Source organism: Lentzea indica (assembly GCF_012184385.1).
GTDB classification, from domain to species: Bacteria; Actinomycetota; Actinomycetes; order Mycobacteriales; family Pseudonocardiaceae; genus Lentzea; species Lentzea indica.
Genome location: NZ_VSRL01000034.1, coordinates 1 through 57,126, shown reverse-complemented (window position 1 = coordinate 57,126; position 57,126 = coordinate 1). Strand labels below are relative to the sequence as shown.

At 69.6% G+C, this 57,126-nt stretch carries 55 protein-coding genes and 2 pseudogenes (1 of these 57 only partly in view); 44 read left to right on the top strand and 13 right to left on the bottom strand.

What is annotated here, in order from left to right:
• The 9 genes and pseudogenes from FXN61_RS12595 to FXN61_RS12550 form a co-directional block, all read left to right on the top strand.
• Positions 1-1,673, top strand: partial view of a condensation domain-containing protein gene (locus FXN61_RS12595; RefSeq protein WP_167973466.1) — the 3' portion only. It extends 139 nt beyond the left edge of the window; the window shows 1,673 of its 1,812 coding nt (coding positions 140-1,812); its start codon lies off the left edge, out of view; the stop codon is at positions 1,671-1,673.
• A 13-nt stretch (positions 1,674-1,686) separates the two neighbouring features.
• Entirely contained in the window at positions 1,687-2,157 is a 471-nt protein-coding gene (locus FXN61_RS12590) for a hypothetical protein (RefSeq protein WP_167973464.1), read from the top strand.
• Positions 2,118-2,774: a pyridoxal phosphate-dependent aminotransferase gene (locus FXN61_RS12585; RefSeq protein WP_167973462.1), complete on the top strand. Its 657-nt coding sequence runs from the start codon at positions 2,118-2,120 to the stop codon at positions 2,772-2,774. Before FXN61_RS12590 ends, FXN61_RS12585 begins: the two co-directional genes overlap by 40 nt.
• On the top strand, positions 2,771-3,619 hold the full coding sequence (locus FXN61_RS12580; RefSeq protein WP_167973460.1) for a GNAT family N-acetyltransferase: 849 nt from the start codon (positions 2,771-2,773) through the stop codon (positions 3,617-3,619). The genes FXN61_RS12585 and FXN61_RS12580 overlap by 4 nt, the downstream gene beginning before the upstream one ends.
• Positions 3,616-5,028 carry a class I adenylate-forming enzyme family protein gene (locus tag FXN61_RS12575; protein WP_167973458.1) on the top strand — a complete coding sequence of 471 codons (1,413 nt, stop codon included), beginning with the start codon at positions 3,616-3,618 and terminating at the stop codon, positions 5,026-5,028. Before FXN61_RS12580 ends, FXN61_RS12575 begins: the two co-directional genes overlap by 4 nt.
• A pseudogene (locus FXN61_RS56270) lies at positions 5,022-5,854 on the top strand (transketolase). Before FXN61_RS12575 ends, FXN61_RS56270 begins: the two are co-directional and overlap by 7 nt.
• Entirely contained in the window at positions 5,851-6,813 is a 963-nt protein-coding gene (locus tag FXN61_RS12560; RefSeq protein ID WP_167973452.1) for a transketolase family protein, read from the top strand. Before FXN61_RS56270 ends, FXN61_RS12560 begins: the two are co-directional and overlap by 4 nt.
• Positions 6,801-7,439: an aspartate/glutamate racemase family protein gene (locus FXN61_RS12555; protein WP_167973450.1), complete on the top strand. Its 639-nt coding sequence runs from the start codon at positions 6,801-6,803 to the stop codon at positions 7,437-7,439. The genes FXN61_RS12560 and FXN61_RS12555 overlap by 13 nt, the downstream gene beginning before the upstream one ends.
• Positions 7,440-7,478: 39 nt before the next feature.
• Positions 7,479-8,567, top strand: coding sequence for an iron-containing alcohol dehydrogenase family protein (locus tag FXN61_RS12550; RefSeq protein ID WP_246291375.1), 1,089 nt, complete (start codon positions 7,479-7,481; stop codon positions 8,565-8,567).
• A gap of 51 nt (positions 8,568-8,618) precedes the next feature.
• Here the strand turns inward: FXN61_RS12550 and FXN61_RS12545 are convergent, their stop codons facing one another.
• Complete coding sequence (locus FXN61_RS12545) at positions 8,619-10,052, bottom strand: MFS transporter (RefSeq protein WP_223165410.1); 1,434 nt, start codon at positions 10,050-10,052, stop codon at positions 8,619-8,621.
• A gap of 165 nt (positions 10,053-10,217) precedes the next feature.
• Here FXN61_RS12545 and FXN61_RS12540 point away from each other — a divergent pair, with 165 nt between their 5' ends.
• From FXN61_RS12540 to FXN61_RS55250, 8 genes are all read left to right on the top strand, one after another.
• Positions 10,218-11,144, top strand: a complete 927-nt coding sequence (locus FXN61_RS12540; protein WP_167973444.1) for a LysR family transcriptional regulator — start codon at positions 10,218-10,220, stop codon at positions 11,142-11,144.
• Positions 11,145-11,168: 24 nt separating this feature from the next.
• Positions 11,169-11,837: a nitrile hydratase subunit beta gene (nthB, locus tag FXN61_RS12535; RefSeq protein WP_167973442.1), complete on the top strand. Its 669-nt coding sequence runs from the start codon at positions 11,169-11,171 to the stop codon at positions 11,835-11,837.
• Between the two features lie 12 nt (positions 11,838-11,849).
• A complete protein-coding gene (gene nthA, locus FXN61_RS12530; RefSeq protein WP_167973475.1) occupies positions 11,850-12,428 on the top strand; it encodes a nitrile hydratase subunit alpha in 579 nt (192 codons plus the stop codon).
• Positions 12,425-12,730, top strand: coding sequence for a nitrile hydratase accessory protein (locus tag FXN61_RS12525; RefSeq protein WP_167973440.1), 306 nt, complete (start codon positions 12,425-12,427; stop codon positions 12,728-12,730). Before nthA ends, FXN61_RS12525 begins: the two co-directional genes overlap by 4 nt.
• 134 nt (positions 12,731-12,864) lie before the next feature.
• Positions 12,865-13,062: an MbtH family protein gene (locus tag FXN61_RS12520; RefSeq protein ID WP_167973438.1), complete on the top strand. Its 198-nt coding sequence runs from the start codon at positions 12,865-12,867 to the stop codon at positions 13,060-13,062.
• 3 nt (positions 13,063-13,065) lie between these two features.
• Positions 13,066-13,773, top strand: coding sequence for a thioesterase II family protein (locus tag FXN61_RS12515; RefSeq protein ID WP_167973436.1), 708 nt, complete (start codon positions 13,066-13,068; stop codon positions 13,771-13,773).
• A 10-nt stretch (positions 13,774-13,783) separates the two neighbouring features.
• Entirely contained in the window at positions 13,784-15,553 is a 1,770-nt protein-coding gene (locus tag FXN61_RS12510; RefSeq protein WP_167973434.1) for a non-ribosomal peptide synthetase, read from the top strand.
• A complete protein-coding gene (locus tag FXN61_RS55250) occupies positions 15,550-16,761 on the top strand; it encodes a cytochrome P450 (protein ID WP_167973432.1) in 1,212 nt (403 codons plus the stop codon). Before FXN61_RS12510 ends, FXN61_RS55250 begins: the two co-directional genes overlap by 4 nt.
• Positions 16,762-16,799: 38 nt before the next feature.
• On the opposite strand, the gene FXN61_RS12500 is transcribed toward FXN61_RS55250, so the two are convergent.
• Genes FXN61_RS12500 through FXN61_RS51965 form a run of 4 tightly spaced genes read right to left on the bottom strand, consistent with a single transcriptional unit; the run spans position 16,800 to position 20,776 of the window.
• On the bottom strand, positions 16,800-17,387 hold the full coding sequence (locus tag FXN61_RS12500; RefSeq protein ID WP_167973430.1) for an anthranilate synthase component II: 588 nt from the start codon (positions 17,385-17,387) through the stop codon (positions 16,800-16,802).
• Positions 17,384-18,760, bottom strand: a complete 1,377-nt coding sequence (locus FXN61_RS12495) for an anthranilate synthase component I family protein (RefSeq protein WP_167973428.1) — start codon at positions 18,758-18,760, stop codon at positions 17,384-17,386. The genes FXN61_RS12500 and FXN61_RS12495 overlap by 4 nt, the downstream gene beginning before the upstream one ends.
• Before the next feature lie 13 nt (positions 18,761-18,773).
• Entirely contained in the window at positions 18,774-19,904 is a 1,131-nt protein-coding gene (locus tag FXN61_RS12490) for a phenylacetate--CoA ligase family protein (protein WP_246291368.1), read from the bottom strand.
• The gene (locus FXN61_RS51965) at positions 19,889-20,776 is read right to left on the bottom strand and encodes a flavodoxin family protein (RefSeq protein ID WP_246291356.1); all 888 of its coding nucleotides are present in this window, start codon (positions 20,774-20,776) and stop codon (positions 19,889-19,891) included. The genes FXN61_RS12490 and FXN61_RS51965 overlap by 16 nt, the downstream gene beginning before the upstream one ends.
• A 55-nt stretch (positions 20,777-20,831) precedes the next feature.
• On the opposite strand from FXN61_RS51965, the gene FXN61_RS12480 reads away from it, so the two are divergent.
• A complete protein-coding gene (locus tag FXN61_RS12480; protein WP_167973424.1) occupies positions 20,832-21,398 on the top strand; it encodes a DJ-1/PfpI family protein in 567 nt (188 codons plus the stop codon).
• A gap of 229 nt (positions 21,399-21,627) precedes the next feature.
• Here the strand turns inward: FXN61_RS12480 and FXN61_RS12475 are convergent, their stop codons facing one another.
• Entirely contained in the window at positions 21,628-22,728 is a 1,101-nt protein-coding gene (locus tag FXN61_RS12475; RefSeq protein WP_167973422.1) for a winged helix DNA-binding domain-containing protein, read from the bottom strand.
• Complete coding sequence (locus FXN61_RS12470) at positions 22,725-23,477, bottom strand: thioesterase II family protein (RefSeq protein ID WP_167973420.1); 753 nt, start codon at positions 23,475-23,477, stop codon at positions 22,725-22,727. Before FXN61_RS12470 ends, FXN61_RS12475 begins: the two co-directional genes overlap by 4 nt.
• Positions 23,478-23,543: 66 nt before the next feature.
• Here FXN61_RS12470 and FXN61_RS12465 point away from each other — a divergent pair, with 66 nt between their 5' ends.
• Both FXN61_RS12465 and aroF read left to right on the top strand, forming a co-directional pair.
• The gene (locus tag FXN61_RS12465; RefSeq protein WP_167973418.1) at positions 23,544-24,719 is read left to right on the top strand and encodes a condensation domain-containing protein; all 1,176 of its coding nucleotides are present in this window, start codon (positions 23,544-23,546) and stop codon (positions 24,717-24,719) included.
• Positions 24,716-25,675 carry a 3-deoxy-7-phosphoheptulonate synthase gene (gene aroF, locus FXN61_RS12460; RefSeq protein WP_223165408.1) on the top strand — a complete coding sequence of 320 codons (960 nt, stop codon included), beginning with the start codon at positions 24,716-24,718 and terminating at the stop codon, positions 25,673-25,675. Before FXN61_RS12465 ends, aroF begins: the two co-directional genes overlap by 4 nt.
• A gap of 51 nt (positions 25,676-25,726) precedes the next feature.
• On the opposite strand, the gene FXN61_RS12455 is transcribed toward aroF, so the two are convergent.
• The 3 genes from FXN61_RS12455 to FXN61_RS12445 all read right to left on the bottom strand — a co-directional run bounded on the left by FXN61_RS12455 (position 25,727) and on the right by FXN61_RS12445 (position 28,441).
• A complete protein-coding gene (locus FXN61_RS12455; protein WP_246291355.1) occupies positions 25,727-26,371 on the bottom strand; it encodes a response regulator in 645 nt (214 codons plus the stop codon).
• The gene (locus FXN61_RS12450) at positions 26,368-27,294 is read right to left on the bottom strand and encodes a sensor histidine kinase (RefSeq protein WP_167973416.1); all 927 of its coding nucleotides are present in this window, start codon (positions 27,292-27,294) and stop codon (positions 26,368-26,370) included. Before FXN61_RS12450 ends, FXN61_RS12455 begins: the two co-directional genes overlap by 4 nt.
• A 238-nt stretch (positions 27,295-27,532) precedes the next feature.
• Positions 27,533-28,441 carry a UbiA family prenyltransferase gene (locus FXN61_RS12445; RefSeq protein WP_167973414.1) on the bottom strand — a complete coding sequence of 303 codons (909 nt, stop codon included), beginning with the start codon at positions 28,439-28,441 and terminating at the stop codon, positions 27,533-27,535.
• 192 nt (positions 28,442-28,633) lie between these two features.
• On the opposite strand from FXN61_RS12445, the gene FXN61_RS12440 reads away from it, so the two are divergent.
• Together FXN61_RS12440 and FXN61_RS54240 are read left to right on the top strand one after the other, a co-directional pair.
• On the top strand, positions 28,634-29,434 hold the full coding sequence (locus FXN61_RS12440) for an AfsR/SARP family transcriptional regulator (protein ID WP_167973412.1): 801 nt from the start codon (positions 28,634-28,636) through the stop codon (positions 29,432-29,434).
• A 19-nt stretch (positions 29,435-29,453) separates the two neighbouring features.
• Complete coding sequence (locus FXN61_RS54240) at positions 29,454-29,588, top strand: hypothetical protein (protein WP_281360425.1); 135 nt, start codon at positions 29,454-29,456, stop codon at positions 29,586-29,588.
• Between the two features lie 54 nt (positions 29,589-29,642).
• Here the strand turns inward: FXN61_RS54240 and FXN61_RS12435 are convergent, their stop codons facing one another.
• A complete protein-coding gene (locus FXN61_RS12435) occupies positions 29,643-30,170 on the bottom strand; it encodes a GNAT family N-acetyltransferase (protein WP_167973410.1) in 528 nt (175 codons plus the stop codon).
• A gap of 215 nt (positions 30,171-30,385) precedes the next feature.
• On the opposite strand from FXN61_RS12435, the gene FXN61_RS12430 reads away from it, so the two are divergent.
• The 20 genes from FXN61_RS12430 to FXN61_RS12335 all read left to right on the top strand — a co-directional run bounded on the left by FXN61_RS12430 (position 30,386) and on the right by FXN61_RS12335 (position 54,459).
• Entirely contained in the window at positions 30,386-31,117 is a 732-nt protein-coding gene (locus FXN61_RS12430) for an AfsR/SARP family transcriptional regulator (RefSeq protein WP_167973408.1), read from the top strand.
• 77 nt (positions 31,118-31,194) lie between these two features.
• Complete coding sequence (locus FXN61_RS12425; protein WP_167973406.1) at positions 31,195-33,072, top strand: phage tail sheath subtilisin-like domain-containing protein; 1,878 nt, start codon at positions 31,195-31,197, stop codon at positions 33,070-33,072.
• 3 nt (positions 33,073-33,075) lie between these two features.
• Positions 33,076-33,516 (top strand): phage tail protein, encoded by a 441-nt coding sequence (locus tag FXN61_RS12420; protein ID WP_167973404.1) that lies wholly within the window; start codon positions 33,076-33,078, stop codon positions 33,514-33,516.
• Between the two features lie 4 nt (positions 33,517-33,520).
• Positions 33,521-33,961: a hypothetical protein gene (locus FXN61_RS12415; protein ID WP_223165407.1), complete on the top strand. Its 441-nt coding sequence runs from the start codon at positions 33,521-33,523 to the stop codon at positions 33,959-33,961.
• A gap of 86 nt (positions 33,962-34,047) precedes the next feature.
• Positions 34,048-34,869: an eCIS core domain-containing protein gene (locus FXN61_RS51960; protein WP_167973402.1), complete on the top strand. Its 822-nt coding sequence runs from the start codon at positions 34,048-34,050 to the stop codon at positions 34,867-34,869.
• Positions 34,870-34,871: 2 nt separating this feature from the next.
• On the top strand, positions 34,872-35,519 hold the full coding sequence (locus FXN61_RS12405; protein ID WP_167973400.1) for a CIS tube protein: 648 nt from the start codon (positions 34,872-34,874) through the stop codon (positions 35,517-35,519).
• Entirely contained in the window at positions 35,516-37,015 is a 1,500-nt protein-coding gene (locus FXN61_RS12400; protein ID WP_167973398.1) for a phage baseplate assembly protein V, read from the top strand. Before FXN61_RS12405 ends, FXN61_RS12400 begins: the two co-directional genes overlap by 4 nt.
• Positions 37,012-37,380 (top strand): hypothetical protein, encoded by a 369-nt coding sequence (locus tag FXN61_RS12395; protein ID WP_167973396.1) that lies wholly within the window; start codon positions 37,012-37,014, stop codon positions 37,378-37,380. The genes FXN61_RS12400 and FXN61_RS12395 overlap by 4 nt, the downstream gene beginning before the upstream one ends.
• Entirely contained in the window at positions 37,377-37,775 is a 399-nt protein-coding gene (locus FXN61_RS12390) for a GPW/gp25 family protein (protein ID WP_167973394.1), read from the top strand. The genes FXN61_RS12395 and FXN61_RS12390 overlap by 4 nt, the downstream gene beginning before the upstream one ends.
• Positions 37,772-39,895: a baseplate J/gp47 family protein gene (locus tag FXN61_RS12385; RefSeq protein ID WP_167973392.1), complete on the top strand. Its 2,124-nt coding sequence runs from the start codon at positions 37,772-37,774 to the stop codon at positions 39,893-39,895. Before FXN61_RS12390 ends, FXN61_RS12385 begins: the two co-directional genes overlap by 4 nt.
• A complete protein-coding gene (locus FXN61_RS12380) occupies positions 39,892-41,454 on the top strand; it encodes a phage tail protein (protein ID WP_167973390.1) in 1,563 nt (520 codons plus the stop codon). The genes FXN61_RS12385 and FXN61_RS12380 overlap by 4 nt, the downstream gene beginning before the upstream one ends.
• Positions 41,455-41,466: 12 nt before the next feature.
• Positions 41,467-42,921, top strand: a complete 1,455-nt coding sequence (locus FXN61_RS12375) for a hypothetical protein (RefSeq protein ID WP_167973388.1) — start codon at positions 41,467-41,469, stop codon at positions 42,919-42,921.
• A gap of 127 nt (positions 42,922-43,048) precedes the next feature.
• Positions 43,049-44,680 carry a hypothetical protein gene (locus FXN61_RS12370; protein ID WP_167973386.1) on the top strand — a complete coding sequence of 544 codons (1,632 nt, stop codon included), beginning with the start codon at positions 43,049-43,051 and terminating at the stop codon, positions 44,678-44,680.
• Between the two features lie 5 nt (positions 44,681-44,685).
• Complete coding sequence (locus tag FXN61_RS12365; protein WP_167973384.1) at positions 44,686-45,195, top strand: hypothetical protein; 510 nt, start codon at positions 44,686-44,688, stop codon at positions 45,193-45,195.
• Entirely contained in the window at positions 45,156-46,337 is a 1,182-nt protein-coding gene (locus FXN61_RS12360) for a hypothetical protein (protein ID WP_167973382.1), read from the top strand. Before FXN61_RS12365 ends, FXN61_RS12360 begins: the two co-directional genes overlap by 40 nt.
• A gap of 1 nt (position 46,338) precedes the next feature.
• The gene (locus tag FXN61_RS12355; RefSeq protein WP_223165406.1) at positions 46,339-47,673 is read left to right on the top strand and encodes an ATP-binding protein; all 1,335 of its coding nucleotides are present in this window, start codon (positions 46,339-46,341) and stop codon (positions 47,671-47,673) included.
• Positions 47,670-48,545 (top strand): Pvc16 family protein, encoded by an 876-nt coding sequence (locus FXN61_RS12350; protein ID WP_167973378.1) that lies wholly within the window; start codon positions 47,670-47,672, stop codon positions 48,543-48,545. Before FXN61_RS12355 ends, FXN61_RS12350 begins: the two co-directional genes overlap by 4 nt.
• A gap of 10 nt (positions 48,546-48,555) precedes the next feature.
• Positions 48,556-51,366, top strand: coding sequence for an eCIS core domain-containing protein (locus tag FXN61_RS54235; RefSeq protein ID WP_167973376.1), 2,811 nt, complete (start codon positions 48,556-48,558; stop codon positions 51,364-51,366).
• 184 nt (positions 51,367-51,550) lie between these two features.
• Positions 51,551-53,761, top strand: coding sequence for an autotransporter-associated beta strand repeat-containing protein (locus tag FXN61_RS12340; protein WP_312877684.1), 2,211 nt, complete (start codon positions 51,551-51,553; stop codon positions 53,759-53,761).
• Between the two features lie 203 nt (positions 53,762-53,964).
• The gene (locus FXN61_RS12335) at positions 53,965-54,459 is read left to right on the top strand and encodes a hypothetical protein (protein ID WP_167973374.1); all 495 of its coding nucleotides are present in this window, start codon (positions 53,965-53,967) and stop codon (positions 54,457-54,459) included.
• A gap of 8 nt (positions 54,460-54,467) precedes the next feature.
• Here the strand turns inward: FXN61_RS12335 and FXN61_RS12330 are convergent, their stop codons facing one another.
• Both FXN61_RS12330 and FXN61_RS12325 read right to left on the bottom strand, forming a co-directional pair.
• Positions 54,468-54,710 (bottom strand): hypothetical protein, encoded by a 243-nt coding sequence (locus tag FXN61_RS12330; protein ID WP_167973372.1) that lies wholly within the window; start codon positions 54,708-54,710, stop codon positions 54,468-54,470.
• Positions 54,688-54,963 carry a hypothetical protein gene (locus FXN61_RS12325; RefSeq protein ID WP_167973370.1) on the bottom strand — a complete coding sequence of 92 codons (276 nt, stop codon included), beginning with the start codon at positions 54,961-54,963 and terminating at the stop codon, positions 54,688-54,690. Before FXN61_RS12325 ends, FXN61_RS12330 begins: the two co-directional genes overlap by 23 nt.
• 96 nt (positions 54,964-55,059) lie before the next feature.
• Here FXN61_RS12325 and FXN61_RS12320 point away from each other — a divergent pair, with 96 nt between their 5' ends.
• Entirely contained in the window at positions 55,060-55,320 is a 261-nt protein-coding gene (locus FXN61_RS12320; RefSeq protein ID WP_167973368.1) for a hypothetical protein, read from the top strand.
• 128 nt (positions 55,321-55,448) lie between these two features.
• Positions 55,449-57,126 (top strand): annotated as a pseudogene (locus FXN61_RS12315) (hypothetical protein); the annotation flags it as partial.

The following is a 57,126-nucleotide window of genomic DNA, read 5'->3' as shown; positions in this document are numbered from 1 at the left end:
TCGCCCAGGAACAGCTGTGGTTCCTGAGCAGGCTGGCACCAGGTGTGCCGAACTACAACGTCCCGTTCCGCTTCGCCCTGGACGGGCCTCTCGACGTCGACGCGCTCACCGGTGCCTTCAACGACGTGATCGAGCGGCACGACGTGCTGCGGACAACCCTCGCGGCCACCCAGGACGGCTTGCGGCAGATCGTTCACCGCCACCAGGAGCGAGAACTCCCCGAGCGGGACCTCAGCGGGTACGAGGAACCGGACGCGCTGGCCGAGCGCCGGGCGTTCGAGCTGGCGCGCACGGTGTTCGACCTCGAACAGGGTCCACTGTGGACCGCGGAGCTGCAGAAGCTCGCGGAGCGGCGGCACGTGCTCGTCTGGGTCGCCTCGCACGCGATCGCCGACGGCGGATCGATCGGCGTGGTCGTCGACGAGCTCGCGAAGTGCTACACGGCACGGGTCACGGGCAAACCGGCGCAGCTCGGCGAGAACCCGGTCCAGTTCGGCGACTTCGCGGCCTGGCAGCGCCAGGAGCTCACCGCCGAACGCATCGGCGAGCTGCTCGGCTACTGGCGCGAACAGGTGCGGGGGTACGCCGGGCTCGGCCTGTCCTACGACCACCCCAAGCGGCCGGGACTCGACGGTCGGACGATCACGTTCCGGGTCGACCCGTCCACCGGGGCCCTGATCGACAAACTGGCCAAGAAGCGCGCCTCGTCGCCGTTCATGGTGCTGCTCGCCACCTACCAGGTGCTGCTGATGCGGCTGAGCGGCCGGGACGACATCGCCGTCACCGCACCGCTCGCCGGACGCGACCGGCCCGAGTTCGAACGGGTCGCGGGTTCGCTCACCAACACCGTGGTGCTGCGCACCTCGCTGCGGGAGAACCCGTCGTTCGGGGACCTGGTCGACCGGGTCCGCGACGTCACGTTCGACGCGCTCAAGCACGCGGACCTGCCGTTCGGCAAGCTCGTGGAGGAGGTGCGGCCGGCCCGCGACGGGCAGTCCAACCCGATCGCGCAGACCATCTTCAGCTACGCCGGCACGCCGATGACGCGCAGCGAGACGCCGTTCGGCCCAGATGTGCGGATGCGGTGCGATGGCATGTCGAACGACACCGTGCGGTTCGACTTCGAGCTGGTGCTCGACGAGAAGCTGGAGGGACTGAGCGCCCGGTTCGAGTACAACGCCGACTGGATCGAACGGGCGAGTGCCGAGCTGATCTGCCAGGCGTACCAGGAGATTCTCGCCTCGGCGGTGCGGCACCCCGAGCAGAAGCTCGACGAGCTGCCCGCGCCGGAGCTGCCCCGCTGGGAGCCGGAGGAGGACATCCCCGAGCAGGTCCGCCGAAGCACCGGCGCCGTGTCGCCGTTGGAGGAGCGGCTCACCGAGCTGTGGGCGGCGAGGCTCGATGTCGAGCGCGTCGGCCGTGACGACGACTTCTTCGGACTGGGCGGGCATTCGTTCCTCGCCACCGAGCTGGTGGCCGACATCAACGATCAGCTGGGTTCCCGCCTCACCGTCCTGGAGCTCTTCCAGGCCAGCACGGTCGCGTCGCTGGCGAAGGTGATCGAGGAGACGCCCGGCACCGAGCCCGACGAGCCCGATCTCGCCGAGACCGTGGAGAGCATGTCCGACGACGAGGTCGCGGCCGCGTTGCGGCGCCTGCGGTCCCGTGCCTGAAGGAGGTCCCCAGATGTCCGTCCCCGCTTACCGGTCGCAGGAGTGGCTGTTCGACGTGGCGGCCGGCCGGTACGAGGTCGACCTCGCGGTCAGCGGCATGGAGGCGCACAGCGTCGAGCCGCTGCTCGCGGAGATGACCACGAAGGCCGGCTACGACGTCGACCGCGGCGCCGGGAAACTCCGCGAGGCGGTCGCCGCGCTCTACCGCGTGCGCCCCGGAGAACGTGCTGATCACGCACGGCGCGCAGGAAGCGCTCTACCTGCTCTACGCGGCGCTGCTCGAACCCGGCGACGAGGTCGTCGCCCGCAGCCCCGGCTGGCAGCAGACCCTCGACCTGCCCGCCCGGTTCGGCGCGACCACGAAGACCGTCGACTACGACCTGACCAACGGCGACGCGGACGGCGGGCGCACGGACCGCGGCCGCGGTCGGCCGGGGCACTCGCATGGTCGTGCTCAACAGCCCGCACAACCCGACCGGGCTGACGTTCTGCGACGCGCAGTGGGAACCGCTGAGCGCGACGAACACGTTGGTGGTCAACGACGAGGAGTACCTCACCGACTTCGGTCGCAGCGTCGTGCAGCACGTGCCCGGATCGTGCTCGGTCAGCTCGCTGTCCAAGGTGTACGGGTTCCCCGGACTGCGGCTCGGCTGGCTCGTCGGCCCGTCCGACGTGGTCGAGAAGTGCGTGAACTACCGCCGCTACACCACGATCAGCAACTCGCCACTGCTCGAGGATCTCGGCCTGGCGGTGCTGCGGCGCCGCGAGACCTACCTCGCCGAGTACGAGCAGCGGCTCACCGACGGCTGGCGGGTGTTCCGGGAGTGGGCGACCGGACACCCCCAGCTGCAGCCGCTCGAACCGCAGGGCACGCCGTACGCGTTCTGCCGCGTGGATCTGCCGGCGACCTCGTCGTGGCAGCTCTGCACCGAGCTGCTCGACCGGGAACGGCTGCTGCTCATGCCGGGCGACGTCTTCGGCGCCCCGGGCCACATCCGGATCTCCTACGCCCGGCCGGTCGACCTGCTCACCGACGGCCTCGCACGGCTCGGCCGGGTCGTGGACGCGTTGGCCGGCCTCGAACTCGCGGAGCTGACATGACGATCACACCGAGTGCCACCGAGGTGGAGACGATCACCATCGGCGACCGGACGATCGTGCTGCGCCGCGTCCACGGCCACCTCGAGTACACCGCGTGCGAGGAACTGCAGCGCCGCATCTGGGGCGAGGAGGACATCGCACGCGTGCCGTTGCTGGACATGGTGACCGCACAGGAGAACGGCGGGTTCGTGCTCGGCGCGTTCACCGCGGACCGCGATCTCGCCGGGTTCGTGTTCTCGTTCCCCGGCGTCACGTCGCACGGCGAGGTCAAGCAGTGCTCGGTGCTCGCCGCGGTCGCGCCCGAGTACCAGAACCTCGGCCTCGGCTTCCGGCTCAAGCAGTACCAGGCGCAGCTCGCGGCCCAGCACGGGTTCCGGCTGATCACGTGGACGTTCGACCCGCTCTCCGGGCGCAACGTGCTGTTCAACCTGAACAAGCTCGGCGCCGTCGGGGTCGACTACGTGGTCAACGCGTACGGCGTCGGGCTCGGCCTCAACGCGGGCCTCGAGACCGACCGGCTGCTCGTCGCCTGGCACGTGCCGCACGTGCCACGCCAGCGAGACCACGGCGGCGGCACGCCGGTCAACGACATCCGCTTCTCCCGCGCCGGGCTGCCGGTGCCCGCCTGGGCCACGACCGAGTGCGACGACCACACCGTGCTGCTCAAGGTGCCGTGGGACGTCTACGCCATCAGCTCCCACGACCGGGAGCTCGCGATCTCCTGGCGGCACACGAGCCGGGAACTGCTCGGCGGTTACCTCGGCCGCGGCTACCGCGCCGTCGGGTTGCGGGTGCACGAGCGGGGCGCACCACCGACCTACGTGTTGCGCCGGGGCGCGTTATGACGCTGGGAGCGTTGTTCGACGAGGCGGTCGGCCGGTTCGGCGACCGGCCGGTGCTGCTCGGTCCTGAAGTGTCCTATGTGGACTATGCGGCGCGGGTCAACGGATGCGCGCACGTGCTGCGCGATCTGGGCGTGGGCAGGGGAGACGCGGTGGCGGCGGTGTTGCCGAACTCGCCGGTCCTGCTCACGCTGTGGCTCGCGGTCGCGAAGCTCCGAGCGGTGCTCGTGCCGCTGAACCCCGCGTTGCGCGACGCCGAGCTGGCACCGCTGCTCGCGCACTCCGGCGCGGTACTGGTCGTCACGGATCGTCCAGTGCCCTGGCGCACGATCAGGCCAGAGGAACTCGACGTGACAGCGCCGGCCGCGCCGGACGTGCGCGTCGAGCCCGACGACCCGGTCACCGTGCTCTACACGTCCGGCACGACCGGGGCGCCCAAGGGCTGCGTGCTCAGCCACACGTCGTACACCGCGCCCGCTCCGGCGTTCGTGCACCGGCTCGGACTCGACCAGGACGACCGCCTGCTGGCGTGCCTGCCGTTGTTCCACATGGCCGGCCAGTCGTTCGCGGTGAGCGCGCTGCAGGCGGGCGCGTCCATCGGCGTGGTGCCGAAGTTCAGCGCGTCGGGGTTCTGGGACCAGGTCGCGCAATTCCGCGCAACGGTGTTCCGCCACCTCGGCGAGATGCTCACGCTCATCCTGCGCAGTCCTGTGCAGCCGGCGAACCACGGGCTGCGCCTGGTCTACGGCGGCGGCGCGCGGCCCGACGTGGCGCGCGCGTTCACCGAGCGGTTCGGCACGACGGTCGTCGAGGGCTACGGGATGAGCGAGACGAACACAGTGCTGTGCGGTGATCCGGGCGCGCCGCGGCCGGGGTCGATGGGTACGCCGCTGCCGCCCGCCGAGGTGCGGGTGGACGCCCCTGTCGGTGAGGTCGGGGAGATCCAGGTGCGCGGACCCGGCCTGATGAAGGGCTATCACCGCGACCCAGGACGGACCCGCGCCGCGTTCGCGTCGTCCTGGCTGCGGACCGGCGACCTGGGCTGGATGGACCACCAGGCGCACGTGTACTTCGCCGCGCGGCGCACCGACGTGATCCGCAGGCGCGGCGAGAACGTCGACCCGGCCGAGGTCGAGGAGGCGCTCGGCGAGCACCCGGACGTGCTGCTGGGCGCCGTGGTCGGCGTGCCGGGCGAGGAGTCCGACGAGGACGTCGCCGCGTTCGTCGTGCCGCTGCCCGGCGTGCGACTGGAGGCCGCGGACGTGCGGACCTGGTGCCGCACGCGCCTGGCGTCGTTCAAAGTGCCGAACCACGTTCACGTGGTGGACCGGCTGCCGATGACACCCACTTCGAAGATCAACCGGTCCCTGCTGCGGGCGGCCGGTGCACACGGGAGGAACCCGCTATGGTGAACGACCTCGCCGAGAGGGCACGCACGCTGCGCAGGCACGTCGTGCACCTGGCGGCCGACTCGCCCGGCGCACACGTCGGCGGCTCGATGTCGGTCGTGGAAATACTGACCACCCTTTACTTCGACGGCGTGCTGCGCGTCGACCCGGCCGACCCCGCCATGCCCGGCAGGGACCGGCTCATCTTCAGCAAGGGCCACTCCAGCGCCGCGTACTACGCCGCGCTCGCCGAGGCGGGCTTCTTCCCGGTGTCCGAACTGGACACCTACAAGAAGACCGGCAGCAGGCTCGCGGGCCACCCTCACACCGGCGTACCCGGTGTCGAACTGGCCACCGGCTCGCTCGGCCACGGCCTTCCGGTCGGCGTCGGCCTCGCGATGGCCGCCCAGGCCGACGGGTCGCCCTGCCGGGTGTTCGTGATCGTCGGCGACGGTGAGTGCCAGGAGGGCTCGGTGTGGGAGCCGCGATGGCGGCCGCGCACTACCGGCTCGACAACCTCGTGGTGATCGTCGACCGCAACGGCATCCAGGAGGACGGTCCGACCGAGGAGATCATGGCGCTGGAACCGTTGGCGGACAAGTGGAGGGCCTTCGGCTGGGCGACCGTCGAGGTCGACGGCCACGACGTGGGCGAGCTGTCGAACGTCCTGCACGAGGTGCCGCTCACCTGGAACCGGCCGACCGCGATCATCGCGAAGACGGTGAAGGGCAAGGGGTTGTCGTTCTCGGAGAACACCAACACCTGGCACTACGGCCACCTTTCGGCTGATCTGAAGCAACAGGCACTGCGGGAGCTGGCCGCGCAGGGAACCGACGGAGGTGCGCGATGACGGCACTGGCCGATCTCCGTGAGGGACTGCGGTTCGATCCCGCGACGACGACGGCGTTCGAAGCGTGCCGGATGGCGCAGCTCGATCTCGCGCTGGAGGATCCGCGCGTCGTGTCGGTCGAAGCGGACCTCGGCGACTGCTGGGGGCTCAAGTTCCGCGAGTCCATGCCGGACCGGTTCCTCGACTTCGGCATCGCCGAGGCGAGCGCGACCGGCGCCGCGGCCGGCCTGGCGATGAGCGGGAAACGCCCGTTCCTCAACACGTTCGGCACGTTCGCGTTGATGCGCGCGGCCGAACAGGTGCGGCTCGACATCTGCTACCACCGCGCGCCGGTGGTGATCGCCGGCATGTTCACCGGCATCGCGGCCGGCTTCTCCGGTCCAACGCACCACGCCATCGAGGACTTGGCGGTGGCGCGCGCGTTGCCGAACCTCACGGTGATCGCGCCGGCCGACGCGGTGCAGGCGTACGACGCGACCCGCGCGGCGTTCGCGCACAACGCGGCGGTGTACCTGAGGCTCGGCGTCGAACCGGGTCCTCAGGTCTACGACGCGCACGAGCCGTTCGAGGTCGGGCGTGGGCGCGTGCTGCGCCAGGGTGATCGTCTCACCATCGTGACGTGCGGCGTGACGATCGTGCCCGAGGTGCTGATGGCCGCCGAGCGGCTCGGCGACGTCGAGGTCGTCGACATGCCGACGATCAAGCCGATCGACCGCGAACTGCTGGTGCGCAGCGCGTCGCGCACCGGCCGGGTGGTCACCGTCGAGGAACACTCGGCGATCGGCGGCCTGGGCAGCGCGGTCGCCGAGGTGCTCGCCGAGCACGCGCCGGTGCCGCTGTGCCGGATCGGGCTGCCGGACGCGTTCGTCAAGGAGATCGGCGACTACGCCGAGCAGCTGCGCCGGTTCGAGCTGGACGCGGCGGGCATCGAGAGGCGGGTGCGGGCATGGGTGTCCTAGGAATCCTCATGCTGGAGGGCAAGATGGCCGACGTGCCTGGGTGCATGGCGTCGGCGGAGACGTTCGGCTATCCGGTGATCCGGCACGTCGTCCGCGGCTCGCGCACCCCGCGCAGCCAGGAGGAGGCCGAGGCGATGCTGCCGCTGTACGTCGAGGCGGCGCGTGAGCTGGAGGCCAAGGGCGCCACCGTGATCACCGCGAACTGCGGGCTCATCGCGTTGCTGCAGGACGAGCTCAGCGCCGCGGTGACCGTGCCCGTCGTGACGTCGAGCCTCGCGCTGGTCCCCGCCGTCTCGAAGCTGGTGGGTGGCCGGCCGATCGGGGTGCTCACGTTCTTCACCGAGGCGGTGGGGGAGCGCAACTTCCGCGCCAGCGGCTGGAGCTCGGCCGACATCCCGGTCGTGCTCGGCGGGGTCGGGAAGCACCCGTCGTGGCTCGAGTTCCTGGAGACCAAGGAGGTCACGCCGGCGCTGCGCGAGCAGATGCGCCGGGACCTGCTCTCGGTCGTCGAGGACATGCTCGCGCGCGAGCCTTCGCTGGGCGCGATCGTGTGCGAGTGCACGATGCTGCCCGCTGTGCTCGAGACGTGCGGGCGAACTCGCCCGTGCCGATCTTCGACGTCCTGACCGCGCTGGACTGGGCGGTCAGCGGGTTCGTCCGGCCGGCTGCGGCCGTGTCCTCGCTCGCCGTCTCGGGAGGTCGGGTGCGATGAGACTGCGCCTGCCGCCCAGTGTGCGGTTCGGCGCGGAGTCACCACGCAGATCCCCGACGTTGTGCGGGAATGCGGTGGTGCGGCGGCACTCGTGGTCACCGACCACGGTGTGCTCGCCGCTCGCGTTGTGGACCGGGTGCTGGACGCACTGGACGTTCCGCGTTCCGTGTACGTCACCGGATCGGCGTGCGCGACCGAGGTTGCCGCGTGCCGGGACGCGTTGCCAGGACACGACGGGGTGATCGCCGTCGGTGGTGGCAGCGTCATCGACGTGGCCAAGGCGGCAGTGGCCCTGTTCGGCGCTGAGGGGCCCCTGGAGTCCCTGTACGGCCTCGACCAGGTGCGGGGCCCGGCCATGCCCCTCGTGGCCGTGCCGACCACACCGGGCAGTGGCGGCGAGGTGTCGTCGCACGCCGTCGTGACCGACGGGGACCGCAGGCACGCGGTGAGCGGTGCCCCACTGGTTCCCCGCGCGGTCGTCATCGATCCGGATCTGGCGGTGACGTTGCCGTACCCGGCCACGCTCGCGTGTGCGCTGGATGCGTTGATGCATGGTGCCGAGGCTTATCTCGCACGTGCGGCGACGCCATTCAGCGATGCCCTTGCTCTGCCCGGAGTTCGGCGGATCGTCTCTTCGTTGCTCACGCCGGACCGGGTCGAGCTGAGCGCGGGATGCCTGCAGGCGAACCTCGCGATGGCACAGGCCAACGCCGGCCTCGTCCACGCGCTCGGGTATCCGCTCACCCAGCGGTACGGCATCCCGCACGGGATCGCCAACGTGACGGTGGCACCCGCGGTGCTGCGGGCCAGCCGGCACGCGCAGGAACAGCGTGACGCCGAGCTGGCCGAGTGCTTCGGCACGCCCGACCTCGCGTGCGGGCTCACCGCGTTCCTCGACCGGCTCGGCGTGGAGCGGGACTTCCCGGCCGGCGACGCAGACCAGCTCGCTGCCGACGCCCTGCACTACAGGCCCGTCCGGGCCAACTGGCGGTTCGAGGCCACGGTCGACGACATAGCCGCCATGTACCGTTCCGCCGCATGACGACAAGCGAGAAGGCCCGGCAGCCGCCGGGCCTTCTCGTTGTCGGGCGGATCAGACCGGGACCGCAGCGGCGTTCTCCGGCACCGTCACCTTCTGCATGAACGCGGCCACCAGGCCGGCTCCGACGGCGAGCACGACGGCCGCCACCACGAACGCGAGCCGGTAACCGGACACGGTCGCCTCGTTCTGCACGACACCGGTGGTCACGGCGTTCGCGGCGTGGTTCAGCGCGATCGTCGTCAGCACCGCGAGGCCGAGCGCGCTACCCAGCTGCTGCACCGAGGTCTGCACACCCGAACCCAGTCCGGCGTCCTCATCGGACAGTTCGTGCAGCGCGGCGTTCTGCAGCGCGGGCAGGCCGATGGCGAGACCGAACGCGAGCACCGCGGTCGCCGGCACCAGCTGGCCCCAGAACGAGCCGTGCGCGTCGATGCGGGCGAGCAGCAGCATGCCGGCCGCCGACACGACGAAGCCGACGATGATGGCCGTCTTCGGGCCGAAGCGCGTCACCAGTTGAGTGGACAGCACCATGCCGGGGATGAACGCGATGCAGAACGGGATGTAGGCCAGACCGGACTGCAACGGCGAATAACCCAGCACCTGCTGGACGTACAGCGTGACGAGGAAGAACATCGCGGCCATCGCGCTGGTCAGCAGGATCGTCGTGACGTTGGCCGACACGCGCGTCCGGTTCGCGAAGAACCGCAGCGGCATCATCGGGTCGTCGGAACGAGCCTCGACCAGGACGAAGAGTCCGAGCAGGACGACACCGGCGACGATCGAACCCCACACGCCGAAGCTGCCCCAAGGATGCTCGGCGGCGCGCAGCAGGCCGTTCACGACCAGGATGAGGCCACCGGTCACCAGCAGGCCGCCGGTAACGTCGAGCTTGCGGCGCACGCCCTGGGCGGGCGCGTCCTGCACCAGCTTGGCGCACAGCACCAGTGCGATGATCGCGATCGGGATGTTGATGAAGAACACCCAGCGCCAGTTGGCCAGGTCGACGAGCACACCGGACAGCAGGACACCGACGGTCGCGCCGATGCCGGCCAGGCCACCCCAGATGCCGAGCGCCTTGGCGCGCTCGCCGGGCGTGGTGAACATCAGCACGATCAGCGCCAGCGCCGCGGGCGACGCGAGCGCCTCACCGACACCCTGCAGGAAGCGGCTGGCGATCAGCACTTCGGAGTTCCACGCCGCACCGCTGGTCAGCGAGGCGAACGCGAACACGGAGGTGCCGATGACGAAAATCCTCTTGCGGCCCAGCAGGTCGGCGAACCGCCCGCCGAGCAGCAGCAGGCCGCCGGCGGTGAGCAGGTAACCGTTGACCACCCAGGCGAGACCCGCCTGCGAGGTCCCCAGGTCGTTCCGAATGGACGGCAGGGCGATGTTCACGATCGTGTTGTCGATGACGATCATGAACTGCACCAGCGCCAGCACGGCCAACGCTTGCCACCGGCGAGGATTCGCCTCGGGGGCTGTCACCCTCTCGCGGCTACGATTCTCCACAGTGGACATTTGAACTCCCGTGGAACAGTCGAAAACGGGTCTATCCCAGGAAACCGCTTGCAGGGTTCCCCGGTCCAACAACAACCACGCCTGGCTTGACAACCAACGGTTGTTACCCAAGATGGGCTAGTGGAACTCGACATGGCACAGGTACGGGCATTCGTGACGGCCGCAGAAGAACTGCACTTCGGACGCGCTGCGGAGCGCCTGTACGTGAGCCAGCAAGCTCTTTCCAAGCGAGTGAGCAAACTGGAGGATTCGCTCTCGGCACGACTTTTCGACCGGTCCACCCAGAAGGTCGAGCTCACCCCGGCAGGTGAACGGTTCCTCCCGTACGCGATCGACGCGCTGGCCGCCGCCGACGCCGCGGTCGCGTCCATCAAGGAGACCAGGCAGACCGTGCGCGTCGACGTGCTCGACGAACGCCTGGCGCCCATGCAGCTCGTCCGGCACGCCATGCGCAGGCTGGAGAACCTCCCGATCGAGGTGAGCATGCGCCACGGCCTGCCGAACGCGCTGTCCGCGCTGCGCAGCGGCGAGGCCGACGCGGCGTTCGGTCGCGTGCACTCGCTGGCGCCGCGGGAGGTCGCCGAGCTGGCGCATCGCCTGGTGCTGCTGGAACCCCTGGCGCTGCTGGTGAGCCGTGACCACCCGCTCGCCGCCGCCGACTCGGTGGGTCTGGCGTCCCTGCGCGAGGTTCCGCTCTGGGCGCCGATCGGCGGTGCTGTGGCGGAGTGGGCCGCCTACCTCAAGCAGTTCGCCGAGGCGTGGCATCTTCGCGTGGACTTCTCCGGCCCGTCGCTCAGCCTGGACTACCTGGTGGACGACATCGCCTCCCGCCCGGAGGTGGCGACGCTGGTGGGCGGCCGGATGCAGCTGCCGCCCACGTCCCGCGCGGCCGTGGTCTACCTGACCGACCCGACGCCGGTCTATCCGTGGTCGCTGGTGTGGCCCAAGGGCAAGGAACACCCGTTGCTGCGGGCGCTCCTGGACGCGTTCACCGAGGGTTTCACCTGGCCCCAGGACGTGTGGCTGGCCGAGGCCGACCGGATCGGCCTGACCGCGTAACCGGCGGCTGCCACGATGGGGGACATGGACGGTCCACACGACCTGGGCGGGGCGCCGGGCTTCGGGCCCGTGCGGTTCGACCCGGACGATCCGCTGTTCTCGTCCGACTGGGAACGCAAGGTGTTCGGTCTGACGATGGCCACCTCGACGATCAGCCTGTACAACCGCGACGAGAACCGGCATGCCCGTGAACGCATGCCCGTGGAGGAATACCGCTCCACCGGCTACTTCGAGCAGTGGCTGGTGGCGCTGGAGACCAACCTGACCGAGCTGGGCGTGCTGGACGCCGCCGCGGTGCGCGAGCGCGTGGCGGAGTTCCTGGACGAACCCGGCCGCGAGGTGCGCGGCAAGGATCGGCCCGAGCTGTTCGAGCTGTTCCGCGACACCCTCGAGTTCGGTGCCTCGCTGGAGCGGCCTGCCGCCCCGCCGCGATTTGCGGTGGGGTCACGGGTTCGCGCTGTCCGGGACGCGAAACCCGGCCACACGCGGCTGCCCGCGTACGTGCGCGGCCATGTGGGGGTTGTGCGGCGTGTCGACGGTGCGTTCGTGCTCCCGGACACCAACGCGCACCACGAGGGCGAGAACCCGGAAAACACCTACAACGTGGGGTTTAGCGCGCGGGACGTGTGGGGTAAAGGGGACCACGAGGTGCTGGTGGACGTCTGGGAGAGCTACCTCGAGCCGGCCGACTGAACCGGGGGAGGCATCGTGTCGGACGAAGCCGAGCTGCGCGCACGGGTCAAGGCCCTGGAGTCTCTGCTCGTCGAACGCGGGCTGATCGGCGCGGACACGGTGGACCAGATCGTCGAGGTCTACGAGTCCGAGATCGGGCCGTTGCTGGGGGCGAAGGTCGTCGCGCGGGCGTGGGTGGATCCCGGGTTCAAGGAACGCCTGCTGAGCGACGCCACGGCCGCGTGCGGCGAACTCGGCATCGGCGGCCTGCAGGGCGAGCAGCTCGTCGCCGTCGAGAACACCGATTCCGTGCACAACGTCGTCGTGTGCACTTTGTGTTCGTGTTATCCGTGGCCGGTCCTCGGCATTCCACCCAACTGGTACAAGAGCCCCGAATATCGGGCCCGCATGGTCGCCGAGCCACGTCGCGTGCTGGCCGAGGACTTCGGGTTGCCGCTCGGCGAGGACGTCGAGATCCGCGTTCAGGACTCCAGTGCGGAGATGCGGTATTTCACCGTGCCGCAACGGCCTGCTGGCACCGAGGACTGGGACGAGGAACGACTGGCGGGCGTCGTGACGCGCGAGTCGATGGTGGGGGTGGCGGTGCTGTGACCGCGCCGGCCGAGCTTCCCGCGGACGTACCTCGCAGCAACGGCGAGCTGCTGTTCGAATCCCCTTGGGAGAGCCGTGCTTTCGGGCTCGCCGTCGCGCTGGCCGAGTCCGGGGCGCTGGTGTGGGACGACTTCCGCGCCGAATTGGTGAAGGCGATCGCCGAGCGGGATCCCGAAGCGCCCTACCGGTACTACGAGTACTGGCTGATCGCGTTGGAACGGGCCCTGGTGTCGACGGGGGTCTTCGACACCAGGGCCCTGCAGGCGTCAGCGCGTTCTGTCATGGACCATCCCGAGCACTAACGCAGGTCTGTCACTCCGGACGCTACGAACCCCTGGTTAGACATGGGTTACGCACCGCCGTCCGCCGCGCCCTCATAACCCCTGCCTAACCCCCGCCTCCTAACTTCGGCCGCCAGGCAGGTTCGGGAGGTCACATGGCACGGGCCGACTGCGGCCGGTTCTTCCGGGTCGTGGTGAACGAAGAGGGCCGGTACAGCATCTGGCCCACTGATCTCGCCGTGCCCGGGGGATGGCGGCCGACCGGCTTCTCCGGCACCAGGCAGGCGTGCCTGAACCAGGTGACCGAGCTGTGGCGCGACATGCGCCCCGGTGACGAGACCGGAACGGAGTGATCGATGGGACGCTGGTTGCTGCTGGAACCCGACGCGGACGCCGCGAAACGGCTGTTCTGCTTCCCGTTCGCCGGGGCGGGTGCGTCGACGTTCCGCGACTGGCCCGGTCGCATCGGCGACGTCGAGGTGTGCCCGGTGCAGCTGCCCGGCAGGGAGAACCGGATGCGGGAGCCCGCGTACACCGGCTTCGACGCGTTCGCCGATGACGCCGCGCGGGCGCTCGCGCCGTACCTGGACCGGCCGTTCGCGTTCTTCGGGCACTGCATGGGCGCGTTGCTCGCGCACGCCGTCGCGGATCGGCTCGACCACAAACCGCAGCGGTTGTTCGTGTCGTCGTCGTACGTGCCGTATCTCGGGGTGTCCAAGCCGTTCCACCCCGACATGTCCGACGAGCACCTGGCCGAGGAGCTGCGGGCGATCACGAAGCGGCTCGGCGGGCCCGAACCGTTGCCGGAGCTGCTGGAGCTGTCGGTCATGGTGCTGCGCAAGGACATCGAGATGTGCTTCGAGCACGCGCCGCCCGCCCGGCCGCTCAAGTGTCCGATCACGACGATCGGGTGGGCGGACGACACGATCGTGCCCGCCGGCGACATGGGCGAGTGGACCGAGTACGGCGACGTGACGCAGCACGTGCTGAAGGGCGACTTCTTCGACTTCCTCAGCGCGCCGGCGGAGCTTCGCGACGTCATCGCACGGGACTTCAAGGAATGAGGCGGAAATCGTGACCAGCAAGACGCTCGTGGAACTGTTCGCGCGCAGTGTGCGGGACCACTCCGGCAAGTCCGCGGTCGCCGACGACGAACTCCAGCTCAGCTACGCCGAGCTGGACGCCCGCTCGGACGCGCTGGCGCACCGGCTCGCCGAGATCGGCGTCGGACGGGAGGACCGGGTCGCGGTGCACCTGTACCGCGGCGTGGACGTCGTCGTGGCCGTGCTCGGCGTGCTCAAGGCCGGTGCCGCGTATCTCCCGATCGACACGCGCTACGAGGGCGGCCGGCGTGATCACATGATCACCGCGGGCGAGGTGCGGCTGGTGATCACCGAGCCGGACCTCGCGGCCGGGCTGCCGGACGTCGAGGTGCTGCACTGGCGCAGTGAGCCTGTGGAGTCGCCCAAAGTGGAGTCACCCGGACCGCTGCCCGGTCCCGAGCCGTCTGACGCCGCGTGTGTCCTCTACACCTCGGGGTCGACCGGCCAGCCGAAGGCGATCGTGCTGGAGCACCGGCAGATGGTGGCGTTCGCGCTGAACCCGGCGTTGCCCGAGATGAGTCCGGAGGACCGCACCGCGCAGGTCGCGAGCATCTCGTTCGACCCCGCCAACTTCGAGATCTGGTGCACGCTGGCCGCGGGCGCCGAGCTCGTGGTGCTGCCGTCGATTCCGGAGCTGCTCGACGGCGACATCCAGCGTGAGCTCAAGCGCCGCAGGATCACCGTGATGCTGGCGCCGGCCATCGCGATCAACCACGCGGTGAAGGTGGACCGCGACTCGTTCGCGCCGCTGCGCGTGCTGCACTCCGGTGGTGACGTCCTGCTGCCGTCGACGTGCCGCGACCTGCTCGCGAGCAAGTTCGGCGGGCGGCTCTTCAACCTGTACGGCCCGGCCGAGACAACGACCGCGTGCACCGTGTTCGAGGTCACCGAGGTGCCGGAGGACCTGGAGAGCGTGCCGATCGGCCGCGCGCTGGAGGGCTACCACCTGTACGTGCTCGACCCCGACTTCAAGCCCGTGCCACATGGCGAGCCCGGTGAGCTGTGGGTGGGTGGCGCGGGGGTGAGCCGGGGCTACCTGAACCGGCCCGACCTGACCGCGGAACGGTTCGTGCCGGACCCGTTCGCGGCCGACGGCGGCGCGATGTACCGGACCGGCGACCGGGTGCGCTGGAACGACGGTGTGCTCGAGTACCTGGGCCGGTTCGACACCCAGGTCAAGATCCGCGGCTACCGGGTCGAGCCCGGTGAGGTGGAGCGTGCGCTGTGCGCCAACCCGGACGTTCGCGAGGCGGCCGTGATCGCGACCGGTGAGCCGGGGGAGAAGCGGCTCGTCGCGTTCCTCGTGCCCGCGGTGGAGTCGTTGTCGCTCAAGGAGTTGCGAGCCGACCTGAACCGCCGCGTCGCGGACTTCCTGGTGCCGAGCGAGTTCATCGTGCTGCCCGCCATGCCGACCGACGCGCACGGCAAGCGCGACTGGGACGACCTCGGCCACACGGCGTCGAGCCGGCTGCGGCAGCGGCCGGACCACGTCGCCCCGCGCACCGAGACCGAGCGGTATCTGGCCGAATTGTGGGAGCGCCTGCTGATCGTGGAGCACGTGGGCGTGAACGACGATTTCTTCGTGCTGGGCGGGCACTCGTTGCTGGCAGTCCGGCTGCGCTCGTTGGTGCGCAAGGAGCTCAAGGTGACGCTGCGGCCGCGCGCGGTCTTCGAGCACAGCGTGCTGGGCGAGCTGGCGGAGCTGGTGGACCGGACGAGGGAGGGGGCGATGGTGTCGTGACCACCGCCAGGACCATCGATCTCACCGACACCGACCTGTTCGTGCACGGCGACCCGCACGAGGTGTGGGCCTACCTGCGGCACAACGAGCCGGTGCACTGGAACCCGTCGGCCGACGGCGGCTTCTGGTCGTTGACGAGGTACGCCGACATCCACGACGTGTACCTGGACCCGTCGACGTTCAGCTCCGAGCAGGGCACCGTGATGGGCGGCTCGTTCGGCAGCGCCCAGGACAGCGCCACCGGCCAGATGCTGATCTGCGCCGACCCGCCAGAGCACCGCCTGCTGCGCCAGCAGGTCAAGCAGGGCTTCGCCGCCAGGATGCTCGAGGTGATCGGCGAGAGCGTGCGCCGGTACGCGACCCGCGCCCTCGACGGGATCGTGGCGGCCGGCGGCGGCGACTTCGCGGTCGACGTCGCACCGGAGCTGCCGGCCGGCGTGCTCGCGGCGATGTTCGGACTGTCCACGGAGGACGCCCACCACCTGCTCGCGCTGACCCGCAACATGATCGGCTCCGAGGACGGCGAGTACCGCGATGATCTCCGGGACGGTGAGCTGGCGCTGGTCAGCGCGCAGGTCGAGATCTTCGACTTCCTAGGCGACCTGGCGGACGAACGCCGGGGCGGGTCGGGCGACGACCTGGTCAGCATGCTGCTGAACTCGTGCGTCAACGGCCGTCCGATGTCCGACGCGGAGATCCTCTACAACTGCCTCAACGTCGTCGTGGGCGGCAACGAGACCACCCCGTACACCGCGTGCGCGGGCGTGGCGGCCTTCGCCGAGTTCCCCGACCAGGCGGACCGGTTCTACGCCGACCCGACGGTCCTGCCGACCGCGTTGGACGAGATCCTGCGCTGGACCTCCACCAACGCCTACGTGCAGCGGACCGCCACCCGCGACACCGCGATCCGCGGCGTCGCGATCACCAAGGGCGACAAGCTGACCCTGTGGAACGCGTCGGCGAACCGCGACGAGGACGTGTTCGCTTCGGCCGACCGCTTCGACGTCACCCGCACGCCCAACCACCACATCGCGTTCGGTGTCGGCAACCACCGTTGCATCGGGCAGACCGTGGCGCGGCAGGAGATCACCATCCTGTTCGAGCTGCTGCGCGACCGCGGGATCCGGTTCGAGCTGGACGGGCCGATCGAGCGGCTGCGGTCCAACTTCATGCTCGGTACCAAGCACATGCCGGTGCGCGTGCGCTGAGACGAGAGAAGGGCGGCTCCGGGGGAGCCGCCCTTCTCTCATGCGGTCTTCGCCGCCGCCCACGTTCTGACGAAGTTGGCGAAGAGCCGCAGCCCGTGGCCGGTGGTGATGCTCTCCGGGTGGAACTGCACCGACTCGAGCGGCAGGGTGCGGTGCCGCAGTCCCATGACGTAGCCGTCGTCCTCGGACCGGGCCGTCATCTCCAGCACGTCCGGCACGGTGTTCTCGACGACGATCAGCGAGTGGTACCGGGTGGCCTCGAACGGGCTGGGCAGGCCGCGGAACACGCCGCGCCCGTCGTGCCGCACCGGACTGGTCTTGCCGTGCACGAGGTGGGTCGCCGGCCGCACGTCGGCACCGTGCGCGAGCCCGATGGCCTGGTGGCCGAGGCACACGCCCAGCATCGGCGTCGAGTCGGCGAACCGGTGCACCAGCTCGACGTGGCCAGAGGCCGCGGGGTGGCCGGGGCCGGGACCGAGCACGATGAGGTCCGGCCGCAGCGCTGCCACGTCGGCGTGCGCCAGCTCGTTCGAGCGGATCACGACCGGTCCCGCGTCCACGGAGTCGAGGTACTGCCGGATGATGTGCACGAAGCTGTCGTAGGCGTCGACGACGAGCGTCCTCACGAGGCGAGCTCCTTTCCGGTGACCGCCCAGTAGGCGGCGCTCATCTTGGCCAGGGTCTCCCGCCACTCCTTGCCGGGATCGGAGTCCGCCACCACGCCGGCGGACGCCCTGGTGCGATAGGTGGTCCCGGCGTGGGTGAGGCTGCGGATGCACAGCGCGAGGTTGAGCGTCCCGTCGAAGTCGATGAGGCCGAGCGCGCCCGCATAGAGGCCGCGGCGGCTCGTCTCGATCGACTCGATGATCTCCATTGCGCGGATCTTCGGCGCACCCGTCATGGTCCCGGACGGGAACAGCGCGCGCACCACCTCGTAAGCGTCCACATCGGACACTCGGCCGGTCACTGTGGACACCAGGTGTGCCACGTGGGAGTAGCGGTCGACGACGAGCATGTCCGGCACGTCCAGCGTGCCGCGGTCGCAGACCCGGCCGATGTCGTTGCGGCACAGGTCGACCAGCATGACGTGCTCGGCGATCTCCTTGGGGTCGGCGCGCAGCCGGGCCGCCGCCTCCGGGCCGGCGTCCAGCGGGATCGTGCCCGCGATCGGGCGCATGGTGGCCACACCGTCGGCGTAGCGCACGAACAGCTCCGGGCTCGCGCCGATCACCGTGTGCCCGGCGAAGTGCGCCAGGTACATGTACGGGGACGGGTTGCGCTCGCGCAGCCGCCGGTAGGCGTCGATCGGTGCGAGCGGACTGGTGATGCGGAGCTCGTGCCCGATCTGCACCTGGTAGATGTCGCCGATCGCGATGTGGTCCAGCGCCCGGCGCACGTTGCGGCGGAAGGCCGGCTCGTCCGTCTCGTCGACGCACACCGCGGGCGGAAGTGCCGTCTCCGGCGCCTCGGGAACAACGCTCAGAGCGTCCAGCACCGCGTCCGGGTCCAGGTCGGGCCAGAGATCGCTGTGGTGCACGAGCAGCTCCGCCTCGCCGGTGGCGAGGTCGAACCGGACGCGCCCTTGGTGAAGCACCAGGCACACGTCCGGTTCGTCGTGGTCGCAGGGGATGGTCCGGGGCAGCCGCTCGACGTGGTGCGCGGTGTCGTAGCCGAAGAACGACAGGAAGCCGAAGTCAGGCGTCGGCGGGAACGTGCTCTGCGCCTCGCGCAGCAGCTCCCACAGGTCGCAGAAGGGCAGCGAGATCCGGGACCGCACGGCCTCGACCACGGCGGGGACGCCGGTGAGGCGCACGTCGTCCCCGTACACCGAGAGAGTCAGCAGCACGCCGAAACCGACCACCGCGTGGCGGCGGTCGGTCTCCGGGCCGGACGGGGACTCGAGCAGAAAAACGTCCTCCTCGCCGAACCGTTCGGCGAGCGCGAGGTAGGTGGTCAGCGGGTCGGCGCCGGGCAGCGTCCGGCGCTCGGTCGTCACCATCGCGGCCTCCTGGTCAGGTGGTGTACGAGTGCCGGGCCGCCGCGGTGCGGGCGGCCTCGACGATGCGGTCGGGCCCGGTGCGGTTGTCCTTGATGCGCGCGGCCTTCCAGCTCACGAACGCGCCGGTGTTGGTGATCGGGTCCAGCTCGGCGTCGACGGCGATGTCCGCGCCCACACCGAGCCGGTCCCGCAGCCGCTCGACGATGCCCCGCCGGACCAGGCTCTCGTCGCCGTCGAGCAGGTCGAGCCGCACGGTGACGCGGTCGCCGGGGTCGATCTCGACCTGGTAGCCGAGGCAGCCCGTGACGTCGTGCAGGACCGCGGACTCGATCTCGGCGGGCTGGAACCGGCCGCCGCCCAGTGCGATGCGGTCGTCCACCCGCCCGATCACCTCGATCGGCGTGCCGGGCAGGCCGCACCGGCAGGTTCCGCCGACCCGCACGAGGTCGCCGGTGCGGTAGCGGATCAGCGGTTTGATGCCGTCGATCAGCATCGTCAAGCACAGCTCGCCGGTGTCGTGGCCCGGTTCGAGCGTGTCCGGGTCGATCACCTCGGCCAGGTAGTTGGGGTCGGAGAGGTGCAGGCGGTTCTCGACGCACCCGGTCGCGATCGCCAGTGCCTCCTGCGAGCCGTACAGGCCGGGCAGCACGTCGGCGCCCCAGATCGACTTCACGTTCGCGGCGAACTCCGGCGTGCAGATCTCACCCAGCACCAGGAACAGCTTCACGTTGAAGTCGCTGAGCCGGTAACCGTGGTACAGCGCGGCTTTCGCGAGGTTCAGGCACAGCGTCGGCGCGCACGCGATCACCTCGACGTCGAGCTCCTGCATGAGCCGCAACGCCTTTGCGAACCCGACCCGGCTCGACTCCGGCCAGATCTTGGCGTGACACGCGCCCATGCGTTGCACGACGTCGCCGAACGTGTCGCCGAACGCGTACAGCTCGGACGGGCCCATCAGCCCGACGACGGGCATGCGGTCGCCGAAGTGCCGTGCGAACATGTGCCGCCACGACTGTTCGACGTGCAGGTTGCTCCACTCGATGTCCCTGGCGCTGCGCGGACACGGCGTCGGCGCGCCGGTGGTGCCGGTGGTCTCGTAGTAGATCGCGGCCTCGTCGACGCCGCCGCTCAGCACGGCGCGCATCTCCCGGCGCAGATCCGCCTTGGTGGTGAAGGGCAGCTCGGTGAACGGCACGTCCCGCGGCAGGTGCCTGCGATAGAAGTCCGACTTGTCGCGCACGTGCCGCAGTACGACGTCCAGCCGCTCCAGCCGCCACGCGTCCATGTCCTCTTCGGACAGTTCGCCCGCGTAATACCGTTGGCACAGCTCGTGGTAGTCCATGGATCATCGATCGGGGAGTGGCGCGCGGCGAACCACCTGTCGTCGCGCTCGTTGGCCAGGTCGGTGTCGAGACCGTCGCGTCCGGTGAGCTCCCGGTGCTCGCGCAGCACGTGAATCAGGTCGACCATCCGGTTCACCATGCGCTCGACCATCTGCAGCCCCTCGTCGTCGTGCAGCACGTCGCCGGGCTGGTTGCCGTAGACGATCGCCGGGAAGCCGCTGCCGATCATGATCATGCGGTTGAGCAGCACGTTGGTCATGAGGTGGCTGTAGACCTCGGTGTGGCTGTAGCGCCTGCCGATGACGATGACGCCGCCGACCTTGTTGGTGAGCGGTCGGTCGAACCGCATGTAGCCGACACCCGAGCGTTCGATGAACGCCTGCATCAGCGCGCCGGTGCCGAACCCGTGCACCGGGGCGGTGTAGAGAATGCCGTCGGCACGAGCCATCTGTGCCACGACACCGGGAATGTCGTCCTCCAGTGCACAGGGGACGGTGCGCGAGTTGCAGTCCCCGCAGGGCCCGCACGGCGACATGCGGAGGTCGCCGAGCCGGACGACCTCGAGCTCGACCCCGCGTGCCGCGAGCACCTTGCCGACGTACTCCAGCACGTCGGCGGTGTTGCCGTGGTTGCGTTCGGAACCGTGGATGGCGACGATCTTCGGGCTGCTCATGGCGTCGAGGCTAGGAACGGCCGGTTACGTAACCGGCACACCGCACGCTGTCGGCATGAACATCGGCATTCTGCTGTTCGACGGCGTGGAGGAGCTCGACGTGGTGGGCCCGTGGGAGGTGCTCGCCGCGTGGACCGGTCGCCATCCGGAAGACGGTTACCGGGTGGCCACGGTCTCACGCGACGGCAAGCCTGTGACGTGTGCGAAGGAGATGGTGCTCACGCCGCAGCACTCGTTCTCCGACGCGCCCGCGTGGGACGTGCTGGTCCACCCCGGCGGCGAGGGCACCGAACTGCTCGTGAAGGACGAGGACCACCTCGACTGGGTGCGCGGCCAGCGGGCCACGACCGCGCTGATGACGAGCGTGTGCACGGGTTCCCTGGTGTACGCCGCAGCCGGTCTGCTGGCCGGCCGCCCGGCCACCTCGCACTGGGAGACCGTGGAGTTCCTGGAGTTCATCGACCCGACCATCGAGATTCGCGAGGACGACCGGTTCGTCGACGACGGTGACGTGATCACCGCCGCCGGCGTGTCCGCGGGCATCGACATGGCGCTGCACCTGGTGTCCCGCCTGGCGAGCCCGGAGCGTGCGGCGGAGATCAAGCGGTACATCCAGTACTAAGCAGGTTGCCTGAACTCCCTGCCCCTGATGGCGTCTGCAAGTACCATCAACTCAACATCAACAGGCACTTTTCTACTACCAACAGGGCGTTTCGGGCCAGAACACAGGTGCGGATGCGGAAGAAGTTGGGTGTAGTTGACGGTGATTCGATCAAGAGTTGGTGGTACTTGCAGACGCACTTGGCGCCAGCCAGCCGCTGCGGTTTCGGACAAGACTGCTGGCCAGGTGCTTAGGTCCAGACGATCTCCGGCGTGCCTCCCAGGTGGTCCACGAGCCGGTCGACCTCAGCCTCGACACCCTTCTTGGCCTTGGCGGACAAGGCGTCGAACGGCTCGACCTCCACCACGAGCCGCTTGCCCTTGCGCTGGTGCCGCCAGATCCCGGCGAACATCGCGTCCACGAGCACCACCGCGGACAACCAGCCCTGTGGCCGGTAGATCAGGCCGGTCGACCCGCCGCGCAGGAAGTGCTCGGCGTGCCGCGTGGCGGCGACGACGTACTGGTCGAACGCGGGCAGCAGCCGCACGCCGCGCACGGGTTCGGCGTCACGCAGCCCGTCCAGGTCCGAGACCCACCAGCTCTGGCCGTCGAGCTCGGCCTGCCGGGCGCCGGTCCCTGCCAGGATCTTCGCGCCCTCGGCGGGCGTGACTCCCCACCACCGCGCGAAGTCCTCGCGCGTCGCGGGCCCGTGCGCGTTCAGGAACCTCGTGGCTATCTCCGGCAACGGGTTCGCCGGTGCCTCGCCGGCGGCGAGCCACTGGTCCGGCCTGGCGAAGCGCACCTTCTGGCCGTCGTTGGGGCCGAAGAGGAGTCTGCCCTGGAACGACGCGGGTTTGAGGTGTGCGCCCCAGCTTTCCCTGAGCCTGTCCCCGATCGCGGGGTTCCCGCTGGATCGCGCGGCCGCGTCGGCGAGCTGCTCGCGGGTGAGGACCTGGCCGTCCAGCGCCGCGTGCACCGCGTCGAGCAGCTGGTCCTGTTCCTCGGCGGTGATGTGGAAGTTCCGCAGCCACACCGGTTTGCGGTAGTGCTCGTAGGTGTCCAGGCCCGCCTGCCACATCGGGTACTCGGCGGCGGGCAGCAGGTGCAGCGTTCCGCGCATGCACCACGTCTTGACCAACGCCCGTTCCTGCCACAACAGCCGGTCGACCTCGTCGGCGGCGAACCCGTCCAACCGCGCGTGGAGGGTCAGCCCGGCCGAGGACATCAGCTGCGCGTGGACCCCGCACAGTTCGCTCACAACGGTCGTCGCTTCGGTGGCCGGGCGCAACGTGTGCAGGCCGTGCCGCCGGGCACGCCATGCGGCCACCTGCTTCCAGGTGATCGAGTTCACGGCACCCAGCTTGGCAGATCCTCCAGAACGACACGCGCGACGTGGGCGCGGGACTCCTCGAGGTAGAAGTGGCCACCGTCGAACAGCCGCAGCCGGAACGCGCCGGAGGTGTGCTCGGCCCAGCTCGCCACGGTCGCGGGCGGCACCTCCTCGTCGGACATCCCGCCGTACGCCGAGATGCCGCACGGCAACGGGAGCTCCGGGTAGTACTCGTAGGTCTCGACCACCTCGAAGTCGGCGCGCAGCGTGGGCAGGAACATGCGCAACAGGTCGGTGTCGGCCAGCAGTTCCTCAGGCGTGCCTTGGTATCCGCGCAACCGCCGGATGAGCTGTTCCTCCGGCAGGCGGTGCACGAACTCGTAGCCCGGCGGATACGGCACGTGCGGTGCGGGCCGGCCGGAGGCGATGATCCGGTCCGGTAGCCGGCGGCCGGTGCGGCGCAGGTGCCGGGCCAGTTCGAACGCGACCAGCGCGCCCATGCTGTGCCCGAAGAAGGCGAGCCCGCGCGTGCCGACGTCCAGGCACTCCTCGAGTTCCTCTGCCAGCCGGGGCACGAGCTCCGTCAGTTTGCGGTGCGGTTCCTCGCCGATCCTGGCTTCCCGGCCGGGCAGCCGCACGACGGTCAGCTCGGCTGCCGGTGCGAGCAGCGGCGCGAACGCGCGGTAGCCCGCGGCACCGGAACCGGCGTTCGGAAAGCACACCACGCGCACCGGCGCGTCTGGATTCTCCAGCGGTGTCAACAGGTTCATCGTGCGGGTGTAGCTGATCGCGGTTACGTAACCGGCGGCGAACCGCTGCCCGCCATCGTCGTCCGCGTGACTCTGTCCGAAGAACGCCGCGAACTGCTCGCCCTGCTGACCGCCAGAAAGGCGACGACGCCGGGTCAGCTGCGCTTCTGGCGGCTCAACCAGGCCGATCCCGCCGACCCGGCGTACAGCTGGCCGTGGGCGTTGCGCCTGCCGGGCCCGGTGGACGAATCCCGGCTGCGGCGTGCGCTGGACGTCGTGCTCGACCGGCACGAGATCCTCACGTCCGCGTACGACTGGGACGACGGAACGCTGTGGCAGGTCCCGGCTCCGCGTCCTCGACTGCAAGTCGTCGGCACGGACGTGCAGACGGCCCTGCGGGAGGACAACCAACGCCCGTTCCACCTCGGCTCCGAGGCACCGCTGCGGGTGAGCCTGCTGCCGGAGGACCTGCTGCTGGTGAACATCCACAACATCGCCAACGACGGCTGGTCGATGCGCGTGTTCGTGGACGAGCTCACCCGCTCGTACCGCGGCGAGGAGCTGCCAGAACCGTCCTTGCCGCACCACCAGCACGCGGCCCGCCTGCGCGGATGGCTCGCGTCGCGACGCGCGGAACAGGAGGTCGCGTACTGGCGGCGCAGGCTGGCCGGGCTGGAACCGCGCAACGGCAGGTCCCGTGAGTCCACAGTGGAGCGAGTCAGGATCGGCGCAGACGTGGCGGAGAAGGTGCGGCTGCTGGGCAGAGCGGCGAAAGCCACGCCGTTCATGACGATGTTCGCGCTGTTCGCGAAGCTCCACGGCGAACGCATCGGCAGCGACGACGTCGCGATCGGCACGTCGGTGTCCGGCCGCGCTCCCGACACCGAACGCACGATCGGCTACTTCGTCAACCGGCTCGTGCTGCGCGTGAACACTTCCGGGGAAGTCCCGGACCTGGTGCGCCGCGCCAGGACGACCGCGGTCGAGGCGTTCGCGCACGCCACCGTCCCGTTCGAACACCTGGTGGAACGGCTGTTCCCCGCCGAGTACCTGGCGGCCGCGCCGCTGGTCGACGTGATGTTCGTGTTCGACACGAGCGGTCCTGCCGCGGTCGAGCCCGAGTACCGCACGTCGAAGTTCTCGTTGGTGGTGAACGTCAAACCGGACGCCAACGGCTACGTGATCGAGGCACACCACCCGAAGGGCGCGCCCCACGGGGTGCTGCGGGACTACGCCCGCCTACTGAAGGGTCTGACCACATGATCGTCATCATGCTGAGCGAGGCGTGCACGCCCGCGGACCGGCGCCGCGTCATCGACCTGGTGCAGTTCGCGGGCAGTGGCCTGCGCGTGCACACTCCTGAGCTGCTGTCGCTGTCCGGCGACCGCGACGAGATCCGCGCACTGCTGTCCGACGAGCCGTGCGTGCTGGACATCGCGAAGCTGCCGGCCGCCTACCCCCGCTCGGCTCGCCTGCGCGGCCGTCCCGACCGCACTCCGGTGTCGCTGGGCGCGGCCTCGATCGGCGGCCCGGACTTCACCGTCATCGCCGGCCCGTGCTCGGTGGAGAACCGCAGCCAGCTCCTCACCATCGCCGGCGCGGTGCGGGCCGCCGATGCCGACGCCCTGCGGGCAGGGGCGTTCAAGCCGCGGACGTCGCCGTACTCGTTCCACGGTCTGGGGGCGCCCGGCCTGCGCCTGCTCGCCGAGGCGAGGGAGGTGACCGGACTGCCGGTGGTCAGCGAGTGCGTGGACGTGCGCGACATCGAGATCATGGCGTCCGCCGTCGACATGATCCAGATCGGTGCCCGCAACATGCAGAACTACACGCTGCTCCGGGAGGCCGGCCGCACGCGCGTGCCGGTGCTGCTGAAGCGAGGGCTGTCCGCGACGCTGGACGAGTTGCTGCTCGCGTGCGAGTACCTGCTGGACGGCGGGAACGAGCAGGTCGTGTTGTGCGAACGCGGAATCCGGACGTTCGAGACGAGCTACCGGTTCACCCTCGACGTCGCCGCCGTACCGGTGTTGCAGGAGCGCACGCACCTGCCGGTCATCGTGGACCCGAGCCACGCCGCCGGCGCCAGGGGACGGGTGGTGCCGCTGGCGCTGGCGCCGCGGCCGTCGGTGCGGACGGGATCATCGTGGAGAGTCACCACGATCCGGCGACCGCGTTGTGCGACGGCGCGCAGGCTTTGCCCGTGGCGGAGCTGCCGGCGTTGATGGAGCGGCTCGGACACGCCTGCGCGGCGGCGGGGCGGACGATGCGCGCCGCTACGCCTGCTCCAGCCCGGTGATCAGGTTGGCGGCGGCTGCCTTCTTGATGGCGTCCACCCGGGAGACGGCGTCGAGCTTCCCGTAGATGTTGGTCAGATGGCGCTTGACGGTGCCCTCGCTGATGAACAGCGCGGCGGCGATCTGCGCGTTGCTCATCGCCTTGGCCACCAGCCGCAGCACGTCGAGCTCACGCGCGGACAAGGGACTGGCCTGCTGTGCGGGCGGTTCCAGCGCATCCATGGTCTCCCGCGGGATCGACAGCACGACGTTCTCCCGGTTGCGGCTCACCGAGCGCACCGCGGCCACCAGCTGGTCGCGCGCGATGTTCTTGACCAGGTAGGCCGCGGCACCGCTCTGCAGCAAGTCGCGGACGACCCCCGCGCTGTCGTGCATGGTCAGGATGATCACGTTGATGTCGGGCATCGCGGTGCGCAGGGCGCGGATCACCGCCTTGGCACCGGGGCCTGGCATTTCGACGTCGAGCAGCAGCACGTCGGGACGGTGCTCTTCAGCCAGCGCGATCGCCTCGTCGCCGCTGGAACCCTCACCCACCACCTGGAAGTCCGGGTCAGTGGACAGGAGCTCTCGCAGGCCTTCGCGGAACAACGTGTGGTCGTCGGCCAGGACGATGCGCACCGTCATACCGGATCCAGCCAGGGCAGCGTCACCGTGACCGTGGTGCCCACGCCGATGCTGCTGGCCGCGGTGAACGTGCCGCCGAGCAGCTCGACGCGTTCCCGCATGGAGTCCAGGCCCATGCCGCCGGCCGACTCCACCGCCCGGTCGAGGTCGAACCCGCAGCCGTCGTCGCTGACGCTCGCCCGCACCAGGTTGTCGCCCACCGCGATCTCGATGTCCACGCGTTGCGGGGCGGCGTGCAGCAGCGCGTTGCGAGCGGCCTCGCGCAGCACCAGGTACAGCTCCTCGACGACCTCGGCGGGCAGGCGCAGCACGTCGCCCTCCACCACCACGTGGTGCACCATGCCGAACGGCGCGTGGGCGTCGAGGTAGTCGGACAGCGCGACCTGGAGGCCCCCTGCCACCACCGCGGACGTGCGCAACTCGGTCGCGAGGTGGCGGATGACGTCGAACGCGTCGCGCAGCACGTCCTGGCCCATCTTGAGTTTCGCCTGCGCGCGTGCCGGGTCGTCGGCCAGGTAGGCATCATGCAGTTGCAGCTGCTGCAGCGCATTGCCGACGGAGTGCGCGACACGGTCGTGCAGCTCGCGGGCGATGCGGTGGCGTTCGTCCTCGTGCGAGCTGGTGACCTTCTTCAGCAGGTAGCTCGCGTAGGCGACGGAACCCTGCGCGATGCGGAACATGATCGACCGGTGCAGCGCTTTGCTCGCCTTGATCAGCTCGGCGTCGTCGCAGCCGTGGTGGCGCAGCTCGTTCACCACCACCGGCAGGGCGACGTCGAACAACGCCGTCGCTGCCTTGACCGACTCGACGGGGTGGATGGCGTGGACCGCGCGGTTGACACCGATCTCGGTCGTCAGCGGAGGCGGCGGCGCCGCCGGGCAGTTGGTGATCGCGGCCTCGACGTCCGCGAGCACGGTGCCCACCTGCCGGTCCAACTGCTCGCGGACATCAGAAAAGTCTATGAGTGGACTACGATCCTCGCGAAGCCTGGCGCTAAATGCGTCCACGACTTCTCGGCGCACGTCGGTGCGGAAGCCCCCTAATCGACCGTCGGTCACCGCCGTCCCTCCCCCAAAAAGCGGTCCGTGTCTACGCTATTACGGTGCGTGACATTCAGTTGTGGCGCGCAGTGTGACGCCCGCAACACTACACGGCATTCTGTTATTTCAAGAGTGAGACAAGCAGCGTTAGATGCGCGGCGTACTGGGTAATCATGAAGGCTCGGTACGGACGGCGGCGGCGGAAGCGCTCTCCCAAGCTCACCTTGCTGGACACGACGACCGTCAGCACGAACGAACCCGCGCACACCACGAAGCCGACCGGCGTGAGCGATGGCGCCCATCGGAGAGCGGCGAGGAGAAACCCCCACCCGACCGCGCTCGCGCCAATCGCCATCACGACGCGCGCCGCGCGATCGCCGAGGACGACGGGCAGCGTGCGCCGTCCGGCAAGACGATCCCCGGTGGTGTCGGAAAGGTCCTTGGTGGCCCCGCCGAATGCCATCCAGAGCGACATCGCCCCGCCGAACAACAGCAGCGGCACGCCGATCTCGGTCGCACCGCTGGCGTACCAGCCGGAAAGATAGGTCAGGCCGCCCAATGCGACCACGGCGCCGAGAAATCCCGGTACGTTCCCTTTGAGCGGCCACGGCCCGGTCGAGTACGCGATACCGATCCCGAGGTGCATTACAACCAGCAGGCACACGGCGGGTGATATCAGCGCGGCAATGCCGATCGCCGCCGCGGACAACGCCACGACCACGGATTTCGCGTGGTCCACCGGGAGAAGCCCGCGTGCGATCGGGCGAATCGAACCGTTCTCGCGATCCTCGACGACGTCCGCGACGCCGTTGAGCAGATAGATGGCCCAGGTGGCGGCGACCCAGCACGCCAATACGGTGGCGACCCTCGGCCAAACTGCTCCATTTGTGTGGTGTTCGGCGAGGAGGGCCCCACAGCAGAATCGCAGCGCGAAGATTCCCTGCACGACCGGCCGCGCTTCCGTCCAGCACAGACGCAGGTTTCTGGCGTCGGCCAGCCTGCTAATCTTGGACTGCTCTGTCAGGTACATGCGACGAGCCTATCGAGCCGAGGTCTCCTCAGCGGCGGTACGAATTCTGCAAATGCCACTACGACCAGGGTCGTAGCCGCACTACGACCATCCGCACATTGTCGTCGTTCCCGGGGAAGCCCACTTGAGGGGCGGTGACGAGCGTCATAAAGTCGGCTACACGAATTCCGGTCGGCAGGAAAGGCGACGCCAATGCTGCGAGAAACCACAGGGGCTGCTGTCTCGGCGCGATTCTTCGGCGATTTCTCGGTGCACGTGTGCGGCCGGCCGGTCGAGCGCTGGCGCGCGGGCAAGGCCCGCAGCCTCTTCCAGTACCTGCTGGTGAACCGCGGGCGGGTGGTGACGAGGGACAAGCTGTACGAGGTCCTCTGGCCGGCCAGGGAATGGTCGCCGACGGGCAGTTCGCTGAAGGTCGCCATGCACGGCGTTCGCCAGGTGCTGCACGCGGCCGATTCGGGCCACCCCACCGTGGAAATCGTCAACCGCGACCACGGTTACATGCTCAAGGCCGACAACGTGTGGCTGGACCTCGACGAGTTCTCGTCCGCGATCGACACCGCCCGCGCGGCCGAGCTGACGGGCGACCACGCCACCGCGCTGCGGCACTACACCCGCGCGGTCGACCTGTGCACCGGCGACTTCCTGGCCACCGAGACCGGCGACTGGATCGACGAGCAGCGCGCGTGCAGCAAGGCGCTGGTCCTGCAGGCCCTGCACTACCTGCGCGCCGACGCGTTGCGCAGGGGAGACCGCCTCGGCGCGGTGCGGATGTGCCAGCGCCTGCTCGCGGTCGACCCGTACCAGGAAGAGCTCTACCAGACCCTCATGGTGGTGCACGGCAAGCAGGGCGAGCTCGGCCAGGTGCAGACCTGGTACGACATCTGCCTGCGCCGCCTGCAGCACGACCTGGACGTCGAGCCGACCGAGACGACCTACCGGATCTTCACCCGCGCCATCCGAGGCGAGCTGCGCGAGCAGGCGCTGGTGGCCTGACCGAGGAGGAACGTTTGCGATGGAACCCGAAGTACCCGACGTCGAACTGCCGATCCCGCACCAGATGACCGATCTCGAGGGCTGGGCCCTGGCGGGCCACCTGCTCGGCACCGAGACGGAGGCGGAGCCGCACATTCTGCGGGCACTGGAATAGCGATCATCCACTGTGGACCTGGGCATTCGTGCGCGGGTCCACTCGTTCTGTTTGCTACGAAGGACTTCTGAAGTCCTTGGCGAGCAGGCCGAACAGGAGGTCGTCCGTCCACTCGCCCTTGATCCAGCTGTGCTCGACGCGGTGGCCCTCCTGGCGGAAACCCAGCCGTGCCAACAGCTTCGCCGAACGCTCGTTGCGGGCGTCGCACTCGGCGGACACGCGGTGCAGGCCGCGGTCGGTGAAAAGGTGCCGCAACATCCGTTGCACAGCCTCGGTGGCGTAGCCGTGGCCCTGGTGCGCCGGGGCGAGCGTGTAGGCGATGTCGGCCTGCATGAGGTTCTCGTGCGTGTTGACGCCGATGTCGCCGATCAAGGTGCCGTCGAGGTCGACCGCGTACTGGAACCAGCCCGGCTCGGCGGGATCGGTCATCTCCGCGATCATCCGCGCGGCGGCGTCGACCGGGAACGGCGTGCTCCAGCCCTGGTAGCGCGCTACGTCGGGGTCTGACCGGTAGTCCGCCAACGTCTGTGCGTCCTGGGCGCGGAACGGCCGGATCGTGAGGCGGGCGCTGATGAGGATCACCCGGAAAGCAAAGCAGGTGCTGGGGTGTCCTGGGCGCCGGTGTCGACGTCTGGCACCTCACATGTACTGATCCTCATCACCGCATTCAGCCGAGCGGAGTGGCCGGAAAGGGGCCATCCGGGTGATTCCCTCGCGTCATCTGTATTTCCGGTCAGAGCGGAGCGATGTCTTAACTGCCATGGCACACCGACGGACCGTGCGAGGGAGGAGCGGCCATGTCCGGGTTACCACTTACCGAGACCGACCGGCCCTACCTGCACCTGTTCGGCGGGCCGTTCGTCACGGTCGGCGGCGATCGCACCGATCTGCCAGAGGGCTGCAAACGGCTGATCGCGCTGGTCGCGATGCGGCGGCTGCGGATCGATCGGACCGTCGCCGCCGGCGTGTTGTGGCCCGCGGTGTCCGATCGCAGGGCCGCCGGCAACCTGCGTTCCGTGCTGTGGCGGATGCGGAGCACGGGGGTCGCCCTCGTCGACGCCGACAGCAACTCGGTGGCGTTGCGAGCAGACGTCGCGGTCGACGCCCACATCGCCGGCGACTGGGCCCGAAGACTCATCGAGGGACAGGTGCGAGCGAGTGACCTGGCACTGATGCCGTGGTGCGACGAGGCGCTCGACCTGCTGCCGGGGTGGTACGACGACTGGGCGGTCCACGAGCGTGAACGGCTGCGCCAGCGGGTGTTGCACGCCCTCGAAGACCTCAGCCGGCACCTGGCCGCCGCAGGCAGGTTCGCCGAGGCGGTCGAGGCCGCACTGGTCGCGGTCGGCGCCGACCCGTTGCGTGAGAGTGCCCAACGCGCCCTGATCCAGGCGCACATGGCCGAAGGCAACCTGGTGGTCGCCTTCCGCACGTACGACGCCTACCGGACGTTGATCCACAGCGAGCTCGGCGCGGCGCCGTCGCCGCTGATGGCGGCGTTGATCGGCCGGACTCCGCCGCGCGGGTGATGCGCCGGTGACAGCCGGGTGACACCGCCTCTGTCACCGTCGGCCACGCGCAACGGCGGACGGAGCGGAGGCGTTCGATGGTCGACTACCAGGGCCGGGCCCCCGGCGTGTACATCGAGGAACGGCCCGCTGTCGGACCGATTCCCGGCGTGGGCACGAGCACGGCGGCGTTCATCGGTTCCGCGGCGAAGGGTCCCATCGGCAGCCCGCAGAAGGTCACCAACTGGACCCGTTTCACCGAGATGTTCGGTGACTACCTCAACACTCGGTATCTGGCCCACGCCGTGCGCGGCTTCTTCGAGAACGGCGGAACCGCTGCCTACGTCGTTCGCGTCGGCACGGCGACGAACTCGTCGCTCGAACTGGTCGACGAAGCCGGCAAGCCGGTCTTGAAGGTGACTGCCAGGCAGGAAGGTCCAGCAGGGCAGCTGATCACCGTCACCACCGCCGCGGCCGAGATCGTGACCGGCGCGAAGTTCCTGGCGGTCGGGGCCAAACCGGCGTCCGGCGCGGGGACGATCATCACCCTGACCACGGCCGACGACGCGCGTGCCTTCGCGGCAGGCGAAACCGTTGACTACGAAGGCAAACGGGCGGTCGTGACCAGGGTCAGGGACGGCAGGCTCTTTCTGAACGCCGCGTTGCCGGCGGGCACTCCCGCGACCGGTTCGGTGCGTACCGCCGATCTGGTGCAGGGGCAGACGACGTTCCGGCTCACCCCCTCGACGGGCGTCGAGCGCGGCACCGTCCTGCAGATCACCAAGGGCGCCACCAAGGAGACCGTCGTCGTGGACGCGGTGGCCGGCGGCCTGGTGACGGTGACGCCCGGCCTGGCCAACCCCTACTCGTTCGCCGCAGGACAGCCCCAGGCCACGATCGCGTCGGTCGAGTTCCTCCTGACGATCAACCACCCGGACGGCACTCAGTCGTACGACAAGCTGGCGCTGGACCCGCGCCACAGCCGCTACTTCGGCCGGGTGGTCGACTCCACCGCCGTGACGGTCGCGGCAGTGCCCAACACGACACCGCCGCCCAAGAACCGGCCGGTCGCCATCTCCAACAAACCCTTGGCCGGGGGAACCGCCGACGACCCGTCCACAGTGGACCGGGCGAAGTACGTGGCGGCACTGGACGTCCTGGCGACGATCGACGACATCAGCCTCGTCTGCGTGCCCGACGCGGTGGGGCCGGACGCGGGCATCCAGGCCGACGTCATCGCCCACTGCGAGCGCATGAAGGACCGTTTCGCGCTCGTGGACGCGACGAAGGCCGACCAGTCGGCCACCGGGATCCTCGAACACCGGCTCACCGTGCGCTCCCGCTACGCCGCCCTCTACTACCCGTGGATCACCGTGCCCAACCCGAGCGGGTCGGGCACGCTGCAGGTCCCGCCGTCCGGACACCTGGCCGGCGTCTACGCCCGCAGCGACGCCGAGCACGGAGTCCACAAGGCACCTGCCAACGAGCCGATCACCGGGGCGGTCGGCGTCGCGAACGCGCTCGACGACGTCGATCAGGGGGATCTGAACGCCAACGGTGTCAACGTGTTGCGGGTTTTCGGCGGCGGGCGGCCGTTGGTGTGGGGTGCGCGCACCACGTCCGACGACGTCGTCTGGCGCTACGTCAACGTGCGCCGGCTCTTCATGTTCATCGAGGAATCCCTTCAGGAAGGCCTGCGCTGGGCGGTGTTCCAGCCGAACGACCTGTCCCTGCGCAAGAAGCTCGAACGGACCGTCACGGAGTTCCTCACCAGGGTGTGGGCCAGTGGTGCGCTGTTCGGGGCGACGGCGGGCGAGGCGTTCTACGTGAAGATCGATGACGAGAACAACCCGCCGGGGCTGCGCGAACTCGGGCAGGTGGTGCTGGAGATCGGCGCCGCCCCGGTGCGCCCGGCCGAGTTCGTGGTCGTCCGCATCGGCATGTCGGCCGGAGGCGGCCAGGTACAGGAAGGATGAGCCATGGCGCAGACCGGCGCGCGCGTCGACCCGTACGTCAGCTTCAATTTCCTCGTCGAGCTCGACGGCATCTCGCAGGCCAGCTTCCGGGAGTGCACCGGGATGGAGGCCACCACCGAGGTGATCGAGACCCGGGAGGGCGGCGACAACGTCACCGTCCGCAAACTGCCCGGCAAGACGAGCTACGGCAACCTGACCCTGAAGTGGGGGCTCACCGACTCCACCGAGCTGTGGAACTGGCGCCAGCAGGTGATCAACGGGACGATCGCGCGCAAGAACGGCTCGATCGTCGTCTACGACCTGGCGAACCGCCGGGAAGTGGTGCGGTGGAACTTCATCGCCGCCTGGCCGACGAAATGGGAAGGCGGCTCGTTCCAGGCCACCGGGAACGAGATCGCCGTCGAGACCCTTGTGCTGGCGCACGAGGGCATCACGCGGGCGTAGTCCGATGTTCACGACCGAGCACGAGTTCGAGTTGCCGTTGGGGTATCTCGACTCCGCGGGCACTCTGCACCGGCACGGTGTGATGCGGCTGGCGACCGCGGCCGACGAGATCCTGCCGATGAAGGACCCGCGGGTGCGCGCCCTGCCGACCTATCTCATCGTCATCCTGCTGTCGCGGGTGGTCCTGCGGATCGGCACGGTCACCGAGGTCAATCCGGCGACCATCGAGGGTTTGTTCTCCCAGGACCTGACCTACCTGCAGGAGCTGTACAACCGCGTCAACGGCCTGTCCGCCCGTGAGTTCGGTGTCACCTGCCCGCACTGCAACGGCCAGTTCGCCGCGGAGGCACCACCGCCGGGGGAATCGACGGCTACCCCGTGGACCGGGTCTACCACGAGGTCGCCCAGCTCGGACAACTCGTCCACTGGACCCACACCGAACTGATGGAGCTCGACCACGCCGAACGGCGGCGCTGGCTGGCCGCGGCACTCGCGGTGGCACCTCAGCGCGACTCGTAGGAGGGACCGGCCGTGCCAGATCCACATCGGACTCTCGGCGAGCAGCTGGCCGAGCAGGTCCGGCTGCTGACCCGGCGGCGCACCGCGTCGCCGGGGTGGACCGCGGCTGCCCAGACCGTGTCCGGGCGTGCGGCGGAACTCGCGAAGTCCGCCCGGATCGGACGCGAACGGGTGGAGGTCGAGGTCCCCGATGCGGTCGAGCCGTTGACGCCCACCGTTGAACCGGTATGGCCTGTGCGCCAAGGTGATCCCGACTCTTCGCACGAGTTGCCCGGCGATGTCACCGAACGGTTGCGCGCGGTCGTCGGCCCGGACATGCCCCCGCTGCGGGTGCGTGCCGATGCCGCCGCGGACGCGGTCGCTCGCGCACACGGTGCCGACGCGGTGACGATGGGCGACGAAGTCTTCTTCCACGACGGCCGGCTCGCGCCGTCGGAGCCGGAGGGGTTCGCACTGCTCGCCCACGAGGCTTGGCACGTCAGGCAGAACTCCACGGCGGCGTCGTGGGACCGTGCCACGGCAGGAGGCAAGGCGGCAGAGGAACAGCGGGCGCACGCCCACGAGTGGGCCGCGCTCGACGGCGGCAGGCCCCGCGTCGCACCCGATTTTCCTGACCGGGGAACGGTTCCAGGACGAGTACCGCAATCCGTGAGCCACACCGGCAGCCCACCTCAAGCCCTGGCCACCGCCGCGACGCCGATGACGGCCGCGACCGACAGGACGATCGAACCGACGGCCGCCCCGGCAGCCTTCCCCGACGTGGCGGAACTGTCCGACACGATCTACCGGGATCTGCTGCGCCGCATCAAGTCCGACGTCGAGCGAGGTGGCTGAGGATGGCGGCGCAGCTGGCCAAGGCCACCATCGTCAACACCGACTCCGGCGAGCGGCTGGCGGTGATGTACAACCCGGAGGAGTACCGGGTCGAGCAGCGCAACGAGTTCGCCGAGATCCCGATCCCCGGCCTGGGCGCGTCGCCCGTGCAGTACGTCCGGGGTCAGGCGCGGGTGCTCAGCATGGACCTGTTTCTCGACACCTACGAGGCGGCGACCGACGTCCGGGCCCACACCCAGCGGATCATCGCACTGCTCGCGCCGTTGCCGCGGACCCACGCGCCACCGGTGCTGGCGTTCGTCATGGGCAGCTTCGGACTCACCTGCGTGCTCTCCGAAGCCGATCAGCGATTCACCATGTTCCTGCCGGACGGCACCCCGGTGCGGGCCCGGATCTCGGTGCGCTTCACCGAGTTCGTGCGCGTCGACCTGAACGTCCGGCAGGGCTTCTTCGTCGGTGCGCCAACGGTGAGCAACATCCTGGACGCGCGGGTGTACGTGATCGCCGAAGGGGACACCGTGTCCAAGCTGGCCGCCCGTCACCTCGGCGACCCGCGCAGGTGGCGGGAGATCACCGACGCCAACGACATCACCGACCCGCTGTCGTTGCGGCCAGGACAGCGGATCGTCCTCCCGGGGCGGCAGGCATGAAGATGGACACCTACGCCCCGCGCGCCGACATCCGCATCAGCGGTGTCACCCTGGCCGCCGACGTGGCGCGGCACCTGATCAGCGTGCGCTACGACAACAACGTCGAGCTGGCCGACATGTTCACGATCGTGCTCGACAACGCCGGCAACCGGTTCACCGACTCGCCGCTGTTCGAGCTGGGCAAGACCGTCGAGATCCACCTGGGGTACGGCTCTGGCACGGAACCGATGATGCTGGGCGAGATCGCCTCCATCGAACCGGACTTCCCCCAGTCCGGGCCGCCGACGATCACCATCGTCGGCTACGACCGGTCGCTGCGGCTGCGGCACGACGTGCCCGATCGGCCCGCGTTCCGGTTCGTCAACGACAGCGCGGTGGCCGCCCAGATCGCGATCGAGGCGGGACTCATCCCGATCGTGGACCCGTCGCCGTTCACCCACACCGCGCTGCCGCAGACGGGCACCGACATGGCGTTGCTGAAGCGCCGCGCCGCCGACAACTTCTTCGACGTCTACGTGTGGTGGGACAAGCTCTACTTCCGCTACCCGCGCCCGCAGCTGGAGGCGGTGGAGCTCGAGTGGGGCCGCAACCTCAGCAGCTTCACCCCGCGCGTCGGCAACGCGAGACTGGCCGGCGTCCAGGTGGTCCGCGGCTACAACGAGGACCTGGCGCAGAGCATCGTCGGCATCATGAGCACGGCCGCGCTGGATCTCGACTCGCTCGTGGAACGGCTGGGCAGCAGCGCACTTCAGGCGCTCACCTCGCTCGGGCGCCGGGTGGTGCGCGGCAGGCCGGTCAAATCGCCGATCGACGCCTTCGCACTGGCCAAGTCCCTGCTCCAGCAACTGCTCGACGGCATGTACGAGGCGCACGGTTCGTGTGTGGGGCTGCCTCAGTTGCGGGCCAACACCTTCGTGTCCGTGCGCGGGGTCGGCAAGCGGTTCAGCGGGTTGTACCGGCTCAGCAAGGTGACCCACACGCTCGACAAACGGGGCTACCGCACGGAGTTCGACGTCACCCAGCGGGCAGGAGCCAGCGTTCTTCAGTTGGTGCGCAAGGCGATCGGCGGTTCGGCGCCACCGGATCAGGAGGAACCCGTCAACGGCGTGGTCATCGCGGAGGTGCTGATGGTCGATCCCGTCACGCACAAGCTCGGCATCCGGTTCCCGTGGTTCTCCGACGCCGCCGACATCGTGATGGCGCCCTGCGTGACACCGCTGGCCGGCAAGCTCAGCGGCACGGTCTTCCTGCCTGATCCGGGGGACAAGGTCGTCGTCGCGTTCGAGCACGGGCAGTTCGCGAACCCGATCGTGCTGGGCAGCCTGCGCAGCGTGCAGGAGCCGCCACCTCCCGGCACGGCTCCCGGGGAAATCTCGATCACCCACAAGACCGGCAGCTCGCTGACCTTCACGCCCACCGGGGACATCGAGATCAAGGCCGTCAACGTGCGCGTCGGCGTGCTCGGCACCATGGACGTGAGCGGGAGGACGTCGTGAACTTCATCCTCACCGCTGCCAGCGTCGTCAGCTGCACCCATCCGCTGGCGCCGATCCCCGTCACCGGCTCGTTACGGCTCACCGTCCTCGGCGCCGGGGTGCTGAGCGTGGACAGCCTGGCGGGGACGACGGTCCCGCCGACGAGCTGTGTGACCGTGGACAACCTGCCGTCCAGCAAGAAGTGCACGCGGATCGTGACGGTCACCGGTGGACTCGTGGCGCGGCTGACCGTGGAGGGAAAGCCCGTCCTGGGCCTGCAGGGCTTCGACGGCACGACCGACGGGGTGCCTCCTCCGGTGCCGCCGGCGCCCGGCCTGGTCGCCGTCCCCAACCAGAAGTTCCTCACGGCGGGGGTGGTGACATGACGCTGCGCGTCGAATCCCACGGCCGCGGCACGGCGTTCCCGATCTCGATCACCGAGCGCGGCGGAGTGGCCGAGGTCGCGGGCCCCGCCATCCTCGACCAGTCGATCAGGATCATCCTGGGCACCGCCCCCGGCGAGCGGGCGATGCGGCCCGACTTCGGCTGTGAGCTGGCGAGTCTCGTCTTCGCCCCGAACAACGCGGCGACGGCGAACCTGGCCCGGCTCTACGTGGAGTCGGCGCTGACCCGGTGGGAGCCGCGCATCGAGCTGGGGACCGTCGACGTCGTCAACGACCTGGACCGCAACGCTCTTGTCATCACCGTCCACTACCGGACCCGGGAGAGTGCCGAGCAACGGTCCACGACCGTCGCCGTCGAGCTGGGGGCACCGCGGTGACCGCGCCCGGCTCCGATCGCGGACGTCTCGTCCCGCCCGATCTCGACGACCGGCGGTGGGACGACCTGGTCGCGGACGCCACGGCGTTGATCGCGCAGTACGCGCCGCAGCTGACGACGCGGTCGCCGAGCGATCCGGCGTTGACGTTGGTGGAGTTGTTCGCCTACCTGGTCGAACAGCTCATCTACCGGCTCAACCAGGTGCCCGCCAAGAGCCAGGTGGCGTTCCTGAACCTGCTGGGCATAACGCGTGCCGCCGCGTTGCCCGCGCGCACGCTGCTGACGTTCACGCCGATCGCGGGAAGGTCGGCGTTGGTGCCGAAAGCCGTGCTGGCGCAGACGAAAGGAACCGAGTCACAGCCGCCTGTGGTCTTCCAGACCGAGGCCGACTGCCGGGCCGTGCCGGCCGTGGTCGAGAAGGTGCTCCTGATCGAGAAGACGGCCACCGGGGCAGAGGGAGTTCCGGCCGACATCGCCGCGCCGATGCTCCCGCCCGATCCGGTGGGCATGCGGATCGACCTGGCGCCGCCCAAGGACCGGGCCGTGCTCCTGCTGGGGTTCACAAAGGACTTCGCTCTGCCTGTGGACACGCTCGACGTGTACGTGGAGATCGAGTACCAGGTGAAGGGCGTCGACGAGCCGATCCCCGCCGATCTCGCCACCGCGACCTGGACCTTTTCCAGTGATACCAGGCCCGCGGGCACCGACCCGAAGAAGGAACCGAAGGACTGGCCCAAGCTCGCGGTCGAGATCGCGCCGGCCCTGGTCGGACCGTCCCACGCCGGGCGGGTGCGGCTGCGCCTGCCCGCCGCTCCGGCCTGGGCCGCGCAGAACCCGTTCAACTGGAACCGCAAGCCGTCCGGGGCGGCCGCGAACGATCCGGCTCGCCGCTGGATCGGGCTCGTGCTGCAGCACCCGACGGCGGCGCAGAGCGTGAACGTCCGGCGGTTGTTGCTGAACACCGTGCCGGCCTCCACGGCGTTGACCGCCGGACGGGACGCGCTGGAGGTCGTCGGTGTCGCCACCGGCAACCCCCAGGTGCTGCCGTTGCGGAACCGGCCGGTGTTCCTCGACCGGTCGGACCCCGAACCGCTGCACCACGTCGAGGTCGAGATCGACGGCTCGCCCTGGCGGCTCGCGCATCCGGACACGATCGCCGCCGACACCTTCCACCTCGACCCGTCGAGCGCCGAGATCACGTTCGCCGCTCCCGCCGGACGTCCGGCGCCGCCGCGTGGCGCCAACGTCACCGCGCGGTACCGCTATGTCGCCTCCGGTGCTGCGGGAAACGTGGCCGCGGGCGCGGTGATGATGCCGGCGGAGGGGATCGCCGACATCGCCGGCGTCACCAACCCGGTGCGCGGAGTCGGCGGTCAGGACGAGGAATCCGTTGAGGCGGCCAAACTGCGGGCGCCCAAGCTGTTGCGCACCAGGGACCGGGCCATCACCGCCGAGGACTACGAGTTCCTCGCCCGTGAGGCCTCGTCGGAGATCGCGAAGGTGCGCTGCCTGCCTCCGTACGTCGACAAGACCCGTGGCCCGTGGACGTTCGCAGGGCTGTTGCGCGCGCCTGGCAACGTTCAGGTGATCGTGGTGCCCAAGGGCGAGAAGACGGTGGCCCGGCCCGAACCGTCGGTCGCGCTGGTGCAGCGGGTGATCTCGGAGCTCGACGCGGCCCGGGACGTCACGGCGGCGCTGCGGGTGAGCGGGCCGCGCTACCTGCCGATCAAGGTCTCGGTGAAGGCCAAGGTGTTCCCCGGCGCGGTGTCCGGCGGCCACACCACCGTGTCCACTGTGGAGGCGGAGATCCGGGAACGTATCACAAAGTTCCTCCACCCGACCCGTGGCGGGAACTCCGGTGACGGCTGGGAGATCGGCCAGAACCTCTACTCGTCGGACCTCTACCGGGCGATCAAGCCCGCTGATCACATCGGCTACATCAGCTCTCTGTTGCTCTCCGCGCAGTTCCCGCCGCCCTACCACCCGGCCGGACTCGCCTGGGACGACGCCAAGCACCGCCCGTTCAAGCTGGCCACCGACTCGCCGAGCCTGGTCCGGGTGACGGACTACGAGCTGGTCTGCTTCGGCGCCCACGAGGTCACCGTGGAGCAGGACCTATGACATCGCCCGCGAGCTCATACTTCGCCCATCTGCCCCGGATCTACCACGGGAACGCGGATCTCGACGGGCTGCTGAAGGTGTTCGAGAAGATCCTCAGCGGGCGGGCCGACGACGTCGAGTACTCCCATCCGGGCCTGGCCGAGTTCATCGACCTGCTGCCCACCCTGTTCGACCCCGCGTCGGTCCGCGCCGACTTCCTGCCCTGGCTGGCAGGCGTCGTCGGCCTGGAACTCCAGTCCAAATGGGACGAACGCCTGCAGCGCAAGGCGATCCGCGACATCGTGAGGATCTACGGGCAACGCGGGAGTCAGACGGGGATCGCCCGCTACCTCGACCTGTACAGCGCTGACGTCGCGCGGCAGCGGATCACCATCGACGGCGCGGCAAAGGTGCTCTTCGCCCGACTGCGCGGCACGGAGGCCGCTTCGATCCACGCCCTGGTCACGCAGGGGCCGTGTTTCCTGCCTCCGCCTGAGAAGCCTTATCCGGGTCTGACCAGCGTCGCGTGCCTGGGCATCACCCCCGACGGACGGCTCGTCGTCGGTGACTCGGGCGCGCCCGGCATCCAGACCGCCGGTGTGTGGCGGATGACGTTGACCGGTGAGTTCGCCGACCTGGACGGGGCCCCGGCGCGACCGGTGCCGCTCGGCGCCGGAAAGTGGGAACAGCCGGTGGCACTGGCTTTCGACACCTCTGGCGCGCAATGGGTTCTGTACGTCATCGACCTGCGCGCGGGCGCGTTCCGGCTCATCCGGATCACGGCCGGGCAGCCGTTCACCGAGACCGTGGTCGCGATGCCGGCGGGGGTCACGCTGAACCTGCCGAACGCGATGGTGTTCGACGCGGGTCACCTGCTGATCCTGGACGTGACCGATGTCGTCGACGTCGACCTGGCCACCAACACCTGGAAACGCCGCCCCCTGACCGGCGCCATGACCCCGGTGGGGATGGTCAGAACCGCCGGCGGCGACATCATCGTCACCGACGCGCGAGAGCAGGACGGCACCGCTGCTCCTGGCGACCTGCTGAAGGTGAACCGCGCCAACCCTGCGGCGTGGACCGCGGTGCGGTTGCTGGCCGGTCTGCCGCAGAACCCGCTCGTCGCGCCGGTTGCGGTGGTCGAGGACCGCGACGGGTCGTTGCTGGTGGCCGACACGGGCCTCAAACCGTTGCGTTCCGGGGCAGGGCCGTTCCTGCGGACCATCGTCGAGCCGTCCGCGGTCTACCGGGTCCGCCTGGGTTCCCCGCCGTCCGTCGAGCGGGTCAGCACGCAGGGACAGCTCGTCTTCCCGACCGGCATGGTGCTGCGGGACCGGACGCTGTACTTCGGCGAGCGGGGCGACCCGAACGACCCGGCGATGGGCTCGGAAGTGGCGGCGAAGCGGAACTTCCGGGCCGCGAGCCACGAGTTCGCGGTCACCGTCCACTTCGACGCGAACGACACGGCCGGCGACGTCATCGACTACCAGCGAGCAGTGCACGCGGGCATCGCGGAGATCGTGGACCGGCAGCGACCGGCGGCAGCCTGGTACTGGCTGATGTCCGCGGTCGGAACCTGAGCGGAGGCAGCCATGGCGGAGAAACTCACGCGCACCAGCTACGTGGACGTGTCCGGGCAGCCGCGGCAGAGCTCGACCGCGTTGCGGGAGAGCCGGCTGGACGTCGAGCGGTACGTGCAGCCGTTGCTGGCGGCGCACGCTTCCTCGTTGCACGGCTGGGGCATCGGCTCTGGCTTGGACGTGACGGCGACGGCTGGCGCGACCGAGGTGACCGTGGCGACCGGTGTGGCCGTGGACGCTCAGGGCAGGCACCTCGTGGTGGCGGCGGGCGGCTCGGTGAAGCTGGAGGACCATACGCTGGCGTCGGTGACGCCGGCGGGTGTCGTCGTGCCCACCGACGGGCGCACCGGCAGTTTGCTGCTGACCGTCAGCTGGGCCGAAACCTTCGACAAGGCCGCGTACCAGGCCAACCAGGTCTTCCAGATGATGGAGACGCCGTTGGTGGCACTGCGCCCCCTGATCGGCTTCGGCGACCTCGGAGCCGAAATCGTGCTGGCCCAGGTCGTGGTGGCGGACGGCAAGGTGACGGAGCTGAAGGTGGGTCTGCGCCGGGCCGTGAGCATCGGGGTCGGTCGGCTGGACTTCCGGCGAGCCGTGGCGGAAGGTCCGGTCGCGGGAGATTTCTCGGTCCGCCACGTCGAGGCGGCGTCGTTGTGGGTCGACGGCAACGACGTGCTGAAGGTCCCCGTCAGCGTGGAGTTCCAACGCGGTGTCAGTTTCACGGGTGGACCGACCAGTGCGCCGAGCTACCTCGGTGGCAGCGACCACGGGCACTGGTTCGTCAACTCGAGCAGCGAGGGCTGGATCGCGATGCAGGGCGACGGTGGCGGGGTGTGCATCGGCGTCGAGCTCCTGAGCAGATACCAGACGAGCTATCCGAAACTGGTCGTGGAAGGCCGCGTGACCTGGCGTCGTCCGTCACCGGGGTGGCCGCCGGTGCCGGGCCCTCCCGGCAAGGCCGCGTTGTTCCGGGGTGATGTCGAGGTCGTCGGGACGCTGAAGAAGAGCCTGGTCCAGTTCAAGATCGATCATCCGAACGCGCCGGATTCCAAGTACCTCAACCATTCCGTCGTCGAGAGCGACGAGATGAAGAACGTCTACGACGGGGTGGTCGTGCTCGACGACTCGGGCGCGGCGGAGGTCGAGCTACCGGAGTGGTTCGAGGCGCTGAACGACCGCATCCGCTACCAGCTGACGCCGATCGGTGGCCCCGCGCCGAATCTGCACGTCGCCGCGAAGGCCTCCGGTGGACGGTTCCGGATCGCGGGCGGCCGGCCCGGCCAGGAGGTCAGCTGGCAGCTCACCGGCGTACGGCGCGACGCCTACGCCGTGGCCCACCCGCTGGTGGTCGAAGAGGAGAAGTCCCACCAGGAGCAGGGGACCTATCTGCATCCCGAGGCGCACGGCGAGCCCGCGGAGCGCTCCGTGTTCTTCGACCCGTCCGCAGTCCCAGCTGGAAAGGAGTAGGTCATGGCGGAGAAGCTGGTTCGGACGAGCTACGTGGACGTCACCGGGCAGCCGCGGCAGGGGATCACGGCGTTGCGGGAGAGCCGGGTCGACGTCGAGCGGTACGTGCGGCCGCTGGTCGGCGCCCATGCCGCTGCCCTGCACCAGTGGGGCGATCTGCACCGGCCTCGGGGTGTCGGCGATGGTGGGGCAGGCGTCCGTGCGGGTGGCGACCGGGGTGGCGGTCGACGCCGATGGCCGTCACATCTCGCTGGCGGCCGGTGGGTCGGCCAAGCTGGAGGACCAGACGCTGGTGTCCGTTGTGGACATTGGCGTCGTGCTGCCCACGGCCGGGCTGAGCGGGCCCCTGGTCGTGACGATCGCCTGGGCCGAGACGTTCGACAAGGCCGGGTTCCAGGCGAACCAGACCTTCCTGATGATGGAGACACCGCTGCTGCGGATCCAGCGGGCCGACGCGGTCGCCGACTCCGGGGCCGAGGTGGTGCTGGCCCACCTCCAGGTGGACGGGACGGGCAAGGTCACCGCGTTGAGCGCGCAGCGGCGCCGGACCGCGGCCATCGCGGTCGAGCGGGTCGAGTTCCGGGCGCCGAGCGTCACCACCACCGCAGGCGTCACCAGTGTCGATCACCGGGTGACCGCCGCGGTGTCGGTCCGGCCGGATGGTGCGCTCACGGCGTCCACGAAGTTCCACGTGCCGCAAGGGATACAGCTCAGCGATGCGGTCGGGCTCTCGGCGCAGTCCGGTGTGCTGGCGGTGTCCGGACCGCTCAACGTCCCCAACGGGCTGATGGTCCGCGACAGCGCGGGCGTCGGCGCGGTGCAGGCCGAGTCGGCGGCGCTCCGCGGGGTCTTCGGACTCAGTCATGCCGCGTTCCACCCCGGCGTGCTCGGCGTCAACGACAACTCAGGCAACCAAGCCGGTCCGGGTGTGTGGGGCAAGAGCCGGGCCGCCGGTGTCATGGGGGAGAGCGAGACCTGGTTCGGGGTCTTCGGCACGTCGCCGAACGGGACCGGGGCAGGTGCGGACGGGGCCACCGGCTTCTCGGGCGTCGGGCGGAAGTGGATCGGTGTCTACGGCGAGACGCACGCTCCGGCCAACGTCGGCTCCGCCGGCGTCTGGGGAGATGGGCTCACCACCGGTGACGGGGTGAAGGGGGTGGCCAAGGGGGCGGGAAAGGCGGCTGTCGCCGCGTTCCACCTCGGCGGCGGCCCGGCGGTGTTCGCGCAGGGCATGCCGGCCGGTGTGTTCAACGGCGACGTCGAGGTGCGGGGCAGGCTCACCAAGTCGTTGCTGAACTTCAAGATCGATCATCCGGTGGATCCGGCGAACCGGTATTTGAGCCATTCCGCCGTCGAGAGCGACGAGATGAAGAACGTCTACGACGGGGTGGTCGTGCTCGACGATGCCGGCGCGGCGGTGGTGGAGCTGCCTTCGTGGTTCGAGGCGTTGAACACCGAGTTCCGCTACCAGCTCACCGCGGTCGGAGCGGCGGCGCCGAACCTGCACGTGGCAGAAGAGGTCTCCGGCGGGCGGTTCAGCGTCGCGGGCGGCCCGGCCAGGGCGAAGGTGTGCTGGCTGCTGACCGGTGTTCGGCACGACGCCTACGCGCGAGCCAACCCGCTGCAGGTGGAGACCGAGAAGGAGGGCTACGAGCGCGGCAACTACCTGCACCCCGACGCGCACGGCGAACCCGGCGAGCGGGCAATCCCCTTCGAGGTCTCGACGCAGACGCGGGCCGACCTGCCGGGCGAGGGCTGAGTCCCGTGGCGGAGAAGCTGGTTCGGACGAGCTACCTGGACGTCACCGGGCAGCCGCGGCAGGGGATGACGTCCCTGCGGGAGAGCCGGGTCGACGTCGAGCGCTATGCGCAACCGTTGGCCGGGACCCACGCCTCGGCGTTGCACCGCTGGGGCATCGGCATCGGGCTCGGCGTCTCCGTGGCCGCCGCGGGTGTGCGGATCGGCGTCGGTGTCGCGGTCGACGCCGCGGGGCGCCACATCTCGCTGGCGGCAGGCGGGACGGCGAAACTGGAGGAACAGGTCCTGACGCCGGTCGGGGAGAACGGCGTGCTGGTGTCCACCGCCGGGGTGAGCGGGACGCTGGTGGTGACGATCGCCTGGGCCGAGACGTTCGACAAGGCCGAGTTCCAGGCGAGCCAGACGTTCCTGATGATGGAGACACCGCTGCTCCGGTTCCGGCCGGCGACGGGTTCCAGGACGTCGGTGCCGAGGTGGTGCTCGCCCAGATCCAGGTCGACGGCGTGGGCAACGTGACGTCGCTGGGGGCGCAACGCCGCCGAGCCACCGGCATCGCCGTCGACCGGGTCGAGTTCCAGGCCCAGAACGTGACCACGGCCGCCGGAACCACGAGTGTCGACACCCACACCACCGCCACGATCGGCGTCCGCGGCGACGGCGATCTCACGGTGTCCCGGAAAGTCCATCTGCCCCAAGGGATTCAGTTCACCGACACCACCGGTCTGGCCCCGTCGGGTGACACCGTGAACCTGGCGGGCCAGCTGCGGGTCCGCGCACCGGGAACGCCGAGCAGCACCGTCGAGATCCAGACGCCCGCGGCCGGTCCTGCCGTCAGCCACATCCACAGTGGACAGTCAGGCGACTGGGTCATCCGATCCGCCGCCTTGCACGGCAACGTCAACATCCAGGACACGACGACCCTGGGCCGGGTGAACATCGGCGGGTTCCTGGCCTCCTTCACCTCGCGGATCGCGGTGGGCGGGCAGCAGCCCAACTTCGGGGCCATCTCCCCGGACGTCTTCGTCCGCAACGACGACACCTTCGTCTTCCCCACGCCCATCGGCGTTTGCGCCCAGACCGACATCGGCGAGGGCGTCCGCGCCACCAGCCGGGACGGGACCGGTCTGGTCGCCTCCGGGGGAACCCGTGCGGCGGTCTTCCACGGCGACGTCGAGGTGCGGGGCAGGCTGACCAAGACGTCGCTGAACTTCAAGATCGATCATCCGGTGGATCCGGCGAACAGGTATTTGAGCCATTCCGCCGTTGAGAGCGACGAGATGAAGAACGTCTACGACGGTGTGGTCGTGCTGGATGGCGCTGGTGCGGCGGTGGTTTCGTTGCCGTCCTGGTTCGAGGCGCTGAACAACGAGTTCCGCTACCAGTTGACCGCGGTCGGGGCGGCGGCGCCGAACCTGCACGTGGCCGAGGAGATCTCGGGCGGATCTTTCGCGATCGCGGGCGGGCCGGCCGGGATGAAGGTGTGCTGGCAGGTCACCGGCGTTCGGCAGGACGCCTACGCGCGGGCCAACCCGCTGCGCGTGGAGACCGACAAGCAGGATCGCGAACGCGGCAACTACCTGCATCCGGAGGTGTATGGCGAGCCTGCCGAGCGCAATGTCTTCGCCGCCGTGGCGCAACCGACGGGTGGTGACGCTTGAGATGACGGCCGATGTTCTGCTGGAGCGCGCTGGTCCGCTCGGCGCCGTGCTCGACCGGCTCGACCGGCGGTTGGTCGCGGTGGTCGACGGTGACGGCTGGGCAGGCGCGGCACTGGTGGACACGACCGTCGAAGGGTCCGGTTTTGCTTGGCTGGCGCGGGAGTTCGGGCTGTCGTCGTTCGACGTCGACGTGGTGGCGGTCGCACTGGCCCCTGAGCTCGACGCGCGCTACGAACGGGCTTTCGCCCTGCTGCAGGAGGATCCGGCGCGCGGCAGGCCGACGGTCGACGCGGTGCTGACCTTGTTGTGTGCCGGCGCTGACGAGCGTTCCGTGCACCGCGCGCGGTTCGCCGCGGATGCGCCGCTGCGGCAGCACAAGCTCATCGAGCTGGTCGCCGACCCGCGTGACGCCGCGCCGCCGGACCGTGCGCGATATGTCGTCGTCGACCCGCGGATCGTGGACGCGCTTATCAGCGACCGCGGTGGGGACGGGCGCCTGGCCGCGGCCGCACGGGTGCGCGCGGCCGGCCAGCTGACCGATCTCACCGAGCGGATCACCCCGCGGGCCGCGTGGGCCGACCTGGTGCTCCCGGACGACACGACCGCCGTGCTGCGGGAGATCTGCGCCGCTGTCACCGGGCGCGAACGGGTGCTCGGCCGGTGGGGGTTCGCCGAGAAGCTGTCCCGCGGCACGGGGTGCGCCGCGCTGTTCTCCGGACCGCCCGGCACCGGCAAGACCATGGCGGCCGAGGTGGTGGCAGGCGAGCTGGGACTGGGCCTCTACCGGATCGACCTGGCCAGGGTGGTCGACAAGTACATCGGTGAGACGGAGAAGAACCTCAAGCGGATCTTCGCCGCCGCCGAGTCCGCTGACGCCGTGCTGCTCTTCGACGAGGCCGACGTGCTCATCGGCAAGCGCAGCGAGGTGCGCGACGCTCACGACCGGTACGCCAACCTGGAGATCGGATATCTCCTGCAGGCGATGGAGTCGTACCGCGGACTGGCGATCCTCGGCACGAACCTGCGGCACCACCTGGACGAGGCGTTCGTCCGCCGGCTCGCCTTCGCCGCGCACTTCCCGTTCCCGGACGAGGCGAGCAGGCGGCGGATCTGGGCGCAGATCTGGCCGAGCCGGGCACCGTTGTCCGACGACGTCGACGTCGAGCTGCTGGCCGGCCGCTACCCGTTGGGCGGCGGCAACATCAAGAACTGCGCCCTGGCCGCCGCGTATCTCGCCGGAGACGGCCCGATCTGCCTGCGGCACGTGCTTCAGGCGGTGCGCAGGGAGTACCAGAAGATGGGCAAGCAGCTCTCCGAGGCGGAGTTCCAGCCATGATCGCCCACATCGACCGGATGCTCCGCCACCTGCTGATCTCCGCGGTGGACGGGATCGACTCCGAAACCCAGGTGCGGTTCCAGCCGCCGGACGACACCTGGAAGCAGTACGTCGCCACGCTGGAGAAGGACGCAGTCAACGTCTATCTCGTGGAGTTGCGGGAGAACCGCGGGCTGCGCAGCGTCGACCGGAGCCAGCGGCTGGTCGACGGTGAACTGCAGACCGGTGTCCCGCCCCGCCGGGCCGACCTCCACTACCTGATCACCGCGTGGAGTGCGGCTTCGGTGACCCCCGCCGTCGAGCCGACGGTCGACGAACACGAGCTGTTGTACCGCATTGCCGCCGTGCTGGCGGATGCCGAACCCGTTGTCCCGAAACGGGTTTACGGTGCCGCAGGGTTGCCCGCAGGGTTTCCTGCCGCCATCGCCGAGGCCCAATTGCCGACCGTCGTGATGCCGGGGGAGGGCTTCCCGAAGTACGCGGAGTTCTGGGGGACCATGGCGGGCGCACACCCGTGGCGGCCCGCGATCTACCTGCGGCTGACCATTCCGGTCGAGTTCACCACCAGGGCCGTCGCCCCGCTGACCGCCACGCTGATCGCCGAGTTCCCCGGCGGCGAGGTGCTGATCGATTTCGGCGGCACGGTCGTGGACGCGGTGGGACAGGCGATCCCGCGGGCTTCCGTTCGGCTCGAGCGACCCGACGGCACCGGGGTCGGGGTCGCGGAGTCCGGACCAGACGGACGGTATCTCTTTCAGGGCCTGGCTCCCGGCGACTATCTGTTGCGGGCTCGCGCCGCCGGCTTCGCCGAGCGGGTCGTCGTGACGCGCCTGCCCGATGCCGGTGACGCCTACCAGCTGATCCTCACGTGAGGGGGCGAGCATGACTTCCGAGCGAGACCCGCTTCTCTCCGAAGCCGAAGCCATGCACGTGCAAGCGCCGCACGTCCTGCACGAGCGGGCGCTGCGGTCGCCGGGTGAGCCGTTGGATCCGGCGGTTCTGGCCCTCATGCAGGAGCGGTTTCGCCGCGACTTCGCCCACGTCCGCGTCCACACCGACGCCGTGGCGGCCGAGTCCGCCTCGGCCGCCGGCGCCAGGGCGTACACGGTGGGCGATCACATCGTGTTCAGCGCGGGGGAGTACGCGCCGGGCGACGAGCGCGGAAAGCGTTCCCTCGCGCACGAGCTGGCGCACGTCGTGCAGCAGTCGCGCGGAGGCCCGCCCGCTCCGGGTCTTGCGGCCGACCACCACCTCGAACACGACGCCCACCGGGCGGCCGATCACGCGGTGAGCGGTGGACCGGTCGAGGTCGCGGGGGCGAGCAGCCCCGGTGTCGCCCGCCAGGCCGGGGAGATGTCGTGGCTGGAACGCAAAGCGCGGGAGGCGTACCACCGCGCGGCGCCGGCGATCGAGAAGGTCAAGGAGTTCGTCTCCAAGGTCAACGAAGCGCCGTCGTTGAACGAGGTCGTCGCGCAGAAACTGGAGCAGTACGCGGCGAAGGCCAAACCGGACAGCCAGTCAGGGGCGGCGCTGAACGCCACGGCGAAGGTGATGACGGCCGCGGCGAAGGTGACCTCCCAGCCGCGCCGCGCGATGATGCGCGCCACGCTCCAAGGCCACCCCGTCCAGGCAGTGCAGGACTACCAGAAGGGCATGGACGAAGGACTGGCCGAGCTCAAGAAGGAGGTGTTCAGCGGGATCGAGGCCTACGAGGACGGGAAGTTCGGCATCGCCGACGACCCGCTCACCAAGGCCGCCGACTCGGTGACCGGCGGCAAGGCGTCGGCCTACTCCCGGCAGGTCCAGGGCGGCCTGATGAAGTCCGTCTACACCATGGGGGAGGGCCTGGCCAACATCGTCGTGCACCCGGTGCGCACCGCCGAAGGCCTGAACAAGATCGCCGAGATGACCAGTCCCACCCCGAGCCGGGACACGATGACCAACGTGGTCGGCTTCGTCTCCGACCTCGTTGATCCGAAGGTCACGGCCAAGCAGGCGGGCCGGAACTACCTGGCCGCAGAGGAGGCCAAGCAGAAACAGCGGCAGGCGGAGGCGCTGGCCCTGGTGAAGGGCTTGGGGGAGAACTACATCGACGCGTGGAAGAAGAAGCGTTACGGGGAGATCCCCGGTCTGCTGATCGGTGACGTCGGCAGCTTCTTCATCGGGGCGGGCGAGGGCAAGGCGGCAGGTTCGCTGGGACGTGGCGCCGGGGCCGCGGGAAAGATCGGTGAGGTGGCCAAGGTGGCAGACCTGGCCAAGGCCGGTGACCTCGGGAAGGCCGGCGAACTCGGGAAGGCCGGTGAACTCGGCAAGGTCGGCGACGTCGCCAAGGCGGGCGATGTCACCAAGGTCGCCGAGACCGCGAAAGGTCTGGAAGCGGCGGCCGACGGTCTGAAGTCCGCAGGGCAGCCGAAAACGCCTGTCCTGCCGAAGGAAGTACCGGCTCCCACACCGCGTCCCGCCGAACCGGGGATCCCCGGCTGGCGCCGACCGGCCCCTCCTCCCGAACCCTTCTTCCCACCCCCCGAGCCGCGCAAGCCGATCGTTCCGGAGCCGAAGCCGCCGGCGCTGCCCGAGCCCAAACCGCTGCCACCGGAACCAAAACCACTGCCCCCGGAACCGAAGCCGGTGGAGCCGTTCCCGCTCCGCCGCCGGCGCAAGGACCCGCCACCGTTCAAGGACTCCATGCCGGTCCAGGACGCACCCAAGAACCCGGCGGCGGCGCACGCCGAGGGCGAACTGGCCGAGGTCGTGGAGGCCGAAGAGGCCTCAGCGCGGACGGCGGCGGAAGCCGATCACGTCCCGGTCGCAGCCGAGGCCGGCGCCGACCGCGCGGTCGCCACGGCCGGGCCGAAGAAACCGGTCGGTCAACCGACCCGAACTGCAGGCACCACGACGCCGGCGGGCCCGACCAAGGGTTCGGGCGGCAGGAGCGGCGGCGGTTCGGGCGGCGGGGGATCAGGTGGCCCACGCCGCCCGCCGGAGCCCAAGAAGCCGCCGATTCCACGCGAAGGCATCGACAAAACACCGGCGGCCGAGGTGCTGGACCGCTTCCTGCCCTACTTTCAACGCAACCGCGCCCACTACCCGCCCGACATCCGAAAACTCATCGACGACGCGTCGCGGAACCCGACCAAGACCGCCGTCGAGGCGATCGACACGGCGATCAGAGACTCGTACGCCAGCCGCATGAACAAGGCGCTCGGCTACTCCGGCGCGCGCAGACCGGACCAGCTGACCGCGCCGTTCTACTCCTCGGTGAAGGCACATTCACCGCGCGGCAGCGAAGGCGGGATCTTCGAAGCGGTGTCGGAAGTCGGGCGCGACCAGAAGTTGCCGGCGCTGAACCTGCAGGGCCAGACGAAGCGCGGAGCCCTGGTCGACATCGACCAGTTCAACTACAGGCACAAGTACGGCCAGGAGATCAAGATGCCGCTGGCGATCAAAGCCCACCGCGACAAAGTCCCAAAAGACGTCTTCGACCAGCTCGTCCGTCAGGCCGAGTGGACCAGGGACTGGGGGATGAACCCGTACCACTGGGAGCTGCACAGCCCCGAAGACTTTCGCGCGCTGCAGCAGGCGGTACGAGAGAACCTTCACCTCGCCCCCATCGAGCTGGCCGACATCCTGCACTACGACGTGCTGGTAGCTCCAGGCAAAGGCACAACCCTGCGCATCACCCATCTCCCATAGGGATGTGCGGCGGCGCCTCGCCCCAGCCCACGTCATGAAGACCAGGTATCCGGACGTGCATGTCGACGCGGTTGACACAGTCGGGTCGGCCACGAACACTTGGCGCGCCCAAGAATGTGATCGCTAACATCGTGGAGTCGAACTCGTGCGCGCACGGCGTGATGGTTGCTGGGTTTCGGCGACGGTGACCGCGATCCTCCTCGCGGCACTCGGCTCGCCGAGTGCGGTGGCGCAGCCCTGGAGCAGGGACGTCACCGCCGACGTTCAGGCGAACCGGAACGTCACGCTGAGCGGGGACGCTGTCGTGCGGCTCACCGGTGGCGTGACCACCTACACGGGCGTGATCACCGGCGAAGGAGTCTTCACCGTCGGTGGAACGGGCACCTTGGTACTGGTGAAGAACAGTGACTTCACCCTGCCCGGCGACCGCCGCCGGCAGAAGATCGTCACCGTGGGTGGCAACCATCCGGTGACCACGATCGAGAACCCCGACCCGCCCGCCGTGATCGTGCAACGCGGTGCGACCCTCCAGTACGGCGGCGGATCGGGCGGAGACGGCGTCATCGGGCATTACACCCAGGCGCCCGAGGTGTCGCTGAACACGCTCAACCACCAGATCGACGGCACTTTGGACCTGGCCGTGCACAAGCGGGTGAACCTGGGCGTCATCAGCGGGTCCGGCCTCGTCAAGCAACGCAGGAACACCTGGCCCGGCGTCGATCTGCCGGGCACGCACCCGTTCTCGGGCACGCTCTACGTCGGCACCGGCGCGGACTACGGCAGCCTGCACTTCCTCACCGCCATGCCGCGCGTGCGCAAGGTGGTCAACCAGGGCTCGTTCATCCACAACGCCCCGGACCGCGAGGTGGTCACCGACGCCGCCGACATCTACTCGCAGTTCTACGGCAACGACATCAACTTCCACACCTGGGGCTCCGGCATGGTGCGGATGTCGGGCGTGTACAGCTGGTCCGACAACGGCTCGGACACCGATCCCGCATTGAGCGACCCGTCCCGCAACTTCGCCACCGTGCCGCACCGCGACAACAAACGCGGCATCAACATCGAGGGCGCCACGGTGACGTGGGGCGACGGCACGCACAACCGCTTCTTCCTGCCGGGCAACGAGAACACCGTCTACATCAACATGCACGCGGAGCGGAACGGCACCCGCAGCGTGCTGACGTTCGACTACAACGGCCCGGTCACCCTTGACGCGCCCATCTCCGGCGGCAGGTACCACGACACGATGGCGGACATCGGCCGCGGCGACGTCATCATCGCGGCGACCCGCGGCAATGCGGTCACCTTCAGCGCGCCGCAGAACTACGACGGCAACACGACGATCGGCGACGGCGCGTCGCTGCGTCTGGGTGACGGCAGCCCGCAGGGCGACAGCTCACTGCTCCGGACCGGCAAGATCGTCGACAACGGCGAGCTGATCGTGCAGAACGCCACCCGTGGCGTCGAACTCGCCCGGATCAGCGGCAAGGGTTCGCTGACCCAGGCAGGCCCGGCCACCACCACCCTGACCGGCGATCTCACCTACGAGGGCAGGACCACGGTGAAAGCGGGCACGCTCGCGGTCACCGGCGGCACCCTCGCCGCGAGCAGCGCGGTCGACCTGCCGGCGGCGGGGACGACGCTGGATCTCAGCAAGGCCGGCGACCAGACGATCAACAACCTGTCCGGCGTCGAGGGCAGCACGGTGGCGGCCGGCGGTGCGCTGACCGTGCACGCCACGACCGCGACGACGTTCGGCGGCGCCGTGACCGCCGCTGAACGCGTTACCAAGACCGGCGCCGAAATGCTCACCTTGACCGGTACGCACACAACCCAGAACGCCCCCTGGACCGTCCGGGAGGGAACACTCGCGCTGGCCGGGTCCGTACAGGCGCGACAGCTCACCGTGGAGCCCGCCGGCACGCTGCGAGCCACCGGCACGGTGGAAGGCGCCGTCGACAACGCCGGGACGGTCCACGCCACCGGCCTGACCGTGCACGGCGCCTACACCCAGCGGCCCGGCGCACGTCTGGCCGCGACCCGGATGAACGTCACCGGCGCGGTGACGCTCGCGGGCACGTTCGAACCGGACCAGGCACACGGCCCCGGCGTGATCATCGACAACAAGGGAACCGCCCAAGTCACCGGCACCTTCGACGGACTGCCCGAGGGTGCGCCAGTCGGCCCGTTCCGGCTCACCTACCGCGGCGGCGACGGCAACGACGTCGTCCTGACGGGCAATTCCGACACGACCATGCCCGATGCCATTGCGCGGCAATCCGCGACCGTGTCGAGCTTCGGGCCGTTGTGGTGGTTCTCTGCGGCCGGCGTGCTCGGGCTGCTGATCGCACTTGTATTCCTGTTGCGCAGACGGTCACGGAACCGGAGTTGAGTCGTCGGACCGTTGGGCTCAAAGGTGTGTACGGTGCCGGCGTGTCAACGGATCTGGGCCGGGCTCTTCCTGGTGTGGCTCTCGGCTTGTCGGTCGTAGCGTTGTGGGGCCTCGGAATGGGTGTGTTCGCACCATCCGAGGGCACGAGGGTTGACGGTCCGCTGACGTCGAGCTCAGCGTGGCAAGTTGGTGCGTTGTGGTGTGTGTCTGTCGTGCTGGTAGCTGCTGCCGCCCCATTTGTTGTTGCGAGTTCTCACCTCGTGCCCTCTGATGACTTGCTGAGAGTTGCCAACTGGGTTGTACCTGCCGGCGCCGGAGGGGTCGTGTGGGCGGTCGGCTGGATGGACCTGTTCAGCATCTACGACGGGCTTCGTCCGCTGGGCATCGCCGAGCACATGGCTGCGGCCAACCGGTTTGGTGAAGGAGCGTGGTGGGAGTGGCCTGCCGCGTACCCCGGTGATCCGATCAAGTCGGTGATCGTGGGGTTCGCGGGGGGTGGCCGTGGTGGTGCTGTGGGCGTGGCTCTGTCGGTGTCCGCGGCGGTCCGCGATCGCACTGGAGGCGTTGGTGTTCTGACGTCGGCACCGTATGACGCCGACGAGTTCTTCTGGGGCCATGTGGCGATCACGGTGATTGCCGGTGCGGCGCTGACGACGGGTGCGGCGATGAGCTGCTTTGTGCGCTGTCGGCGTAGCTGAGACGCGGGCTACTCGTCTTCGTCGTAGGGCAACGCGGCGGAAAGCCACGTTCGGATCCGATACCGTTCGAAGCCGCCTGGCTGTGCGTTGACGAGGGCTTCCTTGCGGGTGGTGATGTCCTCGTGCTCGAGGACGTCCTGGCGAGCGGCAAGAGCCTGTTCGCGTGCCTGGTGAGCGACCTCGAGCGCGTAGATGCCTGGCCCCGTCGGCAGATCCGCGTCCAGTGCGTCACCGGTGGGGGAGCTGAGCACGAGCAGGCCGCTCGGGCACTCGAGTTCGAAGAGCTGAGGTGTGGACCAGCTCGTAGCCGGTTGAGGCCACGACGGCCGTTTGGGCTTCTGTGATCGCTTCGTCGAGACCCGTGCCGTCGTCGTTGTCCTGGTCTCGCACGGTGATCAACCGATAGCTGGGCACGGTGATCAGCTCGTGCTGGCCGAGCAGTTCCGGCACGATGTCCCCTCTTGTCGTGGGCTGGGCGTTCACGTGGCCGGGGTTGTCAGTCAACCTGGATCCGATGCTTCACAGTTGACGTCCGTATCGACTTCGGTCAAGCGGATGAACCAGGCCAAATTGGTGTCACTGCTCCTATGCTCGGGTGCCATGAGCAAGCTGGGGGTAGTGGTCCTGCTCGTGCTGTGCCTCGGCGCCTGCGCGGGGTCCGGACCGACGAGGCAGGACGTCATCACCAAGATCAGGGCCGACGCCGGCACCAAGGACGCGCCGGCGCAGGTCGTTGACTGCGTCGCCGACTGGTACATGGGCAGGCCCGCGTCCGAACGACAGGCCTTCATCGATGGTGAGGTCGCGGCCCAGGAGCCGGATCAGGGCGTGCTGGACTGCCTGAAAGGCGCGGCGCCGTGAGATGAGAGTGCGGTGAGAGCGGGCTGAGAGACCCCGGCGCTTGGGTGAGGTGGGACCTCTCTGGGGGAGGTCTGCCTGTTGCGCTGGAGGTAGTCGTGAGGGCTAGGCGCTCGATAACGATCCCCGTGGTGGGAACGTTGCTGGTCTCGTTGGCCGTGGCGATCGCCGTGGTGACACGGGAGGAATGTCCGGACAGCAGACCGGACGGGCCCGCGGCCCGTGCGGCGGCGAGAAGTTGTGGCGAGCCGGTGGACGTGGCGCTGCTGACGAGCGCCACCCGGCTCGTCGTGGCCGATCCCAACGGAACGATGACCGTCACCCAGCACGCCACGCCGCAGCGGGTGCGCCGCGACGACGGCTGGGTGCCGGTCGACACCGCACTCGATCCGGCGACGGTCGTGCCCAGGGCGGCGGCGGTCGACCTGCGGATCGCTGGTGGGCCGCAGGAGCCTCTGGTCACGATCAAGGACGCCGACAGGTCGCTGGAGTGGGGCGCTGCGCCGCAGGAACCGCCGAAGGTGGAAGGTGACACCGCCACCTTCGCCGGCACGCGGATCCAGGCACTGGCGGACGGGTTCCGGATCGTCATGACCGGCCAGGGCGCGCAGCAGGTGCGCATGCCGGTCGGCACCCGTGGGCTCGCCCTGCAGGAGCGCGACGGTGTGATTCGCGCGCTGGATTCCAAGCACCGCACCGTGTTCGTGGCCGAGCAGGCCACCACGAAGGCGGGCGCGGTGCCCACGAAGATCGAGAACGGCGACGTGGTCTTCACGCTGCCCGATGGAGCATGGGAGCTCACGCAGGTCGTTCACCACGGTGATCGGAACTTCGACGGCACGGTGTTCGCCGGTGCGCGAATTGAGCGCGCGCGGCTGGGTGACCAGGACGTCTCCAGCACCGTCAAGACGGCGGTGGCGCACCAGGATTCCCTTCTCCCGCTGGAGATGAGCGACCAGCCGCTCGTCACCACCTTCACCCCAGGCACGACCGCGGCGCCGGTCGTGACGTCCTCCGACTACCCGGCGGGTGAGCAGGCCCGCGGAGCTCCGAGACAACCGGGCAAGGTCGTCTTCGCCGCGCCGGGCGCCGTGGAGTTCCGCCATCGCTGGCAGGGCGAGGCCGAATTCACGCGGGTGCCCGCACCGAGCGGTACCGTCGAGGTCAGCGTCGCGCCGCCGGCCAAGGGCACACAGGTGCTGGAGGTCAAGGCGGTCGACGCGGCCGGCAAGGAGTCGGAGCTCACGCCGCACGCCACCCGCGTCGCCGCGCTGCCAGAGCCGATCGTCAAGCACGACAACGGTGTGTTCAGCGCTGAGCGCGGCACCGCGTTCAAGTACCGGTGGAACACCGACTGGATCTTCCAGAAGGCCGTGGACGGCAAGGCGAAGCTGAGCCTCGTGCCGCCGGCCGCGAGCACCGTCGAGGTCATCGCCATCGGTGCCGACCCGTCGGTCGAGTCCGCCCCGGTCACCTTCACCACGGCCGCGGCCGGCACGCCGCAGGTCGCCTCGGCCGACTACCCGGCGGACGGCGTCGAGCACGGCGCCGCGGGCAAGGAGGGCACGTTCACCTTCCGCGCCACCGGAACGGACCCGGTCACCGGCTTCCGCTACCAGCTCGACGGTGGTGCGGTCACCGACGTCCCCGGCTCGGGCAAGGCGCAGACGAAGATCACGCCGGCCACCGCGGGCGAGCACGTCCTGACCGTGAAGGCGGTCGGCGCCAACGGCGAGGAGTCGCCCGCCGCGGAGCACCGCTTCAAGGTCGCGGCCGCCGCACCACAGGCACCCGCCGCGCCGCAGATCG

Excerpts from the sequence above, each read along its gene's own strand:
- FXN61_RS12430 (WP_167973408.1), top strand. The coding sequence starts at position 30,386 with ATGTCCGGGTTACCACTTACCGAGACCGACCGGCCCTACCTGCACCTG.
- FXN61_RS12580 (WP_167973460.1), top strand. The coding sequence starts at position 2,771 with ATGACGATCACACCGAGTGCCACCGAGGTGGAGACGATCACCATCGGC.
- FXN61_RS12415 (WP_223165407.1), top strand. The coding sequence starts at position 33,521 with ATGTTCACGACCGAGCACGAGTTCGAGTTGCCGTTGGGGTATCTCGAC.
- FXN61_RS12585 (WP_167973462.1), top strand. The coding sequence starts at position 2,118 with ATGGTCGTGCTCAACAGCCCGCACAACCCGACCGGGCTGACGTTCTGC.
- FXN61_RS12445 (WP_167973414.1), bottom strand. The coding sequence starts at position 28,441 with ATGTACCTGACAGAGCAGTCCAAGATTAGCAGGCTGGCCGACGCCAGA.
- FXN61_RS12495 (WP_167973428.1), bottom strand. The coding sequence starts at position 18,760 with ATGGTGACGACCGAGCGCCGGACGCTGCCCGGCGCCGACCCGCTGACC.
- FXN61_RS12480 (WP_167973424.1), top strand. The coding sequence starts at position 20,832 with ATGAACATCGGCATTCTGCTGTTCGACGGCGTGGAGGAGCTCGACGTG.
- nthB (WP_167973442.1), top strand. The coding sequence starts at position 11,169 with ATGGACGGTCCACACGACCTGGGCGGGGCGCCGGGCTTCGGGCCCGTG.
- FXN61_RS51965 (WP_246291356.1), bottom strand. The coding sequence starts at position 20,776 with ATGAGCAGCCCGAAGATCGTCGCCATCCACGGTTCCGAACGCAACCAC.
- FXN61_RS12405 (WP_167973400.1), top strand. The coding sequence starts at position 34,872 with ATGGCGGCGCAGCTGGCCAAGGCCACCATCGTCAACACCGACTCCGGC.
- FXN61_RS12390 (WP_167973394.1), top strand. The coding sequence starts at position 37,377 with ATGACGCTGCGCGTCGAATCCCACGGCCGCGGCACGGCGTTCCCGATC.
- FXN61_RS12375 (WP_167973388.1), top strand. The coding sequence starts at position 41,467 with ATGGCGGAGAAACTCACGCGCACCAGCTACGTGGACGTGTCCGGGCAG.
- FXN61_RS12555 (WP_167973450.1), top strand. The coding sequence starts at position 6,801 with ATGGGTGTCCTAGGAATCCTCATGCTGGAGGGCAAGATGGCCGACGTG.
- FXN61_RS12490 (WP_246291368.1), bottom strand. The coding sequence starts at position 19,904 with ATGCGCGCCGTGCTGAGCGGCGGCGTCGACGAGGCCGCGATCTACTAC.
- FXN61_RS12370 (WP_167973386.1), top strand. The coding sequence starts at position 43,049 with ATGCCGCTGCCCTGCACCAGTGGGGCGATCTGCACCGGCCTCGGGGTG.
- FXN61_RS12425 (WP_167973406.1), top strand. The coding sequence starts at position 31,195 with ATGGTCGACTACCAGGGCCGGGCCCCCGGCGTGTACATCGAGGAACGG.
- FXN61_RS12575 (WP_167973458.1), top strand. The coding sequence starts at position 3,616 with ATGACGCTGGGAGCGTTGTTCGACGAGGCGGTCGGCCGGTTCGGCGAC.
- FXN61_RS12540 (WP_167973444.1), top strand. The coding sequence starts at position 10,218 with ATGGCACAGGTACGGGCATTCGTGACGGCCGCAGAAGAACTGCACTTC.
- aroF (WP_223165408.1), top strand. The coding sequence starts at position 24,716 with ATGATCGTCATCATGCTGAGCGAGGCGTGCACGCCCGCGGACCGGCGC.
- FXN61_RS12350 (WP_167973378.1), top strand. The coding sequence starts at position 47,670 with ATGATCGCCCACATCGACCGGATGCTCCGCCACCTGCTGATCTCCGCG.
- FXN61_RS12560 (WP_167973452.1), top strand. The coding sequence starts at position 5,851 with ATGACGGCACTGGCCGATCTCCGTGAGGGACTGCGGTTCGATCCCGCG.
- FXN61_RS12590 (WP_167973464.1), top strand. The coding sequence starts at position 1,687 with ATGTCCGTCCCCGCTTACCGGTCGCAGGAGTGGCTGTTCGACGTGGCG.
- FXN61_RS12400 (WP_167973398.1), top strand. The coding sequence starts at position 35,516 with ATGAAGATGGACACCTACGCCCCGCGCGCCGACATCCGCATCAGCGGT.
- FXN61_RS12455 (WP_246291355.1), bottom strand. The coding sequence starts at position 26,371 with ATGACGGTGCGCATCGTCCTGGCCGACGACCACACGTTGTTCCGCGAA.
- FXN61_RS54235 (WP_167973376.1), top strand. The coding sequence starts at position 48,556 with ATGACTTCCGAGCGAGACCCGCTTCTCTCCGAAGCCGAAGCCATGCAC.
- FXN61_RS12515 (WP_167973436.1), top strand. The coding sequence starts at position 13,066 with ATGGGACGCTGGTTGCTGCTGGAACCCGACGCGGACGCCGCGAAACGG.
- FXN61_RS54240 (WP_281360425.1), top strand. The coding sequence starts at position 29,454 with ATGGAACCCGAAGTACCCGACGTCGAACTGCCGATCCCGCACCAGATG.
- FXN61_RS12380 (WP_167973390.1), top strand. The coding sequence starts at position 39,892 with ATGACATCGCCCGCGAGCTCATACTTCGCCCATCTGCCCCGGATCTAC.
- FXN61_RS12520 (WP_167973438.1), top strand. The coding sequence starts at position 12,865 with ATGGCACGGGCCGACTGCGGCCGGTTCTTCCGGGTCGTGGTGAACGAA.
- FXN61_RS12320 (WP_167973368.1), top strand. The coding sequence starts at position 55,060 with ATGAGCAAGCTGGGGGTAGTGGTCCTGCTCGTGCTGTGCCTCGGCGCC.
- FXN61_RS12440 (WP_167973412.1), top strand. The coding sequence starts at position 28,634 with ATGCTGCGAGAAACCACAGGGGCTGCTGTCTCGGCGCGATTCTTCGGC.
- FXN61_RS12420 (WP_167973404.1), top strand. The coding sequence starts at position 33,076 with ATGGCGCAGACCGGCGCGCGCGTCGACCCGTACGTCAGCTTCAATTTC.
- FXN61_RS12355 (WP_223165406.1), top strand. The coding sequence starts at position 46,339 with ATGACGGCCGATGTTCTGCTGGAGCGCGCTGGTCCGCTCGGCGCCGTG.
- FXN61_RS12470 (WP_167973420.1), bottom strand. The coding sequence starts at position 23,477 with ATGAACCTGTTGACACCGCTGGAGAATCCAGACGCGCCGGTGCGCGTG.